58 protein-coding genes and 1 riboswitch (1 of these 59 only partly in view) are annotated in these 55,197 nt (G+C 67.2%); of the genes, 14 read left to right on the forward strand and 44 right to left on the reverse strand.

Annotation, left to right across the window (positions count from 1 at the left end; translation table 11 throughout):
- The first annotated feature begins 467 nt into the window (after window positions 1–467).
- Window positions 468–1,856 (forward strand): CoA transferase, encoded by a 1,389-nt coding sequence (locus tag ACIQTX_RS14215; protein ID WP_402973108.1) that lies wholly within the window; start codon window positions 468–470, stop codon window positions 1,854–1,856.
- Here ACIQTX_RS14215 and ACIQTX_RS14220 read toward each other — a convergent pair.
- From ACIQTX_RS14220 to ACIQTX_RS14235, 4 genes are read right to left on the reverse strand one after another with little or no spacing between them, the layout of a single operon-like run.
- A complete protein-coding gene (locus ACIQTX_RS14220) occupies window positions 1,841–2,635 on the reverse strand; it encodes a DUF4184 family protein (RefSeq protein ID WP_402973111.1) in 795 nt (264 codons plus the stop codon). The genes ACIQTX_RS14215 and ACIQTX_RS14220 overlap by 16 nt on opposite strands.
- A gap of 12 nt (window positions 2,636–2,647) precedes the next feature.
- Window positions 2,648–3,949, reverse strand: a complete 1,302-nt coding sequence (tyrS, locus tag ACIQTX_RS14225) for a tyrosine--tRNA ligase (RefSeq protein ID WP_028503602.1) — start codon at window positions 3,947–3,949, stop codon at window positions 2,648–2,650.
- 28 nt (window positions 3,950–3,977) lie between these two features.
- A complete protein-coding gene (locus ACIQTX_RS14230) occupies window positions 3,978–4,826 on the reverse strand; it encodes a hypothetical protein (RefSeq protein ID WP_402973114.1) in 849 nt (282 codons plus the stop codon).
- Complete coding sequence (locus ACIQTX_RS14235; protein WP_402973117.1) at window positions 4,823–5,467, reverse strand: SatD family protein; 645 nt, start codon at window positions 5,465–5,467, stop codon at window positions 4,823–4,825. The genes ACIQTX_RS14230 and ACIQTX_RS14235 overlap by 4 nt, the downstream gene beginning before the upstream one ends.
- Before the next feature lie 60 nt (window positions 5,468–5,527).
- Between ACIQTX_RS14235 and ACIQTX_RS14240 the strand changes: the two genes are divergently transcribed.
- Window positions 5,528–6,124, forward strand: coding sequence for a DUF1349 domain-containing protein (locus ACIQTX_RS14240; protein ID WP_402973120.1), 597 nt, complete (start codon window positions 5,528–5,530; stop codon window positions 6,122–6,124).
- 69 nt (window positions 6,125–6,193) lie between these two features.
- On the opposite strand, the gene argH is transcribed toward ACIQTX_RS14240, so the two are convergent.
- The 20 genes from argH to ACIQTX_RS14340 form a co-directional block, all read right to left on the reverse strand.
- Window positions 6,194–7,624 (reverse strand): argininosuccinate lyase, encoded by a 1,431-nt coding sequence (argH, locus tag ACIQTX_RS14245; RefSeq protein ID WP_028503598.1) that lies wholly within the window; start codon window positions 7,622–7,624, stop codon window positions 6,194–6,196.
- Window positions 7,624–8,553 (reverse strand): ornithine carbamoyltransferase, encoded by a 930-nt coding sequence (gene argF, locus ACIQTX_RS14250; RefSeq protein WP_402973124.1) that lies wholly within the window; start codon window positions 8,551–8,553, stop codon window positions 7,624–7,626. Before argF ends, argH begins: the two co-directional genes overlap by 1 nt.
- A complete protein-coding gene (locus tag ACIQTX_RS14255) occupies window positions 8,550–9,755 on the reverse strand; it encodes an acetylornithine transaminase (RefSeq protein ID WP_402973127.1) in 1,206 nt (401 codons plus the stop codon). Before ACIQTX_RS14255 ends, argF begins: the two co-directional genes overlap by 4 nt.
- Window positions 9,752–10,669, reverse strand: a complete 918-nt coding sequence (gene argB, locus ACIQTX_RS14260) for an acetylglutamate kinase (RefSeq protein WP_402973130.1) — start codon at window positions 10,667–10,669, stop codon at window positions 9,752–9,754. Before argB ends, ACIQTX_RS14255 begins: the two co-directional genes overlap by 4 nt.
- A complete protein-coding gene (gene argJ / locus ACIQTX_RS14265; RefSeq protein ID WP_402973133.1) occupies window positions 10,666–11,823 on the reverse strand; it encodes a bifunctional glutamate N-acetyltransferase/amino-acid acetyltransferase ArgJ in 1,158 nt (385 codons plus the stop codon). Before argJ ends, argB begins: the two co-directional genes overlap by 4 nt.
- Complete coding sequence (gene argC, locus ACIQTX_RS14270) at window positions 11,820–12,872, reverse strand: N-acetyl-gamma-glutamyl-phosphate reductase (protein WP_402973136.1); 1,053 nt, start codon at window positions 12,870–12,872, stop codon at window positions 11,820–11,822. The genes argJ and argC overlap by 4 nt, the downstream gene beginning before the upstream one ends.
- Before the next feature lie 239 nt (window positions 12,873–13,111).
- On the reverse strand, window positions 13,112–15,262 hold the full coding sequence (locus tag ACIQTX_RS14275) for a bifunctional hydroxymethylpyrimidine kinase/phosphomethylpyrimidine kinase (RefSeq protein WP_402973139.1): 2,151 nt from the start codon (window positions 15,260–15,262) through the stop codon (window positions 13,112–13,114).
- The gene (gene thiM / locus ACIQTX_RS14280) at window positions 15,259–16,107 is read right to left on the reverse strand and encodes a hydroxyethylthiazole kinase (RefSeq protein WP_402973142.1); all 849 of its coding nucleotides are present in this window, start codon (window positions 16,105–16,107) and stop codon (window positions 15,259–15,261) included. Before thiM ends, ACIQTX_RS14275 begins: the two co-directional genes overlap by 4 nt.
- A riboswitch (TPP riboswitch) is annotated at window positions 16,098–16,192 on the reverse strand. Its footprint overlaps the gene before it by 10 nt.
- Window positions 16,193–16,198: 6 nt before the next feature.
- Window positions 16,199–17,161, reverse strand: a complete 963-nt coding sequence (locus ACIQTX_RS14285) for an NAD-dependent epimerase/dehydratase family protein (RefSeq protein WP_402973145.1) — start codon at window positions 17,159–17,161, stop codon at window positions 16,199–16,201.
- Between the two features lie 45 nt (window positions 17,162–17,206).
- Complete coding sequence (locus ACIQTX_RS14290) at window positions 17,207–17,935, reverse strand: DUF402 domain-containing protein (RefSeq protein WP_402973148.1); 729 nt, start codon at window positions 17,933–17,935, stop codon at window positions 17,207–17,209.
- A 67-nt stretch (window positions 17,936–18,002) separates the two neighbouring features.
- Window positions 18,003–20,513: a phenylalanine--tRNA ligase subunit beta gene (gene pheT, locus ACIQTX_RS14295; protein ID WP_402973151.1), complete on the reverse strand. Its 2,511-nt coding sequence runs from the start codon at window positions 20,511–20,513 to the stop codon at window positions 18,003–18,005.
- On the reverse strand, window positions 20,513–21,553 hold the full coding sequence (gene pheS, locus ACIQTX_RS14300; RefSeq protein ID WP_402973154.1) for a phenylalanine--tRNA ligase subunit alpha: 1,041 nt from the start codon (window positions 21,551–21,553) through the stop codon (window positions 20,513–20,515). Before pheS ends, pheT begins: the two co-directional genes overlap by 1 nt.
- A gap of 42 nt (window positions 21,554–21,595) precedes the next feature.
- Complete coding sequence (locus ACIQTX_RS14305; protein WP_028503587.1) at window positions 21,596–22,498, reverse strand: amino acid ABC transporter permease; 903 nt, start codon at window positions 22,496–22,498, stop codon at window positions 21,596–21,598.
- A complete protein-coding gene (locus ACIQTX_RS14310) occupies window positions 22,495–23,142 on the reverse strand; it encodes an amino acid ABC transporter permease (protein ID WP_402973157.1) in 648 nt (215 codons plus the stop codon). The genes ACIQTX_RS14305 and ACIQTX_RS14310 overlap by 4 nt, the downstream gene beginning before the upstream one ends.
- Before the next feature lie 81 nt (window positions 23,143–23,223).
- Entirely contained in the window at window positions 23,224–24,135 is a 912-nt protein-coding gene (locus ACIQTX_RS14315; protein ID WP_028503585.1) for a glutamate ABC transporter substrate-binding protein, read from the reverse strand.
- A 49-nt stretch (window positions 24,136–24,184) separates the two neighbouring features.
- Complete coding sequence (locus ACIQTX_RS14320; RefSeq protein ID WP_105528116.1) at window positions 24,185–24,931, reverse strand: amino acid ABC transporter ATP-binding protein; 747 nt, start codon at window positions 24,929–24,931, stop codon at window positions 24,185–24,187.
- 254 nt (window positions 24,932–25,185) lie between these two features.
- On the reverse strand, window positions 25,186–26,136 hold the full coding sequence (locus tag ACIQTX_RS14325; RefSeq protein WP_402973161.1) for a TAXI family TRAP transporter solute-binding subunit: 951 nt from the start codon (window positions 26,134–26,136) through the stop codon (window positions 25,186–25,188).
- Window positions 26,137–26,144: 8 nt separating this feature from the next.
- Complete coding sequence (locus ACIQTX_RS14330; protein WP_402973164.1) at window positions 26,145–27,521, reverse strand: ATP-binding protein; 1,377 nt, start codon at window positions 27,519–27,521, stop codon at window positions 26,145–26,147.
- Window positions 27,522–27,524: 3 nt separating this feature from the next.
- Window positions 27,525–28,196 carry a response regulator transcription factor gene (locus ACIQTX_RS14335; protein WP_105528094.1) on the reverse strand — a complete coding sequence of 224 codons (672 nt, stop codon included), beginning with the start codon at window positions 28,194–28,196 and terminating at the stop codon, window positions 27,525–27,527.
- A 36-nt stretch (window positions 28,197–28,232) separates the two neighbouring features.
- A complete protein-coding gene (locus ACIQTX_RS14340) occupies window positions 28,233–29,045 on the reverse strand; it encodes an RNA methyltransferase (RefSeq protein WP_028503580.1) in 813 nt (270 codons plus the stop codon).
- Between the two features lie 57 nt (window positions 29,046–29,102).
- Here ACIQTX_RS14340 and ACIQTX_RS14345 point away from each other — a divergent pair, with 57 nt between their 5' ends.
- Window positions 29,103–29,567, forward strand: coding sequence for a DUF2809 domain-containing protein (locus ACIQTX_RS14345; RefSeq protein WP_402973169.1), 465 nt, complete (start codon window positions 29,103–29,105; stop codon window positions 29,565–29,567).
- A gap of 8 nt (window positions 29,568–29,575) precedes the next feature.
- Here ACIQTX_RS14345 and rplT read toward each other — a convergent pair whose 3' ends face one another.
- The 3 genes from rplT to infC all read right to left on the reverse strand — a co-directional run bounded on the left by rplT (window position 29,576) and on the right by infC (window position 30,891).
- Window positions 29,576–29,962 carry a 50S ribosomal protein L20 gene (gene rplT, locus ACIQTX_RS14350; protein WP_028503579.1) on the reverse strand — a complete coding sequence of 129 codons (387 nt, stop codon included), beginning with the start codon at window positions 29,960–29,962 and terminating at the stop codon, window positions 29,576–29,578.
- A 35-nt stretch (window positions 29,963–29,997) separates the two neighbouring features.
- Window positions 29,998–30,192, reverse strand: a complete 195-nt coding sequence (gene rpmI / locus ACIQTX_RS14355; protein WP_017828564.1) for a 50S ribosomal protein L35 — start codon at window positions 30,190–30,192, stop codon at window positions 29,998–30,000.
- Between the two features lie 72 nt (window positions 30,193–30,264).
- The gene (gene infC, locus ACIQTX_RS14360) at window positions 30,265–30,891 is read right to left on the reverse strand and encodes a translation initiation factor IF-3 (protein ID WP_105528096.1); all 627 of its coding nucleotides are present in this window, start codon (window positions 30,889–30,891) and stop codon (window positions 30,265–30,267) included.
- 254 nt (window positions 30,892–31,145) lie between these two features.
- Here infC and ACIQTX_RS14365 point away from each other — a divergent pair, with 254 nt between their 5' ends.
- Entirely contained in the window at window positions 31,146–31,544 is a 399-nt protein-coding gene (locus tag ACIQTX_RS14365) for a DUF1844 domain-containing protein (protein ID WP_105528097.1), read from the forward strand.
- 147 nt (window positions 31,545–31,691) lie between these two features.
- Here ACIQTX_RS14365 and ACIQTX_RS14370 read toward each other — a convergent pair whose 3' ends face one another.
- The 7 genes from ACIQTX_RS14370 to ACIQTX_RS14400 form a co-directional block, all read right to left on the reverse strand.
- The gene (locus ACIQTX_RS14370) at window positions 31,692–32,105 is read right to left on the reverse strand and encodes a hypothetical protein (RefSeq protein ID WP_402973173.1); all 414 of its coding nucleotides are present in this window, start codon (window positions 32,103–32,105) and stop codon (window positions 31,692–31,694) included.
- Window positions 32,106–32,127: 22 nt separating this feature from the next.
- Window positions 32,128–32,925: an SseB family protein gene (locus ACIQTX_RS14375; RefSeq protein ID WP_402973176.1), complete on the reverse strand. Its 798-nt coding sequence runs from the start codon at window positions 32,923–32,925 to the stop codon at window positions 32,128–32,130.
- A complete protein-coding gene (gene priA, locus ACIQTX_RS14380; protein WP_402973179.1) occupies window positions 32,909–33,655 on the reverse strand; it encodes a bifunctional 1-(5-phosphoribosyl)-5-((5-phosphoribosylamino)methylideneamino)imidazole-4-carboxamide isomerase/phosphoribosylanthranilate isomerase PriA in 747 nt (248 codons plus the stop codon). Before priA ends, ACIQTX_RS14375 begins: the two co-directional genes overlap by 17 nt.
- A gap of 103 nt (window positions 33,656–33,758) precedes the next feature.
- Window positions 33,759–34,394, reverse strand: coding sequence for an imidazole glycerol phosphate synthase subunit HisH (gene hisH, locus ACIQTX_RS14385; RefSeq protein ID WP_105528100.1), 636 nt, complete (start codon window positions 34,392–34,394; stop codon window positions 33,759–33,761).
- Entirely contained in the window at window positions 34,391–35,008 is a 618-nt protein-coding gene (gene hisB, locus ACIQTX_RS14390; protein WP_028503573.1) for an imidazoleglycerol-phosphate dehydratase HisB, read from the reverse strand. Before hisB ends, hisH begins: the two co-directional genes overlap by 4 nt.
- On the reverse strand, window positions 35,005–36,090 hold the full coding sequence (locus ACIQTX_RS14395; RefSeq protein ID WP_402973184.1) for a histidinol-phosphate transaminase: 1,086 nt from the start codon (window positions 36,088–36,090) through the stop codon (window positions 35,005–35,007). Before ACIQTX_RS14395 ends, hisB begins: the two co-directional genes overlap by 4 nt.
- 55 nt (window positions 36,091–36,145) lie before the next feature.
- The gene (locus ACIQTX_RS14400; RefSeq protein WP_402973187.1) at window positions 36,146–36,514 is read right to left on the reverse strand and encodes a LysM peptidoglycan-binding domain-containing protein; all 369 of its coding nucleotides are present in this window, start codon (window positions 36,512–36,514) and stop codon (window positions 36,146–36,148) included.
- Window positions 36,515–36,803: 289 nt separating this feature from the next.
- Between ACIQTX_RS14400 and lexA the strand changes: the two genes are divergently transcribed.
- Together lexA and ACIQTX_RS14410 are read left to right on the forward strand one after the other, a co-directional pair.
- Window positions 36,804–37,490, forward strand: a complete 687-nt coding sequence (gene lexA, locus ACIQTX_RS14405; protein WP_028503570.1) for a transcriptional repressor LexA — start codon at window positions 36,804–36,806, stop codon at window positions 37,488–37,490.
- A gap of 180 nt (window positions 37,491–37,670) precedes the next feature.
- On the forward strand, window positions 37,671–39,539 hold the full coding sequence (locus ACIQTX_RS14410) for a prolyl oligopeptidase family serine peptidase (protein ID WP_402973191.1): 1,869 nt from the start codon (window positions 37,671–37,673) through the stop codon (window positions 39,537–39,539).
- A gap of 10 nt (window positions 39,540–39,549) precedes the next feature.
- On the opposite strand, the gene smpB is transcribed toward ACIQTX_RS14410, so the two are convergent.
- The 3 genes from smpB to ftsE all read right to left on the reverse strand — a co-directional run bounded on the left by smpB (window position 39,550) and on the right by ftsE (window position 42,103).
- Complete coding sequence (gene smpB, locus ACIQTX_RS14415) at window positions 39,550–40,026, reverse strand: SsrA-binding protein SmpB (protein ID WP_028503568.1); 477 nt, start codon at window positions 40,024–40,026, stop codon at window positions 39,550–39,552.
- Window positions 40,027–40,088: 62 nt separating this feature from the next.
- Window positions 40,089–41,003 carry a permease-like cell division protein FtsX gene (ftsX, locus tag ACIQTX_RS14420; RefSeq protein ID WP_105528105.1) on the reverse strand — a complete coding sequence of 305 codons (915 nt, stop codon included), beginning with the start codon at window positions 41,001–41,003 and terminating at the stop codon, window positions 40,089–40,091.
- Window positions 41,000–42,103 carry a cell division ATP-binding protein FtsE gene (gene ftsE / locus ACIQTX_RS14425; RefSeq protein WP_402973196.1) on the reverse strand — a complete coding sequence of 368 codons (1,104 nt, stop codon included), beginning with the start codon at window positions 42,101–42,103 and terminating at the stop codon, window positions 41,000–41,002. The genes ftsX and ftsE overlap by 4 nt, the downstream gene beginning before the upstream one ends.
- A gap of 182 nt (window positions 42,104–42,285) precedes the next feature.
- On the opposite strand from ftsE, the gene ACIQTX_RS14430 reads away from it, so the two are divergent.
- Complete coding sequence (locus tag ACIQTX_RS14430) at window positions 42,286–43,230, forward strand: DUF2510 domain-containing protein (protein ID WP_402973199.1); 945 nt, start codon at window positions 42,286–42,288, stop codon at window positions 43,228–43,230.
- 212 nt (window positions 43,231–43,442) lie between these two features.
- A complete protein-coding gene (locus ACIQTX_RS14435) occupies window positions 43,443–44,552 on the forward strand; it encodes a DUF2510 domain-containing protein (RefSeq protein ID WP_402973201.1) in 1,110 nt (369 codons plus the stop codon).
- A 54-nt stretch (window positions 44,553–44,606) separates the two neighbouring features.
- On the opposite strand, the gene prfB is transcribed toward ACIQTX_RS14435, so the two are convergent.
- On the reverse strand, window positions 44,607–45,716 hold the full coding sequence (gene prfB / locus ACIQTX_RS14440) for a peptide chain release factor 2 (RefSeq protein WP_028503564.1): 1,110 nt from the start codon (window positions 45,714–45,716) through the stop codon (window positions 44,607–44,609).
- A gap of 121 nt (window positions 45,717–45,837) precedes the next feature.
- On the opposite strand from prfB, the gene ACIQTX_RS14445 reads away from it, so the two are divergent.
- From ACIQTX_RS14445 to ACIQTX_RS14460, 4 genes are all read left to right on the forward strand, one after another.
- Window positions 45,838–47,097 (forward strand): MFS transporter, encoded by a 1,260-nt coding sequence (locus tag ACIQTX_RS14445; RefSeq protein WP_402975539.1) that lies wholly within the window; start codon window positions 45,838–45,840, stop codon window positions 47,095–47,097.
- Window positions 47,094–47,654, forward strand: coding sequence for an NUDIX hydrolase (locus ACIQTX_RS14450; protein ID WP_402973204.1), 561 nt, complete (start codon window positions 47,094–47,096; stop codon window positions 47,652–47,654). Before ACIQTX_RS14445 ends, ACIQTX_RS14450 begins: the two co-directional genes overlap by 4 nt.
- A 168-nt stretch (window positions 47,655–47,822) precedes the next feature.
- Complete coding sequence (locus ACIQTX_RS14455; protein WP_402973206.1) at window positions 47,823–48,158, forward strand: ArsR/SmtB family transcription factor; 336 nt, start codon at window positions 47,823–47,825, stop codon at window positions 48,156–48,158.
- Between the two features lie 71 nt (window positions 48,159–48,229).
- Window positions 48,230–49,408, forward strand: a complete 1,179-nt coding sequence (locus ACIQTX_RS14460) for an MFS transporter (RefSeq protein ID WP_402973209.1) — start codon at window positions 48,230–48,232, stop codon at window positions 49,406–49,408.
- Between the two features lie 101 nt (window positions 49,409–49,509).
- Here ACIQTX_RS14460 and ACIQTX_RS14465 read toward each other — a convergent pair whose 3' ends face one another.
- The 5 genes from ACIQTX_RS14465 to ACIQTX_RS14485 all read right to left on the reverse strand — a co-directional run bounded on the left by ACIQTX_RS14465 (window position 49,510) and on the right by ACIQTX_RS14485 (window position 51,707).
- Complete coding sequence (locus tag ACIQTX_RS14465; protein ID WP_402973211.1) at window positions 49,510–49,929, reverse strand: pilus assembly protein TadG-related protein; 420 nt, start codon at window positions 49,927–49,929, stop codon at window positions 49,510–49,512.
- Window positions 49,930–49,946: 17 nt separating this feature from the next.
- Entirely contained in the window at window positions 49,947–50,378 is a 432-nt protein-coding gene (locus ACIQTX_RS14470) for a TadE family protein (RefSeq protein WP_402973214.1), read from the reverse strand.
- The gene (locus ACIQTX_RS14475) at window positions 50,371–50,724 is read right to left on the reverse strand and encodes a TadE/TadG family type IV pilus assembly protein (protein WP_402973217.1); all 354 of its coding nucleotides are present in this window, start codon (window positions 50,722–50,724) and stop codon (window positions 50,371–50,373) included. Before ACIQTX_RS14475 ends, ACIQTX_RS14470 begins: the two co-directional genes overlap by 8 nt.
- 46 nt (window positions 50,725–50,770) lie before the next feature.
- On the reverse strand, window positions 50,771–50,905 hold the full coding sequence (locus ACIQTX_RS14480; RefSeq protein WP_402975596.1) for a hypothetical protein: 135 nt from the start codon (window positions 50,903–50,905) through the stop codon (window positions 50,771–50,773).
- A gap of 208 nt (window positions 50,906–51,113) precedes the next feature.
- A complete protein-coding gene (locus ACIQTX_RS14485; RefSeq protein WP_402973220.1) occupies window positions 51,114–51,707 on the reverse strand; it encodes a hypothetical protein in 594 nt (197 codons plus the stop codon).
- A 302-nt stretch (window positions 51,708–52,009) separates the two neighbouring features.
- On the opposite strand from ACIQTX_RS14485, the gene ACIQTX_RS14490 reads away from it, so the two are divergent.
- The gene (locus ACIQTX_RS14490; protein ID WP_402973223.1) at window positions 52,010–52,357 is read left to right on the forward strand and encodes a hypothetical protein; all 348 of its coding nucleotides are present in this window, start codon (window positions 52,010–52,012) and stop codon (window positions 52,355–52,357) included.
- On the opposite strand, the gene ACIQTX_RS14495 is transcribed toward ACIQTX_RS14490, so the two are convergent.
- Complete coding sequence (locus ACIQTX_RS14495; protein ID WP_402973226.1) at window positions 52,358–53,005, reverse strand: hypothetical protein; 648 nt, start codon at window positions 53,003–53,005, stop codon at window positions 52,358–52,360.
- A gap of 574 nt (window positions 53,006–53,579) precedes the next feature.
- Here ACIQTX_RS14495 and ACIQTX_RS14500 point away from each other — a divergent pair.
- Window positions 53,580–55,197: the 5' portion of an ATP-binding protein gene (locus ACIQTX_RS14500; protein ID WP_402973229.1), read on the forward strand. It continues 740 nt past the right edge of the window; only the first 1,618 of its 2,358 coding nucleotides appear in the window; its start codon is at window positions 53,580–53,582; its stop codon lies off the right edge, out of view.

A 55,197-nucleotide genomic window follows, 5' to 3' on the forward strand; every position in this document is an offset into this window, starting at 1 on the left:
CTCAACTAGCCGAAGCTAGACGAGGATAATTTGGCATTTGACAAGTGCACGCTGTTGAGTTCTCAAGGATCGGATGCTCCCACGACCCAGCCATCACAGCCAGGCCCGCAGGGCAACTTCTCTATCTTAGCCACCCTGTCTCGCTTGTCAAATCGGCGCGCCGTGCGAATCTTCGATCCGCTGCGCAGCTGATGACAGCCGCAGATGGGGTGGATCTCCCATCCTAGACGCAAGCGTCTGAACTCTCAAGTGAGAGAGGATCGGGAGGTGGTTCTCCGCTTGAGGGGGGTGAAGCTCTTGGCTCCTCCGCTTCCCTGTGGGGCGAACAAGTAATAAGTTACGCGGATCCCAGGGTTCTGGCAAATCGGGCCACACCCCCCGGGCGTGTCGTCACGACCTTCGTCGTGGTTTCCTCCGGATCAGAGCTGGTTTTCATCGCTGCGGGCCGCCCGGAGTACGATCGCGCCATGCAGTCGCCCGCGGATCGCCCCCTCTCACGTCGCTATCCCGTACACACCGAAGGCAACGATCTCGAACGACCTCGCGCCGGGATGGCCGTGCTCGATCGTGTCCGGGACGAGCTCGGGTTCTCCCGCGAGCACGGATCCTCACCGGAGCATCCTGCCGTCCCGCTTCCCTCGTACCTGGCCACGGGCGAGCTCGCCTGGGCGAGTGTCGGCGCCGTAGCTCTCGCCATCGGAGGCTCCCCCGCATCCCTCGACCCCGAGCGGGTCGCCACGGCGTACCGCAGCGACAGGTTTCTCACGATCGACGGCGCCGCTCCCCCGGTGTGGTCTCCGTTCTCCGGCTTCTGGCGCACCTCAGACGGGTGGGTGCGCACTCACGGCAACTATCCGCACCATGCAGCCGGTCTCCGCAAGGGCCTGAACCTGCGTGACGATGCCGACGCCTCGTCCGTCCGCGATGCACTCGCTGAGCTGAGCACCGCGGAGTCGGTGTCCTCGATCACGGCGGCCGGTGGCCTGGCGGTGCCGGTCGCGCCCGAGCACCCCGCAACCGACGAGTCGCTCCGCGAGCGACCGCTGCTCGAGATCAGCCGAGTCGATGTGCCGGCTGGTGCACGCTCACGACCTGCCGCTGCTGCCGCTCGGCATCAGGCACCCCTCCCCCTCCACGGCATCCGCGTTCTCGATCTGACCAGGGTCATCGCAGGCCCCGTCTGCTCGCGGACACTCGCGCTGCTCGGAGCCGATGTCCTTCGCATCGATCCGCCTCATCTGCCGGAGCCGGAATGGCAGCATCTGGACACCGGGCACGGCAAGCGATCGGCTCTGTTGGATGCTCATTCGTCCCGACTGCAGGATTTGCTCGCCGACGCCGACGTGGTCGTGCTCGGGTACCGTCCCGCTGCGCTCGAGCGTCTGGGGCTGCGTCCGGTCGACCTCGCGCGTCGATATCCGGGCCTGATCGTCGCGCAGCTCAGCGCCTGGGGCACCGAGCATCCCGATCGCGCCGGATTCGACAGCCTCGTGCAAGCCGCATCCGGAATCTCGCTCATCGAGTCGCCTGACGGCGAGACCCCGGGTGCTCTTCCCGCACAGGCACTGGACCACAGCGCCGGGTATCTGCTGGCCGCTGCGGTGACGTCGCTGGTGAGTCGTCGTTCCCGAGAAGGCGGATCCTGGTACGTCAGCACCTCACTCCGCCGAGTCGCTGCGGAGCTTCTCGGCATGCCGCGTCGAACAGAGCCCGGAGCCGGCGCCGAGTTCGACACCGGACCGCATCTCGCACGATTCGACGTCGGTGGGAAGGTCCTCGTGACCGCGCGACCGGCACTGCCCGGCTACGAGTTCGGCGCGCCGCACGCCTGGGCGTCGGATCAACCCGTCTGGTGACGGCGTCCGCGCACGGCGAGCACGATGCAGAGCACCAAAGTGATCGCTCCCCAGAGCGCGCACGCCGGAGGAAGCACCCGGTAGGCGAGGTGCTGAAGGGTGAACTCCGCATCGAGCGGGCCGAAGGCGACGAGTCCCCCGACCCATGCGCCGACGAGGAGCACTGGAAGCGACACCCACCACGCGACACGGATCGCCGGCGCAAGTGACTGCGTGACACCAGGGCGCGATTCACTCCGGCGAAGCCAGAGCAGCGCCCAGATGCCGATGATGACGAGACCGATCACGCTCGAGCCGTGCTGAAGCCATTTGAAGCCGGGCATCGGCCCCCACATCGCATCGAGACCCGGGACCAGCTGCACGCCTGAGCGGCCCTCATGCGTGAAGAGGTCCCAGACGATGTGCGAGAGCACTCCGATCACGAACGACACCGCGAGCAGGACCGGATACATGCGCTTCTGCCCCACACCGACCGCGGCGCCCGCAGCTGCGACACCGCCGTCGTTCCAGTCCTTCGGAAGACGTCGCGCCAGCCACAGCGGAGCGAGCTCGGGAATCGCCGGGCGCAGCACGACTCTCCAGAGCAAGAACAGGACGAAGGCGATCAGCGCCGTCCAGACGACGTTGCCGAACGTGTGGGTGAACGAGTAGTTCAGACCGACACCCCGCACGAACAGCGGCAGATCCGGCGCCATCGCACCGATCGCGATCGCGGCAGGTACCAGCGGCGTTCGGATGAACGGCAGCGCGAGGACTGCGTGACTCGGAGTGAACGGCATCCGTCTGGAACGTCAGCCGAGGAAGACGCCGGCAAGGGTCTTCTTGCCACGGCGGAGCACGGAGACTCCCCCGGGAAGAGTCCCCTGAACCGTGGCCGCCTCGTCTTCGACGCGTGCCCCGTCGAGCGTGACACCGCCCTGCGAGATCGCACGCCGCGCCTCGGACAGACTCGCCACCAGTCCGGTCGCGACCAGGGCATCGACCACCGGGCTTCCGGCGGCGACCTTCGCGTTCGGAAGCTCTTCGAGCGCCGTGCGGAGCGTGTCCGCATCCAGCGCGGTCAGATCTCCCTGACCGAACAGGGCCTCGGATGCCGCGATCACGGCAGCAGTCGCGTCGATGCCGTGCACGGTCGCGACCACTTCGAGCGCGAGACGCTTCTGAGCGGCTCGACGGAACGGCTCAGTGGCGACCAGCTCTGCGTACTCGTCGATCTCAGACCTGCTGAGGAACGTGAAGACCTTCAGACGCTCGACGACATCGGCATCCGTCGTGCTCAGCCAGAACTGGTACATGCGGTACGGGCTGCACATCTCGGCGTCGAGCCAGATGGCGTTGCCCTCGCTCTTGCCGAACTTGGTGCCGTCGCTGTTCGTGATCAGCGGGGTGCCGATCGCATGCGCGGCCACGCCCTCGGCGCGACGGATGAGGTCGGTACCGCTGGTGAGGTTGCCCCACTGGTCCGACCCGCCGGTCTGCAGCACGCAGTCGTACTGGCGGTACAGCTCGAGGTAGTCCATGCCCTGCAGGATCTGGTAGCTGAACTCGGTGTAGCTGATGCCCTCGTCGGAGTTCAACCGCGCAGCGACGGCATCTTTCTTGAGCATCGTGCCGACCCGGTAGTACTTGCCGATCTCACGCAGGAAGTCGATCGCCGACATCGGCGCCGTCCAGTCGAGGTTGTTCACCATGCGCGCGGCGTTGTCGCCTTCGAAGCTCAGGTAGCGCTCGACCTGGGTGCGCAGGCGACCGACCCACTCCTCGACGGTCTCGCGCGTGTTCAGCGTGCGCTCGGCGGTGGGGCGCGGATCGCCGATGAGGCCGGTCGACCCGCCGACCAGCCCGAGCGGCTTGTGTCCGGCGAGCTGGAGACGACGCATCGTGAGCAGCTGCACGAGGTTTCCCAGGTGCAGACTCGCCGCCGTCGGATCGAACCCGCAGTAGTAGGTGATCGGGTCTCCCGCGAGCAGGGCGCGCAGCGCCTCCTGGTCGGTGGATACATGGACCAGGCCACGCCACACGAGTTCGTCCCACACGTTCTCGAACGTGGGATCGATCGCCTGGGGTGCGGTCGTCAGATCGGGAGTTGACACGCGTTCCAGGCTATCAGCGCGCCGTGGCTCAGCTGTGCGCAGCCCACCACACGAGGAAGGCGGCGCCGAGGGCGATCACCCAGCTCACCAGACTGCCGACGAGGAAGTACTCGGCACGGGCTCCGGTCTCGCCGTCGCGGGATATCTCGGGGAATCGGACGATGCCCTTGGCCGCGAGCATCGCGGCCAGAATCGGATAGGCCGCGGCGAGCGTGAGGATCAGCACGAGGATGCGCTCCAGCGGCCCGATCAGTCGACCACCCTTGAACCCGTTGCGCTGTTCGCGCGGCGAGGGGTTCGGCTCGGGACCGACCTCGGACCCGGCGGAATCGACCGTGCCTGGTGCCGCGTTCGTCTCGGGCGACACTGCCACCGTCGGCGTCTCGGTCGCTGTGCCTGTCGGCGTCTCGGTCTCTGTGCCTGTCGGCGCCGGGTCGGCGGGACGCCAAGTGTGCTCGCCGTCGAGCGCCGCGCGCACCACGAGGTTCCCGGATTCGAGGAGGAAGACCCCGGCTCCCAGTGCGAGGATCGCGAGGTCGAACGGGACCTCGCCGAACGGCGAACGGATGCTCCAGACGGCGCCGATCAGACCGGAGTCCGTGCGGGCGCCGAGCCACACGACGGCGCCGACGCTCACGACCGCCAGCAGTACGGCGGGCCAGAACCCCAGCGGGGCCGACCGCTCGGTGGGCATGGACCACACCCACAGGGCTCCGGCGACGAGCGCGAGCGCCATCGGCACGAGTGCGTCGCTGACGCTGCCGAGCAGAAGCAGGATGACGGCAACGCAGAGGTAGCCGATCCAGCGTCGCGGCGCGAACTGGCGCACCAGATCAGCGGCACCCACCGCAAGGAGGATGAAGCCGGCGACGATCATGCCCGCTCCCCCCGAAGTGCGGCGACCCCTTCGATGAGGGCCGCAGTGCCCGCGTTGCGCAGAGACTTCGAGACACTCGGCTGAGTGATGCCCTCTTGTGCCGCGAGCTCCTGCTGCGAACGCCCGAGGAGACGGCCGTAGGTGAGGCGCCGCTCCCGCTCGTTCATCGCTCCGACCAGCTCGTCGCGAACGAGGAGGTAGGCGTTCGACGCGGCGATCGTGCTCTGCATGACCTCATCCTGCCCCGGGGATCCGACAATCCACGTCCGCGTGCGCGGCACGGCGCGCCCCTCGCGCACATGCACGGTCTCGATCGCCGCACGGGCCGCATACCAGCCGGGCCCGTCGGCGAGCTCGCCGTGCACGGATTCGACCGGCCGCACCTCCCCCACGCCGATGCCGAAGCGGAAGGCGATCCCATCAGGCAGTCGGAGCTGGATCATCAGGAGCGAGACCAACGCGTCACCGAGCTCGGCGTAGACGCCCTGCTGCTCGTCACCCACGGTGGGAGTGAGCGGCTGACTCGCCAGTGGGAGATCGGTCTCGACCCTGGCTATGGTGTCATCGAGCACGCGTTGCGCGGCCGTACGATCGTCGAGCTTGCGAGAGCCCACGATGTCGGCGAGTACCGCGATGACCATGGCATAACCGTAGCACGAATAACTCTCGACTTATGCGTGTTATGGCTATATCTTGAGAACATGCCTGAATCGCACATCATCCCGTGGTCCGACGGAACCTGGACGAACGCCCCCGCCTCCCCCTCAGCCCTGCCTCACGGCTCTGAGCATCTCGACGTCACGGCCGTAGAAGGCAGCGACGCCTGGCGGCACACCGCCTACGGCTTCGTGCATGACACCGAGCACGCGCTTCTCGCCCCGCTCGCCGTGGGCGAGGCGATGGAGGTGTCGTTCCGCGCACCGTGGGACGGCCAGTTCGATCAGGCCGGCGTCTTCGTCCACATCGACGACGAGCACTGGGTCAAGACGGGCCTCGAGTACGCCGACGGTCACCTCGGACTCGGTGCCGTGGTCACCGCCGGGGGCTCGGACTGGTCTGTCGGACACGTCGACGAATGGCTCGAGAGCGAGATCACGGTGCGGGTGAGCCGCTGGGCCGATTCCGTGATCGTGCGCGCCCGCGCCGATGACGGCCCGTGGCGACTGGTGAGGGTCGCCCCCTTCGACGGACAGGCCGCGGCATCTGCCGGACCCTTTCTCGCCGCACCGACCCGCGCCGGACTCACCGTGCGATTCACCCGATGGGAGCGGTCGGCGGCCGACACCGAGCTGCACTGAGCTGCCCTGAGCTGCGCTGAGCAACCCTGAGCAGCTCGGGGCTGCGGGGCACCGCCGACCGCTGTCGGCCTAGAGGCCGAGAGCGTGCGCGGCGGCCTGTGCGCGGGCGACGAGCTCAGCGCGCTGCTCGGCGACCCGGACGGGAGCTGTGCCTCCGACACCGGTCCGGGATGCGACCGACCCCTCGATCGTGAGCACCTCGCGCACCTCCGGCACCAGATGCGGGGACACCGAGAGCAGCAGCTCGTCGGACGCGTCCTCCAGCCCGATCCCCTGTTCCTCGCACGCACGCACCAGCGCACCCGAGATCTCGTGCGCATCGCGGAACGGCACCCGGCGCTTCACGAGCCACTCCGCCACATCCGTCGCGAGGGAGAAGCCCTGCGGCGCCAGGGCCGCCATCCGCTCGGTGTCGAAACGCAGGGTCGCGATCATTCCGGCGAAGGCTGGGAGCACGACCTCGAGAGTCTGCACCGAGTCGAAGACCGGCTCCTTGTCCTCCTGAAGATCGCGGTTGTACGCGAGCGGCAGGCCTTTGAGCGTGGCCAGCAGACCGGAGAGGTTGCCGATGAGCCGCCCGGACTTGCCGCGGGCGAGCTCGGCGATGTCGGGATTCTTCTTCTGCGGCATGATGCTCGACCCGGTCGAGTAGCCGTCGTCGAGAGTGACGAAGCCGAACTCGCGCGTGTTCCAGAGGATGATCTCCTCCGACAGACGCGAGATGTCGACTCCCGTCATGGCCGTGATGAAGGCGAACTCCGCCACGACGTCGCGGGCAGCGGTGCCGTCGAGTGAGTTCTCGGACGGACGGTCAAGACCCAGCTCCGTCGCCACGAGTGCGGGGTCGAGACCGAGCGTGGAACCGGCCAGCGCTCCCCCGCCGTAGGGCGAGACGCCGGCGCGTCGACGCCAGTCGACGAGCCGTTCGAGCTCGCGCACCAGCGGCCAGCCGTGCGCCTGCAGGTGATGGGCGAGCAGCACCGGCTGCGCATGCTGCAGGTGCGTGCGTCCGGGGAGGATCGCTGCGGGATGTGCCTCGGACTGGGCGACCAGGGCATCGATCACGCGCAGGATGTCGCGGGCGATCACCCGAGCGTGGTCGATCAGGTACATGCGCACGAGGGTGGCGATCTGGTCGTTGCGGCTGCGACCGGCGCGGAGGCGCCCGCCCAGCTCAGGCCCGAGCTCGGCGATCAGCGCCTGCTCGAGCGCGCCATGCACGTCCTCGTCTGTCGGCACCGGGCGCAGGGTTCCATCGGCGACCTTGCGCGCCACGGCATCCAGCCCCTCGTGCATGCGCTGTGCCTCGTCGGGTTCGAGATACCCGGCCGCCGCGAGCGCGGTGGCATGCGCGTGGGAGCCGGCGATGTCGTACGGCGCGAGGATCCAGTCGAAGTGCGTGGAGCGGCTGAGCTCCACCAGCTCGGGCGAGGGGCCCGTGGCGAAGCGGGCGCCCCACAGCGCGCCCTCGTTGGTGCCTTCGTGCGTCGAGTCGGTCATCACGCGTCCTTCTTGCCGAGCAGCCAGACCAGGAGGGCCTTCTGCGCATGCAGTCGGTTCTCGGCCTCATCCCAGACCACGCTCTGCGGACCGTCGATGACCGAGGAGTCCACCTCGTAGCCGCGGTCGGCGGGAAGGCAGTGGATGAAGATCGCCTCGGAGTCGGCGAGCGTCATCGTCTCGGGCGTGACCTTGAAGTCGCCGAGGTCGCGGATGCGCGCGAGCTTCTCCTCTTCCTTGCCCATCGACACCCACGTGTCGGTGACCACGACATCGGCGCCGGCTGCCGCCTCGACCGGGTCGGTGTAGAGCGTGATCGACCCACCCGTCTCGGCAGCGCGGCGATCAGCGGCCTCGATCACGTCGGCTCGCGGCGCGTAGTCCGCCGGTGAGGCGATGCGCACGTGCATTCCCGCAGTGACACAGGCGAGCGCGTACGAGTGGGCCATGTTGCTCTGACCGTCGCCGAAGAACGTGAGAGTGAGCCCCTTGAGCTCGCCCTTGTGCTCGCGGATCGTGAGCAGGTCGGCCAGAAGCTGGCACGGGTGGAAGTCATCCGAGAGAGCGTTGATCACCGGGACGCGGGTGCCTGCGGCCATCTCCTCGAGGCCCGACTGCGCATACGTGCGCCAGACGATCGCCGCGACCTGACGCTCGAGCACCCGGGCGGTGTCGGAGGGTGTCTCCTTGCCCCCGAGCTGACTGTTCGCCGTCGAGATGATCAAGGGCGAACCGCCGAGGTCGGCGATTCCCACCGCGAACGAGACACGGGTGCGGGTGGAGGACTTGTCGAAGATCACAGCGACCGTCTGCGGGCCGGCGAGGCTCTTGTCTGCCCAGCGGTCCTTCTTCAGCTCGAGCGCGAGATCGAGGATCTCGGCCTGCTCGGCGGGGGTCAGATCGTCGTCGCGCAGCAGGTGGCGGGTCATGCGGATACCTTTCCGGAAACAGAGGCCTGGACATCGGCGAGCGCGGCGACGAAAAGGTCGCGGAACTCGGCCAGCTCGGCGTCGCCGATGTTGAGAGCCGGAGCGATGCGCACGGTCTCGGGGTTGGCAGCGTTGACGATGAGGCCGCGCTCCTGGGCGGCCTCGACGACCGCGCCGGCGACCGGAGCGGACAGCGCCACCCCGATGAGGAGGCCGCGTCCGCGCACTCCGGCGATCAGCGGGGAGTCGATGCCGAGCAGGATCTCGCGCAGCTCGGCGCCACGACGAGCGGCGTTCTCGACCAGACCCGCGCTCTCGATCTCGGCGAGCACCGCATCGGCGACCGCGGTCGCGAGCGGGTTCCCCCCGAAGGTGGAGCCATGCGACCCCGGGGTGAACAGTGAGCTGGCAGCGCCGTAGGTGACCAACGCGCCGATCGGGAAGCCTCCGCCGATACCCTTCGCGAGGGTGATGGCGTCGGGAGTGATGCCCTCGTGGGTGAAGCCGAACCACTCGCCCGTGCGGCCCGCGCCGGTCTGGATCTCGTCGACGATCAGCAGCGCACCGTGCGCGAGGGTCAGTGAGCGTGCCGCAGCGAGATACCCGTCCGGAAGCTCGACGACTCCGGCTTCGCCCTGGATGGGTTCGACGATGATGGCGGCGACACGGTCGTCGATCGCCGCCTCCAGAGCTTCGATCGTGGCCGGGATGTGCTCGACTCCCGCGGGCATCGGCTCGAACGGCACGCGCATCGACGCCTTCGCGGTCAGCGCGAGCGAACCCATCGTGCGACCGTGGAAGCCGTTCTCGAGCGCGAGGATGCGGGGGCGCTCCGCGCCGCCGTGCAGACGGGCGAGCTTGAACGCGGCTTCGTTGGCCTCGGCACCCGAGTTCGAGAAGAACACCCGGCCGTCGATGCCGGCGCCGGCGAGGCGCTTGAGCCGTGCGGCGAGAGCCAGCTGAGGCGGCGTGGCGAAGTAGTTCGACACATGCGCGAGCGTGGCCGCCTGGGCCGAGACGGCCGCGACGAATGTCGGGTGCGCGTGACCGAGTGAGGTCACAGCGATCCCGGCGAGGAAGTCGAGGTGGCGTCGACCATCGGCATCCCACAGGTACGAGCCTTCGCCGCGGACCAGCATCGCCAGTCGGTCTCCCGCATTGAGCACCAGATCGCGTGCCGCATCGTCCTGCCAGACGGTCATGCCGTCACCTCCGTCTTTCCCAGAACCACTTCGGTCCCGATTCCCTTGCTGGTGAAAAGTTCGACGAGCACCGAGTGCGGCACCCGGCCGTCGATGATCGCCGCAGCGTCGACGCCGCCCTCGACGGCATCGAGGCACGCGCGCATCTTGGGGATCATTCCCGACTCGAGCTTCGGCAGCATCTGGATGAGGTCGTCCGAGGTCAGGTGCGAGACGAGCGAGTCGCGATTGGGCCAGTCGGCGTAGAGCCCGGGCACATCCGTGAGGATCACGAGCTTGCGTGCTTTCAGCGACACCGCGAGCGCAGCGGCCGCGGCATCCGCGTTGACGTTCAGGGACTGGCCGGGGTGGTCGAGGTCGGGCGCGATGCTCGACACCACCGGGATGCGACCGGCCGCGAGGTGGTCGAGCACCGGAGTGGGATCGACCTCCACGACATCGCCGACGCGGCCGAGGTCCACCTCTTCCCCATCGATCACGACGCCGCGTCGACGGCCGCCGAAGAGCCCGGCGTCTTCACCGCTGAGTCCGGTCGCGATCGGTCCGTGCGAGTTGATCCGGGTGACGAGCTGCGGGTTCACCTGACCGGTGAGCACCATGCGCACGACGCTGATCGCCTCGGTGTTCGTGACGCGGTATCCGCCCTTGAACTCGCTGGGGATCTCGAGCCGCTGCAGCATGTCGGAGATCTGCGGGCCGCCGCCGTGCACGACGACGGGCAGCACCCCGACGTAACGGAGATACGCGATGTCCTGGGCGAAAGCCTCCTGGAGCTCGTCCGACACCATGGCGTTGCCGCCGTACTTGACGACGACGATCTGGTCGCGGAACTTCTTGAGCCACGGCAGCGACTCGATGAGGGTCGTCGCTTTCAGCGCGGCGATGTCGGGAGTGGTGTCCTGGATATCGGTCATGAGGCGTAGGCGCTGTTCTCGTGCACGTAGTCATGGGTGAGGTCATTGGTGAGGACGGTGGCCGACTGGTCTCCGACCTTCAGGTCGATGACCAGGTGGGTCGCCCGCGGGGTCAGGTCGACCTCCTCTCGGGGGCGGTCTGGTCCGCCCTCGGTGCAGACCCGCACGCCGTTCATCCACACATCGACGTCGTAGGGGTCGAACTGCGCGTTGGTCGTGCCGATCGCCGCGAGCACTCGCCCCCAGTTCGGGTCGTTGCCGAAGATGGCGGCCTTGAAGAGGTTGTTGCGGGCGACCGAGCGGCCGACCTCCACGGCGTCCTGCTCGGACACCGCGTGCTGCACCTCGATCGTGATGTCGTGGCTCGCGCCCTCGGCGTCGCCCTGCAGTTTGACCGCGAGCTCCTGGCACAGCTCCGTGAGGGCTGCCACGAAGTCATCGAGGTCGGGGGCGACCTCGGAAGCACCGTTGGCGAGGAGGGTGACCTGATCGTTCGTCGACATGCAGCCGTCGGAGTCGAGACGATCGAACGTCTTCCCCGTCGCGCGGCGCAGCGCATCGTCAGCCTGGAGCGGTTCGAGGAGCGCGTCGGTCGTGATCACCACGAGCATCGTGGCGAGGCCCGGCGCGAGCATGCCAGCCCCCTTCGCCATGCCGCCGATCGTCCAGCCGTCGCGGCTGATCACGGCGGTCTTCGCGACCGTGTCAGTGGTCATGATGGCGTGCGCGGCACTCTCTCCGCCGCTGGCACTGAGCTCGGCGATCGCCTGTTCGGTGCCGGCGAGCACCCGGGCGCGGAACGTCTCGTCTCCGGTTCCGATGAGTCCGGTGGAGCAGATAAGCACGTCGCCGGCGCTGACGCCGAGGAGCTCGGCCGCCTTCTCGGCCGTCTGGTGCGTGGTCTGGAACCCGAACGCGCCGGTGAAGCAGTTGGCCCCGCCGGAGTTGAGCACGACGGCTTCGACGATGCGATCGGCGACGGCCTGCTGCGACCAGATGATCGGGTTGGCCTTGGCGCGGTTGCTCGTGAAGACGGCCGCGCCGACTTTGCGGGGTCCACGGTTGACGACGACGGCGACATCCGGCTTGCCGGTGGACTTGAGCCCAGCGGCGACACCGGCCGCCTCGAATCCTGCGGGGGCGGTGACGCTCACGGCGCGACTCCGTTCACTGAGAGGGCGCGGTTCTCGGGAAGTCCCAGCGCGATGTTCATGGACTGGATGGCTGCTCCTGCAGTGCCCTTGACGAGGTTGTCGACCGCGGTGACCACGATGACCCGGTTCGCGGCACGATCGATCGCGAGGCCGATCAGCGCGGTGTTCGCGCCGAGCACGTCAGCCGTACGCGGGAAGCGTCCCTCCGGCAGCAGTTGCACGAAGGTCTCGTCGCCGTAGGCGTTCTGCCACGCATCGCGGATCTGTTCGTCGGTCACGCCCTCGACGATCGGCGCGGTCGATGTGGCGAGGATTCCCCGCGACATCGGGACCAGTACCGGCGTGAACGAGATCCGGATGCCATCGGCGTCAGCACCGGAAGCCGCGGCGAGCGCCTGGCGGATCTCCGGGATGTGCCGATGTGATCCGCCGACCGCATACGGGTTCGCGGTGCCGAGGATCTCGCTGCCGAGCAGGTTGGTCTTGAGGCTCTTTCCTGCGCCGGAGGGGCCGACGGCCAACACCGACACGATGTCTGAGGGGTCGATCACTCCGGCGGCGACACCCGGCGCGAGGCTGAGGCTCACCGTCGAGGCGTTGCAGCCGGGAGCGGCGATACGCGTCGCCCCGTGGAGGTTCTCACGCTGCTTCCCCCCACCCACCAGGAGCTCAGGGACACCGTAGGTCCACGGCTCGTGGAATGTCCCGCCGTAGAACGCCTCCCATGCCGACGTCGACGTGAGCCGGTGATCGGCCCCCGCGTCGATCACGAGGGGGGTGTCGCCCAGGGCATCGGTGTACTGCCCCGACTGTCCGTGCGGGAGGGCGAGGAACACGATGTCATGGCCGGCGAGAATCTCGGGCGTCGTGTCCTGCAGGGTGAGATGTGCGAGCGAGCGCAGATGCGGCTGGTGATCGATGAGAGGCTGTCCGGCGTTCGAATGCGCCGTGACGGTGCGGATCTCGATGTCGGGATGATCGGCCAGGATGCGCAGAATCTCGCCGCCTGCGTAGCCGGATGCGCCGGAGACGGCGACGGAATACGTCATGCTTCTACCTTAACGGTCGGGCCCACGATGAAACCGGGACCAGGGACGGGGCCGGAGGCGGCGACACCGGCTCTCGACCGCCGTGCGTGCGCAGGCAGGAGGGCGGGGTCGCCTACAGTCGGCGGCCGCGGCGTCGGCGCACAGCGATGACGCTCGGAGCGAGCGTCGAAGAAGCGGTGGCGGCCGAAGGCATGTCGCGACAGTAGCGCGGCCGCGGCTGCCACCGCAAATCCGATCCGTCATCCGACAGGCTGCGACTCCAGCGGCGCGGCGAAGAAGGTGAGCTCGTGCGCGCTCGACACCTCGAACGCCCGCCGCATCCGCGCCCGCGTTCCGGCATCCGCTCGCGCCGCTGCCTCGGTGGCGTAGACGATCGCCGTCTCCGTAGCGTCCTCGAAGGCCGGATCCGCGTACGTCGACAGCCAGGAGGCGAAGGGATGCTCCGGATCCCGCGCGTACGCCCCGAACTCCCCCGAGTGCAGGCGTCGGCCGAGGTCGGTGTAGAGCCAGAAGCACGGAAGCACGGCGGCGACGATCTCCGCATAGTCGCCGCCGAACGCGACGGAGCGCAGATGGTCGAGGTAGGCAGTGGTCGCAGATGCCGGTTCAGCCGCGAACGTCGCCGCGGTGACGCCCTGTGCCGGAGTCAGCCACGAGGCATGCAGTTCGAGCTCGCCAACGATAGATCCGTGCGCGGAGTCCGCCCAGAACGCCTGCTCGGCCGACGTGGGCGCGAGCCGCGCGGCCTCGGCGAGGACGCGGGCGTACTCACGCAGGTACAGCGCATCCTGCGCGAGGTAGAACAGGAACGGGGCACGCGCCAGCGAGCCGTCAGCGAGCGCGCGGATGAACGGCAGCTCGTCGATCCCCGCCCTGATGCCGGAGATCTGCTGCCACCAGTCGGCGGCGATGTCGCTCGCTTCCGGCCTGGGATCGGCTCCCGCGCGCCCCCAGAGTCCTGCGAAATGGCTGATGGGACCGTGACCGCGCCCGACCCGCAGCGACTCCCCCGAGCGGAGCGACTCACGCAGCCACGTTCTGGCGGCGAGCACCGCGTCGGCCGGTTCCTCTCCGCGCGCGAGCACCGTGGCGAGGGCCGAGGACAGCGAGCAGCCGGTGCCGTGCGTGTTGCCGGTCGGGATGCGGGATCCGCTGAACTCCTCCCGCAGTCCTCGACGGGCGTCGACCAGTGCATCCGGAGCATCGTCGCCCGTGAGATGACCACCCTTGACCAGGATGGCGGCCCCGACCTCGGCCGACAGCTCCTCCGCGGCGGAGATCGCGTCGTTCCAGTCCACGATCTCGCGGCCTGACAGCACAGTGAGCTCCGCAAGGTTCGGGGTGACCAGGGTCGCGCGACTGAGGAGCTCGCGCAGTGCACGCTCTGCATCCGGAGCGAGCAGCCTGTCGCCGGAGGTCGCGACCATGACGGGGTCGAGCACCACGATCGGCGGGCGCACGGCTTCGAGCCACTCGCCGACGGTGCGGATGACCTCCGCATCCGCCAGCATCCCGATCTTCACGGCGTCGATCACGATGTCGTCCGACAAGGCGTCGAGCTGGGCGCGGAGGAAGTCGGCCGGCGGGACATGCACCGCGCGCACTCCCCGCGTGTTCTGCGCGGTCAGCGCGGTGAGCACGGCCATGCCGTAGCCGCCGTTCGCGGCGATGGACTTGAGATCGGCCTGGATACCGGCACCTCCGGACGGATCACTCCCGGCGATGCTGAGAACCCTCGGCACGGATGCCGCGAGCCACCGACGCCGGAACGCCCCGGCCATCGCCTCAGGGTCGTCGGCCGCGCACAACGCCGAGACCACCGCGAGTCCGACCGCACCGGCCTCGCGAAGCGACTCGGTGTCGTCGATGCCGACGCCACCGATCGCCACGCACGGGAGCGGGCTGCTCGCCACGAAGGCAGCGAAGCCGTCGACACCGAGCGGTGCAGGATGGTCCGCTTTGGTGGTCGTCGGCCTGATCACCCCGACCCCGAGGTAGTCCACGGTTCCGGGCGGGAGCGCACGAACCGCCTCGAGGTGCGCCGGGCTGTTCGCGGTGAGACCGATCAACGCGTCGGGTCCCAGCGCTTCGCGTGCCCGCAGCACGGACGCGTCGCCCTGTCCGAGGTGCACACCATCGACCCGCGCGCCGCGTCCACGGGCTGTGACAGCAGCATCCAGCCGGTCGTTCACGACGAGCAGTGCCCGTCCGTCGATGACCCGGGACAGGGCGATCAACTGCTCGACCGTCTCGGCATCGGTCGCAGCCTTGGCACGCAGTTGGACGATGCGCACCCCGCCGTCGACCGCCAGACGCACGGTCTCGACGATGCCGCGGTCTCCGCAGAGCGCTTCATCCGTGACGAGGTAGAGGGACAGATCCGCGTTCACAGGGCGCCGCCTTCGACGCGCGCACCGGCTCTGACGTCGTCTGCGCCGACCGCGGCGAGAGCGTCCAGCAGCGCGACGGCGAAGCTGCCCGGTCCGGTCGCACTCGCTGCGGCCCGCTCGGCAGCGATCGTGTAGACGAGGCTCGCAGCGGCGACGGCGGTGAGCGCATCGTGCTCGGTCTCCCTGGCGGCCCCGAGGAAGGCGGCCATCACCGCCCCGAGGGCACACCCTCCGCCGGTGACGCGCGTCAGAAGCTCATGGCCGTTCGCCAAGCGCAGCACTCGAAAACCGTCGGTGATGAGATCGATCGGGCCCGACACCGCGACGACGCTGCCCGTCCGTCGAGCGAGAGCGACGGCGGCATCGGCCGCCGCCTCCGTGCTGTCGGTCGCGTCCACGCCGCGGCCACCGGCGCTGAGGCCGGCGACGGCGAGGATCTCGGAGGCATTTCCGCGAATCGCGGTCGGACGCTGCTCGATCAGCCGGTGCGCGAGAGCCGTGCGCACCGGGAGAGCGCCGACGGCGACCGGGTCGAGCACCCAGGGCGTCCCGGATGCCGTGGCGCCGGCGACGGCTTCCAGACTCGCCGACCGCTGCTCGGGAGTGGGCGTACCGAGGTTGATCAGCACTCCCGAGGCGATCCCGGCGAACATCCCCGCCTCATCGACGATGTCGACCATCGCGGGGGCGGCGCCGAGAGCCAGCAGCACGTTGGCGGTGAAGCCCGTGACCACCGCGTTGGTGATGCAGTGCGTCAACGGGGGCGCCTCGCGAAGCACCCCCAGCAGGGCCGCGGCTGAACCGGCGAGGTCGATGGTGGAATCAGGACGCAGAAGATCGCTCATCGCGACATCCCTTCGCTAGTACGAACTAGATCAGGTTCGACGGGTCTGTTCTCAGCCGCGGATTGCGGCACCCCGTGTCACTGCTCGAAGTCTAGCGATCGGCCAGCAGCTCCCACTCCTCCGCTCGCGTGAGTCCGGCGCTGCGATCCCGGTCGACACCGCGCTCCCGTTCATCCGCGACGATGCGCTCCACCGTGTCGGCGAGCGGACGGAGCCGCCCGCCGCTCGCGTGAAATGCGCTGTTCGAGCGGGTCATCCAGCCCGTCATCTCGGCCGGAAGCCACATCGGCAGCGAACGAGGCCCCGCCCAGTACTCGACCTCGTGGGCGAGGAGCCACTCCTCTTCGGCGACGACCGTGTGACCGGTGTGCCCGGCCGCGGCACGAACCGCCTCCAGTAGGACGGCGAGGGGACACTCATCCCCCACGGCGTTGACAGCTCCGCTGCGGGTGGCCGTGACGACGTAGGCGGCGAGGTCGTCGACGTCGATGACCTGCGCGCTTCTGCCTGCGAGCGGCGGCAGCAGCACGGGCTCCGAGCCCGCTCGCGCGAACGCAGCACCCCAGTAGCCGAACCGGTCGCTGGGATCTCCGTCGCCCACGATGAGCCCAGGGCGCACAACGAGGGCCCGCTCGCCCAGTCGTCCGACAGCATCTTCGGAAGCAGCCTTCTGCGCGCCGTACTCGTACTCGTCGCCGGGGCCGGCGGCCGGATGACGTGGGGCCGACTCATCCGCTCCAGTCGTAGCGTCGTCGGCGTAGACCGACACCGACGACACGTACGTCCAGCGCGCGGCACGGTCGCCGAGGGCATCGACCGCACGCTCGACGTGTGCCGCCTGCGACGAGATGTCGACGACCTGATCCCAGTCGCGTCGTGCGAGGTCGGCGTACACGCCGGAGTCGTCGCGGTCGCCGCGCACGAGGAGGGTGCCCTCTGGCGCCGGGCGCGTGCCGCGAGCGAGGCAGGTCACCGTGGCGCCTTCGTCGAGCCATCGCCGGGCGATGCGTCCGGAGAGCCAACCCGTGCCGCCGAGGATCAGAACATCTGTCATGGCTCCATGTCATCAGGTACCGATCTCCTGCGGAACCGCTTCCGCTCAGAGCAGATCGGCTCTCAGCCCCAGCTGGTCCAGGCCCGCGAGCACCGGAACGGTCCACACCGGGTCAGGCTGCCAGTGCCGCCACTCGGCATCGAACGGCCAGTCGTCGGCCTCGAATGAGGCGATCGCCGCGTCCGCATGCCGCTCGATCTGCGCGGCCTGTTCGGGGCTGAGCCGCCCTTGCTCGATCGCAGCGACGAGCTCATCCTCGTCCTTGAGGTGGATACCGCCGTCCGCATCGATCTCCACATCGAGGATGTGGTCGGACGAGTACGTGTCGTGGTCGGTGCGCAGGTGCGCATTCTCGAGGTTGACGTACCAGCCGGCGAACTTCCAGTCCTCCGCCGTGGTGTCGCTCCAGAACAACCAGACCGACCACGGCATCCCCGCGGGCGCGATGCACAGCACTCCGTTGCCTCGCCAGCGCTCGATGATGCGCGTCCGGGGCTCGATCCAGCGCCGGGCGAGCGGTACCTCGCGCACACGCTGTCCATCGAGAGACCCCGGCGCCTCCTGCAGCGTCCCGGGAGCGAGCCATGCCACGAGCCCGCGTTCGTCGTCTCTCACGACACGCATCGGAGTGATCCTCGACGGCTCCCCCGGCTGCCATCCCGGCTTCCGGTAGTGCCAGTCGATCTGCGCACCGGGCTCGAGGAACGGTCCCTCTCCGAGCGGTCGCGCATCGTCCGGAACGGCGGCCGGAGTGCCCTGGGGGAGGATGCTCATCCCGCCACGGTACTCCGGCGCCGTTCCCGATCGCCCGAAGAGCGACACAGTTCGTCCGAGGTCGTGCTCAGTCGCGCAGTGCTGCTCCGAAACGCTCCGTTGTGACCGCGACACCGGCGAGCTTGGCCGCGGTGGCCTCTGCCGCGGTGAGCGTGCGGTCGTCGGCGCGGAACCGCAGCGCGAAGGTCAGGCTCTTCGAGCCCTCCGCAACGCCCTCACCGCGGTAGTCGTCCACGAGGCGCACCGACTCGAGCAGCGCGCCGGCGCCCTCGGCAAGAGCTGCCTGCACGTCTGCGGCCGGCACCTCGGCCGGCACAGTGAGCGAGACGTCCTGCGTCGCCGCGGGGAACGTCGACAGCGACGCGGCGACCACACGCCCGCCTGCGAGAGACAGGATGAGGTCGAGGTCGATCTCCAGCACGGTGGCGCGACCGGGAAGATCGGCGCCTTCGGCCACTGCCGGGTGCAGCTCGCCGACGTAGCCGACCTCTTCCCCTGCGACCAGGAGCGACCCCGTGCGACCGGGGTGGAGCGCCGCGCGCTCAGCCTGGACCACATCGATCTCGACACCGGCCGCAGCCGCGATGACGCGGACGGCGTCCAGCGCCTCGACCAGCCCTGCAACCTCTGCTGGACGGCCGGGCTGACGCGGCGCCACGTACCCGGTCAGCAGCGCGGCGATGAAGCGGTGCTGTGGCGGGATGGAGGCGTTGAGCGCTGCGAGAGTCTCGTCGGACGGACGCTCGCCGAGCGGCGGCACCTCGTCTGTGCCGTACTCGACGCCCGGCTCCGGCAGGAACACGGCACCGGTCTCGAAGATCGCGAGGTCGGTCAGACCGCGCGAGATGTTGCGGTGCGCGGTCAGCAGCAGACCCGGGATGAGCGATCGCCGCAGAAACGGCGCCTGTCCGTCGAGCGGGTTCGCCAGGCGGATGCTCGGCAGGTGCTCGCCCGAGGCCGACCCATGCAGGTCGTTCTGCACGTCTGTGGTGAACGGGAACGCCGGCGTCTCGACGAGCCCCGCGGCGGCCAGAGCGTCAGCCACGCGACGACGGCCCTGCTGGTGCGCCGTGAGCCCGCGGCCGGACGGCGGGGTGGGCAGCACCGAGGGGATGCGGTCGAGCCCGTGGATGCGGGCGACCTCCTCTGCGAGCGTCCACTTGTCGGTGAGGTCGGGTCGCCAGGTCGGCGGGATCACCGTCCAACCGGAACCCCCGTCGGATGCGCTGACATCGGCACCGATGGTGGTCAGAGCGCCGACGATCTCATCATCGGTGTAGTCGACGCCGATGAGACCCTGCACGAAGCCGGCAGGCAGTTCGATCTCGCCCACGAAGACCTCGGCGAAGAGTGCACCGCCCTCTTCGGTCAGCGTGCCACCGGCGAGCTCGACCATGAGGTCGGCCGCGCGACGGGCAGCCACGAACGGGATCAGCGGGTCGACACCGCGCTCGAAGCGCTTGGACGCTTCACTGGGCAGCTTGTGGCGACGAGCGGTGCGGGCGATCGTGGTGGGGTCGAAGCTCGCGGCCTCGATCAGCACGTTCGTCGTGGTCTCACTCATCTCGGTCGTGCCGCCGCCCATGACGCCGGCGAGACCGATCGGGCCGGAGCCGTCGGTGATGAGCAGGTCCTCGACGTGGAGCGCGCGCTCCTGGCCGTCGAGCGTCGTCATCTTCTCACCCGGCGTCGCGCGACGGACCGTGATGCCGCCGTCGAGCTTGTCGAGGTCGTAGCCGTGCAGCGGCTGGCCGAGCTCGAGCATCACGTAGTTGGTGATGTCGATCAGCACGCCCAGTGAGCGCATGCCGGCAAGACTGAGACGCGCGATCATCCACGGCGGGGTGGGGCGCGAGGGGTCGACGCCGCGCACGACACGGGTCACGAACTCGCTCGCGCCGACGCGTCCGCGCACGGGAGCAGCGTCATCGACGATCGTGGTGTGACCGCTGCCCGGCTGCAGTTCGGCGAAGTCGCGCTCTGCGGGATCACGGAAGGTCGCGCCGGTGGCGTGCGAGTACTCGCGGGCCACGCCACGCAATGAGAAGGCGTAGCCGCGGTCGGGCGTGACGTTGATCTCGACCGCCACGTCGTCCAGACCCAGCAGGGCAATCGCATCGGTGCCGACGGGAGCGTCGATGCCGAGGTCGGAGAGCACCACGATGCCGTTGTGCTCATCGCCGAGGCCCAGCTCGCGCGCCGAGGCGATCATGCCGTCCGAGACATGACCGTAGGTCTTGCGGGCGGCGATCGGGAACGGGCCTGGCAGCACGGCGCCGGGCAGCGTCACGACGACCTTGTCCCCCACGCCGAAGTTGTGCGCACCGCAGACGATTCCGCGGATACCACCGTTCTCCTCGCCCACATCGACCTGGCACCAGTTGATGGTCTTGCCGTTGGACTGCGGCTCGGGTTCGATCGAGACGACCTGGCCGACGACCACGGGGCCAGTGATGTCGAAGCGGTGCACGTCTTCTTCCTCGAAGCCGACGGTCACCAGGGCCTCGAGGACGTCCTCGGGCGTGGCATCCGCTGCCAGATCGACGTACTCACGCAGCCACGAAAGCGGGACGCGCATCACACCACCATCCCGTACTGCTCGCTGAATCGGACATCGCCCTCGGCCATGTCGCGCATGTCCTGGACGTCACTGCGGAACATCAGACCTCGCTCGATACCCATGCCGAACGCGAAGCCGCTGTACACCTCCGGGTCGATCCCGGCCGCACGCAGCACGTTCGGGTTGACCATGCCGCAGCCGCCCCACTCGATCCAGCGCGCGCCGCCCTTGAAGGTCGGGTGCCACAGGTCGAGTTCCGCGGAGGGCTCGGTGAAGGGGAAGTAATTGGTGCGGAAGCGCGTCTTGGCCTCGGGACCGAAGAGCTGCTTCGCGAAGTGGTCGAGCGTGCCCTTGAGGTGCGCCATCGTAATGCCCTTGTCGATCACGAGACCCTCGAACTGGGTGAAGACCGGCAGGTGCGTGGCGTCGAACTCGTCGGTGCGGTAGACCCGCCCAGGACACAGCACGTAGATCGGCACCTCACGGTCGAGCATCGAGCGCACCTGCACCGGGCTCGTGTGCGTGCGCATCACCAGGTGACGCGAGGTCGGGTCGACGTAGAACGTGTCCTGCTCCTGGCGGGCGGGGTGGTCGACGTCGAAGTTCAGGGCGTCGAAGTTGAACCACTCGTGCTCGAGCTCCGGTCCCTCCGCGATCTCCCAGCCCATGCCGACGAAGATGTCGCAGACCTGGTCCTGGAGGAGGGTGAGCGGGTGCCGGGCGCCGACACGCGTGCGCGAGGGCACAGCCGTGATGTCGATCCGCTCTGCTTCGAGACGCGCGGTGACCTCTGCGGCGGCAAGCTCCGCCTCCTTGGCGGCGAGCGCCTGTGTCACCTGCCCGCGTCCCTGACCGACGAGCTTGCCGAAAGCGGCTTTGTTCTCTGGCGCGACCTGTCGCATCGAGGCGTTCAGGACCGCGAGCGGCGATCCGTCGGCGACGTGGGCGGCACGAGCCGCTTTCAGCTCGGCGGTGTCGGTTGCTGTGGCGATCGCCGCGAGGGCGTCGGCGACAGCGGCTTCGACCGCTTCCGGGGTGATTTCAGGAGACTCTGACACGAGAATCGAGTCTACCGGGGGCGCGTGGGTCGCTTTCGCGGATCAGCGCTGTGCCTCGGATCCGTCGCCCTGCAGGACGATGAGCGAGGTGTTCGTCTCGCCTCCGTGCTGACGGGGATCCGGCACCGCAGGCCCGGCCTTCGGCGAGCGCTTCGCCCGACGCTGCAGCCGGTAGGCGATGTAGGAGAGGAGAAGACACACGGCCACGTACATCGAACCGCCGACGATCGCCGCGGGGATCAGCGGGGAGCCGTAGGGCGCCTGGTTGCCGATCTGATTGATGACGTAGAGGAGCTCCTGGTACGTGATGATGAACCCGAGCGCGGTGTCCTTCAGCGCGACGACGAGCTGCGCGATGATCACCGGCATCATGGCCCGCACGGCCTGCGGGATCAGGATGAAGTACATCACCCCGGTCTTTCGCAGTCCGATCGCGTAGCCGGCTTCCTGCTGTCCGCGAGGGAGCGATTCGATGCCGGCGCGCAGCACCTCGGCGAGCACCGAGCCGTTGTAGACGATCAGTGCGATCACGACAGCCCAGTACGGCGGCATCTTCACGCCGATCACGGGAAGGCCGTAGTACAGCAGCATCATGAGGATGAGCACGGGCACCGCCCGCAGCACCTCGATGATCCACCGGACGGGCTCACGCACCCAGGCGTGCTCCGACAGGCGCCCGATGCCGAGGACGAAGCCAAGGACTATGGATCCGACGCCGGCGGCCGCGAATGCGGCCAGCGTGGCCAGCAATCCCTCACCGAAACGGACCCAGACGGCGGAGAACGTGAAGATGTTCCACTTCTCCGCGGAGAACTGCCCGGTGGCGTAGAGCCTCCACACGACCCAGCCGAGCACGGCGAGGACGACCAGGACCGTGACGGCTCCGATGAGCCGGTTGCGGACGATGGCACGGGGGCCGGGGACGTCGAAAAGGACGGAACTCATCGCGCGATCCTCCACTTGTTCTCGAGAACGCGCTGCACCCAGGCGAGCAGCAGCACCAGCACCACGAAGATGACCATGACCCACAGCAGAACGACCAGTGCGTTCTCACCGCGCTCGCTCAGCGCCGCCCGGATCGTGCCGAGGTTGACGACGGAGAAGCCCGCCGCCACCGTGGTGTTCTTCATGAGGGCGATGAGCACGCTCATCATCGGCGGGACGACGGAGCGCGTCGCCTGCGGCAGCACCACGTAGCGCATGACCTGACCGAAGTTCAGACCGATCGCGCGGGCGGCCTCTGCCTGTCCGACCGGCACGGTGTTGATGCCGGCCCGCAGCGCTTCGGCGACGTAGGTCGCCGTGTAGAGCCCGAGGGCGATGACCGCCAGCAGCAGCGAGTTCACCCGCTCCCCCAGCAGGATCGGCAGGCAGAACGCGAAGAAGAACATGACGAGGGTCAGCGGGGTGTTGCGGATCCAGTTCACATAGATGCCGCCGACGGCGCGTGCGATCGGAACCGGCGATACTCTCGCTGCCCCGACGATGAGTCCGAGAATCAGCGCGATGATGCCGCCGCCCAGGAACAGCACGATGGTTCCCCACAGTGCTTGACCCCAGAGGTCGAGGTGGTCAGTGATGACGCCCACTGCTGCTCCTGTCGATTCGAGTTCTCGGATGGTTCCTGCCGATGAGCGGGGCGGTCGATGGTGTCGACCGCCCCGCGGGAATCAACCGATCGGGTCGACCTCAGGCTGAGTCGCCTTGACGCCGGACGCACCGAGGTTGTTGTCGAAGATCTGCTGCCAGATGTCGCCGCCATCGGTCAGCTGCGTGTTGAAGTACTCGGCCAGCGCGTCATCGCCCTTGGCGATACCGATGCCGTAGCGCTCCTCGCTGAACGGCTCCCCGACGACCTTGAGGTTGTCCGGGTCCTGGGCCGCGTAGCCGATGAGGATGGCCTCGTCGGTCGTGACGGCATCCACCTGACCGTTCTTCAGGTCCTCGACGCACTTGGAGTACGTGTCGTACTCCTTGGTCGGCACCTCGGGGTAGTTCGTCTTGATGTTCTGGATCGGCGTCGAGCCGGTCGCGGAACAGACGGTCGTCTCAGCGCTCAGGTCGTCAACGCTCTTGATGTCGCTGTCAGCGCCGACGAGAAGGCCCTGTCCCGTGAGGAAGTAGGGACCTGCGAAGGAGATCTGCTCCTTGCGCTTGTCGGTGATCGAGTAGGTGCCGACGTAGTAGTCGATGTCGCCGTTCACGATGGCCTGCTCGCGGTTCGCCGAGGCGATCGCCGTGAACTCGATCTTCTCCGGGTCGACCCCGAGCGATGCCGCCATCCAGCGGGCGATGTCGACGTCGAAACCGGTGCGGTCGCCCGTCACCGGGTCGAGGTAGCCGAGACCCGGCTGATCTTCCTTGACGCCGACCTTGATCGTGCCGGCGGATTCGATCCGGTCGAACGTCGGGCTGCCGTCGATGGTGACATCGGTCAGCACCGTCCACGGCGTGCTGCTCGAGGTCTCCTCGCCACCTTCCGGGGCTCCTGTGCTCGACGGGGTGCCGCTGTTGCAGGCCGTCAGCGCCAGCAGTGCTGTCGCTGCGATTCCGATGCCTGCCAGTGTCCGTGTGCGTCGCATGTGCGTCTCCTTCGTGTGCTGTGTGTGCAGGGTCTGTGGGGCTGGTGCGTCAGTGCGTGAGGAGCTTCGAGAGGAAGTCCTTGGCGCGGTCGCTCTTCGGGTGCGTGAAGAACTCCTCGGGAGTCGCCTCCTCCACGATCTTTCCGTCGGCCATGAAGACGACCCGATCGGCCGCCTTCCTCGCGAAGCCCATCTCGTGGGTGACGACGATCATCGTCATGCCTTCATGGGCGAGTCCGACCATCACATCGAGGACTTCGTTGATCATCTCGGGGTCGAGTGCACTGGTGGGCTCGTCGAACAGCATCACCTTGGGCTGCATCGCCAGAGCGCGGGCGATCGCGACGCGCTGCTGCTGACCGCCGGAGAGCTGAGCCGGGAGCTTCGACGCCTGCTGTGCCACGCCGACGCGCTCGAGCAGGATCATCGCCTCCTTCTCGGCGTCCGCCTTCTTGAGGCCACGGACCCTGATCGGCCCCAGAGTCACGTTCTCGAGGATCGTGAGGTGGGCGAAGAGGTTGAACGACTGGAACACCATGCCCACATCAGCACGAAGGTGGGCGAGGCCCTTGCCCTCAGCCGGCAGCTCTTTGCCATCGATGCGGATGCTGCCGCTGGTGATCGTCTCGAGTCGGTTGATCGTGCGACACAGCGTCGACTTGCCGGAGCCGGACGGGCCGATCACGACGACGACCTCACCCGAGTTGACGGTCAGATCGATGTCGGTGAGTGCCTGGAAGTCGCCATAGTGCTTCTGGACGTTCTCGACCACGACGAGCGGGGTATCAGAGGTCATCATTTCTCCAAACTAGCCACGTCGGACGCGGGTCTCCAGGCACCTCGGTGAGATTTACACGTTCGTAATCACCTGATCGCGGCACCAATGCTGCTGTGCATGGGTACCCCGCGGCCCGCCCCCACGGGCCGCGGGATCGTCCTGCTGCTGCACCACAAAGACGGTTGAGCACCAGGCGACGATCGTGCGCGATCGACCTCACAATGGCAGAGCGTCACCCCCGGTGTCAGACTTCTTGAGGATTTCTTGAGCAGTCAGCCGCGCAGATCCCGGTAGTAGTCCACAGCCCCGGGGTGCAGCGGAACCGGGCCGGTGAAGATCGCCGAGCGGCGGTCCAGGAGGGCGGCCGTCGGCACGTCTGCGGCGATCCGCAGGCGCGCATCGAACAGCCCTGCCAGTACATCGCGCACGATGCCCTCGGGAGTGGAGGACGCCGTGACGAGATAGTTCGGCACCGCCATCGTCGGCGCCGAAGTCGCGAGACCGTACGTGCCCGCAGGAACGTCGGCTGGACGGTAGGCGTGCGAGTACCGTTCGTTCACCTCGTCGACCCAGCCCTGCTCGATCGGCAGCAGACGCACCGATGATCTCTCGGCCAGCTCAGTGACACCAGGAGTGGGCAGCCCGCCGACCCAGAAGAAGCCGTCGATCTCGCCGCGCTCCATCGCGCCGATCGACTCACCGAGGTCGAGCTGAGGATTACGGACAGACCCGATGCCGACGCCCGCCGCATCGAGGACGCGTGCTGCGATCACGTTCACCCCGGAATTCTCCGCGCCGAGGGAGATCGTACGACCGGCCAGGTCGCCGATGTCCTCGATCGCCGAATCCCCGCGCACCACGACCTGCACGTACTCGTCGTACAGGCGAGCCAGGGCCTGTACCTCGAGCGGCTCGTCGAAGGCACCGGTTCCCGACACAGCGTCCGCTGCCGCATCGCCCTGCGCGAATCCGATCAGGGCCTCCCCCGAACTCACGCGCAGCAGGTTGTCGACGGAGCCCGCCGTCTCCTGCGCGACCATCCTGATATCCAGCGATGCCGACAGCTCATCGGCCAGGTGGCTCCCGTATCCGTAGTAGACGCCGGTGGATCCTCCACTGGCGATCGTGAACTCCGCATCCGTCCATTCACTCGCGCGCTGACTGCACGCCGCCAGCGCGCCCACCACCACGAGCGAGAGGACTCCGGCCAGGAGCCGCCGCATGCCGGCCCTCACGGAGTCGACCCGTCTCGGAGCAGAAGCTCGACGACCAGCCCGCCACCCTCGGCCGATGCCACAGCCAGATCTCCGCCGACCGTCGCAAGCAGCTCACTCGCGATCGCCAGGCCGAGCCCCGATCCCGGAGTGTCTGCGCTCTCGGCACTGCGCCAGAAACGGTCCGTCGCAGCAGCTGCCTGCTGTTCGGTCAGCCCCGGACCATGATCGCGCACCGTGATGCGGCATTCCTGGCCATCGCGATGCGCGCCGACCTCGATCTGAGCGCTGTCGGGTGAGAACTTCACGGCGTTGTCGATGACGGCATCCAGCGCGCTCTCCACGATCGTCCGGTCGGTCACGCCCATCACCGACAGCTCCCCCGTGGAGCGCAACGCGATCCCCCGCTCCGCGGCGACGTCCCGCCACGCGTCGAGACGGCGAGCGGCGAGAGTCGCCAGGTCGACGGCGGACATCGTGGAATCCCCGCGACCGCCTCGGGCCAGACCCAGCAGCGTTTCGAGGATCCGCGTCATCCGACGCCCCTCCTCCCTCGTCTCCTCGACATCGTCGTGCCACTCACGGCCGAGCCCCGTCGCCAGGTGCTCGACGCGCAGGAGCAGGGCATTGAGCGGATTGCGCAGCTCGTGGGAGGCGTTCAGGGCGAACTCCTGCTGCCTCGTCATCACCCGTTCGATCTGATCGGCCATCCCGTTGAACACCGTCGCCATGCGACGCAGCTCAGGCGGACCGGCATCCTCCGCGACCCGCGCGTCCATCTCGCCCCGCTCGATCGCCACCATCGCCTCGTCGAGCCGCCTGACGGGTGAGAGCACCCATCGTGCGAGCCGGAAGACGAGCAGCACCCCGAGCGCGATCAGCACCAGTGCGATCGCGAAGATCAGCAGAAGCTGCTGCAGGATCGCGGCGCGCGGCGCCTCCACGTCACCCGCGACCAACACGGCGCCGATGACATCGCCGTCGTCGAACACGGGTTCGGCCAGTGCGGCGTCCGCGACCGTCCAGGGAAACACGACCGCCGGCTGTTCGGCACGACGTCCCGAGAGAGCCAGCTTCACCCGCTCGGCATCGCCCTCCGGAAGCACAGCGGCTGCCTGATCGCTCGAAGCCCAGACGCCACCCGCGAGGTCGAACACGGTGACCTCGATCCCGTACACCTCCTGGAACCGCGCCACCTCGGCGTCGATCACCGCACCGCTGCCGGAGCGCAGCGCCTGGCGCGCACTCATGGCGAAGTATCCGAGATCGCCGATCTGCTGCGCATAGAACGCCTGCTGGACGCTGTGTGCGGCGCTCCACCCCGCGGCACCGCCGAGTGCGACGAGAATCGCCACGAGCGGCACGAGGAAGACGATGATCAGACGCCTGCGCATGGTTCAGGAACCCGCAAGCCGATAGCCGACCCCACGGACGGTCTCGATGACGCCACGGGTTCCGGTCTTCTTGCGGATCGCACCGACGTGCACCTCGAGCGAGTGCCCGAAACCTCGCCAGTCGGTGTTCCACACTTCACGGATGAGGCGCTCCTTCGGCACCGCCACCCCCGGGTAGCGCGCGAGCACGGCGATGATGTCGAACTCCTTGCGGGTGAGTTCGATAGGCGTTCCATCCACGAGCATCTGGCGTGCCACGAGGTCGATCTCGAGGTCGCCGCCGTGGAGCAGCACCCGCGCGTCGGACTCCGGGCGCATCGGACGTGAACGTCTGGTCACCGCCTCGATCCGTGCGAGGAGCTCATGTACGTCGTAGGGCTTCACCACGAAGTCGTCGGCACCGGCGCGGAGCCCCTTGATGCGCTCGGCGACCTGGTTGCGAGCGGTCACGATCACGATCGGAACCTCCGATCGACCCCGGATACGACGGCACAGGTCGACACCGTCGATGTCGGGGAGCCCGAGGTCGAGGAGCACGACCTCGGTGTCCGCCCCCAGCAGCTCCAGCGCCGCAGCCCCATCGGCCGCACGCGCGGTGGCATAGCCCGATCGAGCGAGGAAGGCTTCGAGCGCGCCCGCGACACGGTCGTCATCCTCGACGATCAGAATCCTCATCGACTCCGCTTCCTGCCTCGTTCGTCGGCTGAAGGCTCAGCCGAGCGACGTCGCCCGCTGCGCGAAGGCGCTCTCGTAGAGGCAGACGCTTGCGGCCGTCGCAAGGTTCAAGGACTCGGCCCGACCGAAGATCGGCAGCCGGAGCACCTGGTCGGCGAGAGCGAGGGCATCGTCTTCGAGCCCGCGCGCCTCGTTGCCGAAGAGCCAGCCGGTCGGCTCGGCGAGCACGCCCTCCGCGCGCGCCTTCAACAGATCATCACCCTTCACGTCAGCCGCGAGGATGCGCAAGCCGCTCGCGTGCGCGCGCTTCACGACATCGGCGAGGTCTCCCCCGACCGACACCGGAAGGTGGAACAGAGAACCGGTCGTGGCACGCACGACCTTCGGGTTGTACGGGTCGACCGTACGTCCGGTCAGCACGACGGCATCCGCGCCGGCCGCGTCCGCAGCTCTGATGATCGTGCCGAGGTTGCCAGGGTCGCGAACCTCCTCGCAGATCGCCACCAGACGCGGCGACGCATCGAAGATCTCGCGCACCGAGGTCGGGGTCTGCTGGACCACGGCGACGAGCCCCTGCGGGGTGACGGTGTCTGCCATCGCATTGAGCACGTATTCGGTCACATACTCGACATCGATGTCGGCCTCAGTGGCCTTCGCCCGGATATCTGGGTGCTTCTCCCAGCCGTTCGGAGTCGCGAACAGCTCGACGATCGCCTCCGGTCGGTACGTGAGCGCCTCACGGACGGACTGCGGACCTTCGAGAAGGAACAGGCCCGTCTCGGTTCGCGCACTGCGCTTGGTCAGCTTCGCGACAGCACGGACTCGGGGCGAACGGGGGTTCTCCAGCACGATCACAGTCTAGGGAACGCACGGCCCGTTCCTGCACCATCGGGATATGGTGCGTCCATGACGAATGATCCCGTGGTGAAGGCGGTTCGCCGGCGGATCGTCCTCGCGGTCTTCGCAGCCACCACGGTCGGGCTCGGGCTCCTCGTCCATCGCAACAGCAGCGGAGCCCTCGGCGACATCACGGGAGACGCCCTGTACGCCGTGCTCATCTACCTGCTCGCGGCGTTCGTCGCGCCGCGATGGCCTCGTCCGGCAGTGGCGCTCTTCGCATTCGCCGTGTGCGCCGGCGTCGAGCTGCTTCAGCTCACCGGGCTCCCCCGGGATTGGGCATCAGCCTTCCCGCCGATCGAACTCGTCCTCGGATCCGGCTTCGATCTGCGCGACATCGTCGTCTACGCGGGAGCCATCGCCGCCGCTTCTCTCACCGACGTCGTTCTCACCCGTGCTCTCACCCCTGCTCTCACCGGAGCAGGGCCCGGAAACGCCACAGGGCGCCCTCCCGAAGGAGAGCGCCCTGTGTGAAGAGATGCTTACGCAGCCGACTTCGGTGCGTTGACGTCGGAGGGCAGAGCCTTCTTCGCCGTCTCGACCAGCGTCGTGAACGTCGCCGCGTCGTTGACCGCGAGGTCGGCGAGCATGCGACGGTCGACCGTGACACCCGCGAGGCCGAGGCCCTGGATGAGACGGTTGTAGGTCATGCCGTTCTGGCGAGCCGCAGCGTTGATGCGCTGGATCCAGAGGCGGCGGAAGTCGCCCTTGCGCTTGCGACGGTCACGGTACGAGTAGACCAGCGAGTGGATGACCTGCTCTTTGGCCTTGCGGTAGAGGCGCGAACGCTGACCGCGGTAACCCTTTGCGCGCTCGAGGATGACCCGGCGCTTCTTGTGGGCGTTTACTGCCCGCTTGACTCTTGCCATTTTCCTGTGTTCCTATTCGTGCGTTCGGGCGCGCGTCAGCGGCCGAGAAGCTTCTTAGCGACCTTGGTGTCAGCCTTCGAGAGCACCTGGTCCTGGTTCAGACGACGGGTGCGACGGCTCGACTTGTGCTCGAGGTTGTGGCGCATCCCGGCCTGCTGCTTCTTCAGCTTGCCGCTGCCGGTGATCTTGAAGCGCTTCTTAGCACCCGAGTGGGTCTTCTGCTTCGGCATCTTCTCTTCCTTCGTATGGCGCCTTCTCAGGCGACGGTGTCAACCCGCGGTGCGGGAGTTCTGGGGGCGGTGCTACTCCGCCGGAGCCTCGGCCGGAACGTCCGTATCGCTCTTCGCTTCGCGGGCGGCCTGCTTGTTCGCGGCTCGCTGCGCATCGCGGACGGCGTTCTGCTCCTGCTTCGCCTCGGACTTGCTCTTGAGCGGAGCCACGATCATGACCATGTTGCGACCATCGATGGTCGGGTTCGACTCGACCGTTCCGAGCTCGGCCACGTCTTCCGCGAACTTGCGCAGCAGACGCACACCCTGCTCGGGGCGCGACTGCTCGCGACCGCGGAACAGGATCATGGCCTTGACCTTGTCGCCCGCCTTGAGGAAGCCCTCGGCGCGCTTGAGCTTGGTCGTGTAATCGTGCGCCTCGATCTTCAGACGGAAGCGAACTTCCTTGAGGATCGTGTTCGCCTGATTGCGGCGAGCTTCCTTGTCCTTCTGGGCGGCCTCGTACTTGAACTTGCCGTAGTCCATGATCTTGACGACGGGCGGCTTCGAGTTGGGGGCGACCTCGACGAGGTCGAGATCGGCTTCCTGCGCGAGGCGCAGCGCTGCCTCGATGCGGACGACGCCGATCTGCTCACCCGCGGGGCCGACGAGGCGGACCTCGGGGACGCGGATGCGCTCATTGGTACGGGGATCGCTGATGCGGAACTCCTTAGACGATGTGATTCGGCCACCGCGACGCTCTCTGCATCACGGGCGAAATCGGAATCGTCCCACCCACCGGCATTCAGACGCCGGCTCCGCACCCTGTCTGCCGGGTCCGTCTTGCGGACGGAGCCGGTGGAGTGCAAGACCCGGTAGCCTTGAACGGCAAGCGCGGGTGGGAAGTGAATCCTCTTTCGATCCGGAGCATGACGCTCCGGAGCCCGCCAAAGTCTAACAGAAAGCAAGGCGAAGTGACGAACCAGGCATCGGACGAGGCTGCACGAGAGCGCGAAGAGCGCTGGGCACGTCAGGAGGAGGCCGCGTCGTCGGCCACCCGAGACATCGCCGATGTCCCCTCCGTCGAGGTGATCACCACCGCCGCCGTGCACCTCATGAGTGCGGCAGCCGTCAAACTCGGCCTCGCAGACGATCCCGACGCAGCAGCTCAGCTCGACCTCGACGAGGCACGCAAGCTCATCAACGCCTTGGCCGGGCTCATCACCGCCGGCGCCCCCGAGATCAGCGACATGCACGCACGGTCGCTGCGCGACGGCCTCCGCTCGCTGCAGCTCGCCTTCCGCGAGGCATCCACGATCCCGGACCCGATCGGCAAGGGGCCTGGCGAGAAGTGGACGGGGCCGGTCAACTAGTACGTGGGGCGGGCGCTGCGGTTCCCGCCTTCGCTCGCAGAGCGGGTTCCCTCCCGCTTCGCGGGCCCCTCCCGATGCTCACTCGGGCGGCATCACTGCGCCCTTCACCTCACCATGACGGCGGAAGTCGGAGTATGGGATTCGTCGTCAAGGTGTGAGGACGAGGGGTTCTGCGGTCGAGGGGCCAGGGCAGGCGCCTCCGGTGTGGGTCCAGGCGATCGACTCTTCGGACTCGTGGATGAGGGTTCCCTGCGCGTCGAAGAGACGGATCTCGACGGTGTCCGGCGTGGCCATGTCGAATGCCAGGCTCCACGTACCGTCGTCTTGAGGCGTCGCCGCATACAGATTGGCCGCGGAGGTCGCATCTTCGCCCGGTGCTGGTGAGCATTTCGCCTCCACGCAGAACTGGATGGCCGCGACGTCCGGGAACGCGCTCACGTCGAGGGCCACCGCGCTGAGGTAGGCGATGGCCGGACACGCGGTGTAGCAGCCCGTCGTCCCGGTCGCGACGCCTCCGAGGAGCGCGACGACGGCGAGGGCGCGCAGCTGACGGCGGGACATGGCCCGATCGTAGCGAACGGAGTCAGAGGCTGCGGCGAAGCTTCACGGTCAACGAATCCGCGAGCACAGCGATGCGGTCATCGGATGCCCAGCGCTGAGCGAGACGCGAGAGCACGGCATCGAGCACCTCACGCTCCAGACCGTCCACGAGTTCGAGGATCACGATCAGCTCCGGTCCGCGCAGGCGCGCATCGGGATCGCCGGATGCGACGGCCACATCGATCACCGCCAGTTCGTGGGCCACGCTCTCCTGCAGCGCGGTGAAGACCTCGGTCGACAAGAAGCTCGGCTCCCAGCGGTGGCCCTGGGCGATCGCCCAGACGGCAGGACGCCGGATGACGAACTCGGTCTCGGACGTCGGGTCGAGCACGATGAGGTCGGTGTCGTCCGCCCACGCCGCCAGTGCCGCCCGAAGAGCCTCGACGGGAATCGGCCTAGCGGTGGGATCCCACCTCTGCATAGCCTCGACCGAGGAGAAGACGGGCTGTACGCGACGGCCGTCGGGAGCAGCCACCGTCACGATCGACAGCTCCTGCGTCTTGTCGACAGCGAGACCGCTCGGCGCGACGCCCTCTTCGCCCTTCTCGGCGATGAGGGGAATCAGCACCCGCGCAGCGCGGAAGGCGTCGACGACCTCGACCTGGCCGCCCTCGCCCGCCCGGAAGCTGAGCAGGGCCGCCAGCAGGGCCGGGTCGGCCGAGCCGTCGTCTGCGGCATGCGGGTTCGGCTCGAAGCTGCGCCCCTCCCACGGAACCCCGGCCGAATCGCCATGGTTGTGCGGCTCGGGTCCGCAGGAGTGCGCGTCAGTCTCCTGCGACATCCAGGGCCTCAGCCAGCGTGAATGCGCCAGCGTAGAGTGCCTTGCCGACGATCGCACCCTCGACGCCCAGCGGCACGAGCTCGCGGAGAGCCGCGACGTCGTCCAGGCTCGAGATGCCACCGGATGCGACGACCGGCTTCGGAGTGCGCGAGGTCACCTCGCGCAGGAGTTCGAGGTTCGGGCCGCGAAGCGTGCCGTCCTTCGTGACATCCGTGACGACGTAGCGGCTGCAGCCCGCGTCTTCCAGGCGTTCGAGCACCTCCCAGAGGTCCCCGCCCTCTTTGGTCCAGCCGCGGGCGGCGAGCGTCGTGCCCCGCACATCGAGGCCGACCGCGATCGCCTCGCCGTAGCGGCCGATCACGTCCGCCGCCCACTCGGGGTTCTCCAGCGCTGCTGTGCCCAGGTTGATCCGGGTCGCACCGCTCTCCAGGGCCGCCTCCAGAGTCGCGTCATCGCGAATGCCTCCGGAGAGCTCGATGTTCACGCCCTTGAACTGCTTGATCACCTTGCGCAGGATCGGTGCGTTGCTGCCTCGCCCGAAAGCGGCGTCGAGATCGACGAGGTGGATCCACTTCGCACCCTGTGCGGCCCACTCCCCTGCGGCATCCAGCGGGTCGCCGTAGCTCGTCTCGGTTCCGGCCTCGCCCTGGGTCAGACGGACGGCCTTGCCGCCGGCGACATCGACCGCGGGAAGGAGCGTGAGCGAGGGGGACTGCGCGAAGTCGTTCATGGGTTCCTTGGATCGGGAAGCTCTACGGCCCGGAGCGGGCACGAGAACCGAGGGTAGTCCGCCCGAGGGCGGGGGACAAAACGGATGACGCCTGTCGGCGTCGTCAGAGGCTCTCGACCCAGTTGCGCAGCAGCTGGATGCCCGCGTCTCCGGACTTCTCCGGGTGGAACTGGGTCGCCGAAAGCGGACCGTTCTCGACCGCGGCGAGGAAAGGGTCGCCGTAGGTCGTCCAGGTGAGGACGGGCTCGGGGAACGGGGGGATGACATCGAGCTCCCAGGACTGCGCAGCGTAGGAGTGCACGAAGTAGAAGCGCTCCTGCTCGATGCCCTTGAAGAGGACGCTGTTCGGGCCCGATTCGACCGTGTTCCAGCCCATGTGCGGCAACACCGGTGCGTTCAGCTCGGTGACGGCGCCCGGCCACTCGCCGAGCCCCGCGGTGTCGTGACCGCGCTCGACACCGTGCTCGAACAGCACCTGCATGCCGACGCAGATGCCGAGCACCGGACGACCACCGGCCAGGCGACGGTCGATGATCTCATCTCCGCCGTGCGCGCGCAGTGCGTCGCGGACGGCTTGAAACGCTCCGACACCCGGGACGACGAGTCCGTCGGCCTCGAGAGCCGTGGCACGATCGCGGGTCAACACCGCATCCGCGCCGGCGGCGACGAGCGCCTTGACCGCTGAGTGGACGTTGCCCGACTCGTAGTCGAACACCGCGATGCGAGGTGCTCCGCTCACAGCGCGCCCTTGGTGGAGGGGATGCCGTCGACCAAGGGGTCCAGCGCCTTGGCCTGACGGAATGCGCGGGCGAATGCCTTGTACTCCGCCTCGGCGATGTGGTGCGGGTCACGGCCCCCGAGCACGCGTACGTGCACCGTCAGAGCGGCGTTGAAGGTGATGGCTTCGAACGAGTGACGCACCAGCGAGCCCGTGAAGTGTCCGCCGATGAGGTGGTGCTCGAACCCTGCGGGCTCCCCCGTGTGCACGAGGTACGGACGCCCGGAGATGTCGACGACCGCCTGCGCGAGCGCCTCATCGAGCGGCACGAGCGCGTCGCCGTAGCGGGAGATGCCGGACTTGTCGCCGAGAGCTTCGAGAATGGCCTGGCCGAGCACGATCGAGACGTCTTCGACGGTGTGGTGCGCGTCGATGTGGGTGTCGCCCGATGCACGCACTGTCAGGTCGGTGAGCGAATGCTTCGCGAAGGCGGTGAGCATGTGGTCGAAGAACGGCACCGAAGTGTCGATGTGGCTCGCACCTGTGCCATCGAGGTTCAGCTCGAGCTCGACGGTGGACTCCGACGTGCTGCGGACGCGGCTCGCGGTGCGCGGGGTCGATACGGGGGTGCTCATGAAGCCGATCCTATCGAGGCCAGCGCGTCGAGGAACGCGGTGGTCTCGGCCTCGGTTCCCGCGCTCACCCTGAGGTGCCCCGGGATGCCGACGTCACGCACCAGCACGCCTCGGTCGTACAGCTGCTGCCAGGTCGCCTTAGGGTCGGCGACGCCACCGAACAGCACGAAGTTCGACCACGACTCGTGCGGCTGGTACCCGAGCGCTTCGAGGGTCGCCGTGATCCGGTCGCGCTGCTCGACGATCTCCTCGACCATGCCGAGCATCACGTCGGAGTTGCGCAGCGCAGCCACGGCCGCCGCCTGGGTGAGGCTGCTCAGGTGATAGGGCAGCCGCACCAGACGCAGCGCATCGATGAAGGCCGGGTCTGCCGCGAGATAGCCGACCCGGGCCCCGGCGAAGGCGAATGCCTTGCTCATCGTGCGGGAGACGGCGAGTCGAGGCCGACCTTCGAGCAGGGTCAACGCGGATGCCGCATCGTGTGGGGCGAACTCCTGATAAGCCTCATCGACGATGACGATGCCCCGCGACGCCTCATAGACCGCTTCGACGACATCCAGACCGAGCGGTGTACCGGTGGGGTTGTTGGGCGAGCAGAGGATGATCACGTCGGGGTCGGCTGCGCGCACCTGCTCCGCAGCCTCATCGGCGGTGATCGTGTAGTCGGGCTGACGGGTACCGGCAATCCACCGCGCTCCAGTCCCCTGCGCGATCAGCGGGTACATCGAGTACGTCGGGGCGAAGCCGAACGCCGTACGCCCCGGGCCTGCGAACGCCTGCAGAATGTGCTGCAGCACCTCGTTGGAACCGTTGCCGGCCCAGATCTGCTCGGCAGTGAGACCGTGGCCCAGGTACTCCGCGAAAGACTCCCGGAGGGTGGTGAACTCCCGGTCCGGATAGCGGTTGACCTCGTGGATCGCCACAGCGATGCCGTCGAGGATGTCACTCGCCACTGCATCCGGAATCGGATGGGTGTTCTCGTTCACATTGAGCGCGATCGGAAGAGGCGCTTGCGGAGCACCGTACGGAGTCAGTCCGCGAAGATCGTCACGAAGTGGGAGATCGTTGAGGGAGAAGGTCACCCTTCCCATGCTAAGCCGCCCGCTGAGCGGATGACGAAACGTTGCGGCGACCTGCTCAGTTCGCGTACTGCGCAGGAATCGCGAGAGTCTGGCCGATCTGGAGCTCGCCGCCTCGCAGCAGGTTCATCCGACTGATCTCGCCGATGACGTCGCGCGGATCGGCGTCGGGTGCGACCCCGGTCGCGATCGACCAGAGCGTGTCACCCGGCATGACCGTCACGGTCTCGACGCTCACTGCAGCCGTGTCTGCCCCTGAGGCGATGGCGCTGCCTCCGCTGAGTGCCGCGAAGGCGATGCCGACTGCCAGGGGTACCGACGCGAGCGCCAGCAGCACACCACGACCACGCGTCGTCAACCGCAGTCGCGTCGACGGACGCGACGATGCCGGAATGACTGCTGCGGTGCTGAAGCTGATGCTGCTCATGTCGTGCTCCTTATCCTGTTCCGGAGCCGTCAGGCCGCCGGGGAAGTTGGCGTAGCGTTCGCATTCGCGTCTCGGCCGGGAGCCGTGAATGCGAAGCTACGTACCGAAGATATCTTCGAGTTCGAACATCTGTCAAGTATTCTTCGAAACCACAACCGGAAATTGGCCGACACGCTCGAACAGATCTTCCAGATCAGCCGGTTTCTCGGATACGGTTTCGATAGGGATACCCCACCACGGGCCTCCGACATTCGAAGAGCGAAGTCGGATCACGCACTTAAGGAGCACCATGAGCGAGAACTCTGCCCCCGAGTCGGAGGCACCACGGACGCGCCGCCGCAAGAGCCTCAGCCCGAAGCAGATGGCGATCCTCGAGGTCATCCAGAACTCGATCGCACACCACGGCTACCCGCCGAGCATGCGGGAGATCGGCGACGCAGTCGGCCTCAAGTCGCTCTCCAGCGTGACTCACCAGCTCGGTCAGCTCGAGCTCAGCGGCTACCTCAGGCGCGACCCCGGCAAGACCAGGGCGATGGAGGTTCTCATCGACCTGCCGGGCAGCGGCACCGAGAACCCGGCCGACGTCGCGACCCCGGTCGGTGACGCCGCTCTCGTCCCTCTGGTCGGCCGCATCGCTGCCGGCGTGCCGATCACCGCGGATCAGCAGGTCGAGGAGATCTTCCCCCTCCCCCGCCAGCTGGTGGGCAAGGGCGACCTGTTCATGCTCAAGGTCTCAGGCGAGTCGATGATCGACGCCGCCATCTGCGACGGCGACTGGGTCGTCGTGCGCTCGCAGAACAGTGCGGAGAACGGCGAGATCGTGGCCGCGATGCTCGACGGCGAGGCGACGGTCAAGGTACTGCGCCGCCGCGACGGTCACACCTGGCTGCTCCCCCGCAACTCGGCTTTCGAGCCCATCCTCGGCGATGAGGCCGTCGTCCTCGGCAAGATCGTGGCAGTACTCCGCGCAGTCTGACCCGACGCATCACGACGAAGGCCCTCCCGGTTTCCCGGGAGGGCCTTCGAACATTCTCCGCCGGTAAGGCCGCAGTCCTGGTTCACCCGAAGACCCCCACATCACCTCGAAGACCCCGATCACCTCGACGACTCAGCGCACTCGTGTGACGCCGGGTGTCGTCGGCCATAGGCTCGAAGCATGTCGTCGTCCCCGTACGGTTCCTGGCCATCGCCCTACTCCGCCGCGTCGGTTGCGGCATCGTCCCCCCGTATCGACGGCGCACGCTTCGTCGGAACGGAGATCTGGTGGGGCGAGTCGGTGCCGACCGAGAAGGGACGTGTGACGGTACGGAGTTCCTCCGGCGCCGAGATTCTCCCTGCGCCCTGGAGCGCCCGTTCGCGCGTTCACGAGTACGGCGGAGGAGCCTGGACGGCAGACGACCAAGGCAGCCTGTACTTCGTCGATGCCGGAGACCAGCGGGTCCGTCGTCTGACGGCGGGAGGCATACTCGTCCCCCTCACGGCTCCGGGCCCCTCGCACGGAGGCCTGCGTCTGCAGAACGGACGCCTGTTGGCCGTGCGCGAAGATCTCTCGACCACGCCGCATCTTCGCTCGATCGTCGAGATCCCGCTCGACGGCTCCGCCGCCGATGATGCGTCCGCAATCAGGGTGGTCGCGGAGGGAGAAGGCTTCTACGCCCACCCCGCGCTCTCCCCCGACGGGACCCGTGTCGCATGGGTGGCCTGGAACCAGGGGCGGATGCCGTGGGAGAACGCGCGCGTGCAGATCGCACAGGTCGACGGCGGTACCCCGCAGACGATCCCCTCGCGAGCGGCGCTGCAGCCGGAATGGCTCAGCGACACGGAACTGGTCTTCGCCGATGACCCCGACGGTCGCTGGGCTCTGCAGCGCGTCACCCTCGACGGAGTTGCTCCCGTCGGCGCTGCGCGACCGCTCGCCCGCTCTGACGCCGACACGGGCTACGGGCTCTGGGTGCTCGGCAACCGCTGGTATCAGCCGCTCGATGACGGCCGCATCGTCGCTGTGCGCACGAACGGACGCGACGAGGTCGTCGTGATCGATGCCGACGGCGGCGCGAGCGTGATCGAGTTCCCGGGCGACGGTCATGTGAGCATCGACGCCGTCGACGGCACCCGTGTGCTTCTCTCCGGCAACGGCTCACGTGTGAACCCGGGGCTGTGGTGCATCGATGTCGACTCCGGCGAGGTCATCTCGGTCCGCGGCGGCGAGCCCGTCGACGCGCAGTGGATGCCACCCGCTGTGTCCATCGAGGTCGACGGCCCGCACGGCGCGGTTCACGCCTTCGCCTATCCCCCGGCGAACCCAGATGTTTCTACCCCTGATGGCGAGCTCCCGCCCTATGTCGTGCTGGTTCACGGTGGGCCTACAGCGCACGTCACCGGGGCGGCCTCGACGTCCGTCGCCTTCTACACGAGCCGCGGCATCGGCGTGCTCGACGTGAACTACGGCGGTTCCACCGGCTACGGCCGCGCCTACCGGGAGCGCCTCGACCGGCAGTGGGGAGTCGTCGATGTCGACGACGTGATCGCCGCAGCACGCGGACTCGCCGACGCCGGACTCGCTGATCCCGCCCGCATCGCGATCCGCGGCGGCTCGGCCGGCGGATGGACCGTGCTCTCCGCGCTGGTCCGCGGCGGTGCCTTCGATGCAGGAATCAGCCGCTACGGAGTGGCCGACCTGCGGATGCTGGTCGCGGAGACGCACGACTTCGAGGCGTCATATGTAGACGGACTGGTCGGGCCGCTCCCCGAGTACGAACACCTCTATGTCGAGCGCTCGCCCCTCACGCACGCCGAACGCATCGGGGTGCCGGTGCTGCTGCAGCAGGGCGGGGAGGACCGGGTCGTGCCCCCGTCGCAGTCCGAGGCCATCCGCGACGCGCTCGCGGCGCGCGGCATCGACCACGAGTACGTGCTCTACCCCGGCGAGGGACACGGTTTCCGCAGCGCCGAGACGATCATCGACGCCCTCGAGCGCGAACTGATCTTCCTCGGCCGCGTGTTCGGCTTCGAACCCCGCCTGTGACCGTCGTGGGCTACTCGCCGACGCGGTTGCGCAGACGCATCGCACGGTCCGCTTCGCGGGTGTCCTGCCGCTCGCGCAGGGTCTGACGCTTGTCGTACTCGCGCTTGCCCTTGGCGAGCGCGATCTCGACCTTGGCACGGCCATCCGAGAAGTAGAGCTTCAGCGGGATCAGCGTGTAGCCGCCTGCGGAGACTGCGTGGGCGATCTTCTCGATCTCCGCCCGGTGCAGCAGCAGCTTGCGGATGCGCTTGGCCGAATGGTTCGTCCAGTGCCCCTGCGAATACTCGGGGATGTGCACGGAGTCGAGGAAGACCTCGTTCCCCTTGACGAAGGCGTAGCCGTCGCTGAGGTTGGCTCGTCCCTGACGCAGTGACTTGACCTCGGTGCCGGTGAGCACCATCCCCGCCTCGTACGACTTCTCGATCGTGTAGTCGTGACGTGCGCGACGATTGGTCGCGACGACCTTCTCTCCGCGTTCCCTGGGCATGATGCTCTCCTGTTGCCGTGATGAGCTCGACCATCCTCCCGGCCGAGCAGCCTTTCAGGATATCAGGTACGGAGCCAGCGTCTGATCGCGAAGCCTGCCGAGAGGGCGGCCAGCAGCACGCCGATGCCGATCAGCACAGGGACGACGAACGCGGCATCCTGCATCGTCACCCAGGTCGTGATGAAAGGCACCCGCCCTCGCAGGTAGCCGTTCACTCCGAAGTGCACACCCGCCACGACCGCAGCGCTCGCCAACGCCGAGCCGAGGAATGCCGCGAACACGCCCTCGAGGACGAACGGCGTCTGGATGAAGCGGTTGGAGGCTCCGACCAGGCGCATGATGCCGATCTCCTTGCGCCTCGCGTACGCCGACAATCGGATGGTCGTGCCGATCAGGAGCGTCGCCGCGATGAGCATCAGTACCGCGATGCCGACCGCGATGTACGTCGCCACCGTCAACGCGGAGAACAGGGGTTCGAGGTACTGGAGTTGATCCTTGACCTGTTCGACGCCGTTCTGCCCGCTGAAGGCCTCAGCGAGCACCTGCGACTGCCCTGGATCCTTCATCGTGACGAAGAACACTTCGAATGCCTGGTCAGGTGTGAGCACGCTCGCCTGGTCTGCTCCGAGCTGGTCGACGAGCTTGGCGTAAGTCTCTTCCTTGGTGTCGAACGACATCGAGCTGATGAGGGGCTTCAGCGCATCACCCTCGAGCTGTGCTCGTACGGCGGCGACCTGTTCCTCGCTCGCGGCGCCGTCGAGGCACGTGTCGGATTCCGAGACGGCTGAACACATGTACACCGCCACCTGGGCGCGTTCCGCCCAGTAGCCGCGCATGACGCCGATCTGCCCCTGCATCAGGATCGCTGCGCCGACGAAGGTCAGGGAGACGAACGTGACGAGCACGACGGAGATCACCATCGAGATGTTTCGCCGAAGCCCACCAAGAGCTTCGGTCAGGATGAGGCCGATTCTCATGAGGTCGGGCCCACTTCCTCGTCGTCTTCGTCGGAGAGTCCGAGGCGATCAGCGACTCCGAGTTCTGCGACGTCGACCGTCGGCAGCGTGATCGGGTGCGTACGCGGCCGGATGACTGCCGGCGGCTCGACGGCGGCGGGAGGCTCCACGACGTTCGCGGCGTCGGGCTCAGGCGAGCGGGCGGGCTCAGGAGGCTCGACGGTGCGCGGGGCCGGCGGGATCACCGTCTCCCCGTCGCGGTCGACGGTCGGGGCTGCGCTGGCTGCGGCTTTGCGCTGCGTGCTGAGTTCCTCCGCGAGAGCGGCGCGGACCACGGAGAGGTCCGCCGTCTGTCGTTGCACTTCCTGCACGGCGGTGAGCGCGGCGGCGGCGGCGGCACCGCGCACCTCCTCCGGCACGAGTCGTGGGATGTTCGAGGTGTCGCCGTAGCCGCCGTGCACCTCATCGCGAACCATCTCACCATCGCGCAGCTCGATCACGCGACGCTGCATCTGGTCGACGAAGCCGGCTTCGTGGGTGGCCATCAGGACAGTGGTGCCACCGGCGTTGATGCGGGCGAGCAGTTGCATGATGTCCACGGAGGTGGCGGGGTCGAGGTTTCCCGTCGGCTCGTCGGCGAGCAGCACCTGCGGGCGATTGACGAGAGCGCGCGCGATCGCGACGCGCTGCTGCTCACCACCGGAGAGCTCGTGCGGCATCCGCTTCTGCTTGCCGTCGAGGCCGACCAGGGCGAGGGCCTCCGGCACGGCCTGCTGGATGAACCCGCGTGATGACCCGGTGACCTGCAGCGTGAATGCCACGTTCTGGTACACGGTCTTCGACGGCAGCAGCCGGAAGTCCTGGAACACCGACCCGATGTGGCGACGGAAGTACGGCACCTTGCGGTTGGCGAGCGCGCGCAGGTCTCTCCCGAGGACGGCGACTCGTCCTGACGTCGGCACGTCTTCACGCAGGATGAGGCGCAGACAGGAGGACTTGCCGGAACCCGAGGCGCCGACGAGGAAGACGAACTCCCCGCGCTGCACCTCGAAGTCGACACTGGAGAGCGCGGGCTTCGACGTTCCGCGGTAGCGTTTCGTGACGTTCTCGAACCGAATCATGGCGCTACGAGCCTAAGCGCGGGCTCTCGCCTGGCCGCGAGCGACACCCCGCCTGGCGCTTCCGCCTCCGGATCCGATGGGGATTGCTCCCCATGCGGTAGGCCCTGTCTGGTCACCGCCCACTGCTATACATGAATATGCCGGTTGCACACAGTAGCCGCCGCATTCTTCAAGGGGGACCCATGACGACACCTGCAGGTTGGTACGACGACGGATCGGGTCGTCAGCGCTGGTGGGATGGCCAGCAGTGGACCGAGCACTTCGCCCCGGAGACCGCGGCTTCCGCCGGCGTCTCCGACGAGGCTGTCGGCCCCGAGACACCGTCCGTCGATGCGGGCCTCGACGAGCCGAGCGCGTTCGACGCTCCGGGAGCGACAGCGGCGACGACTCCCCTGAGCGACGACCTCGGCGCCTATGCAGCACCGGCGTACGCGGCCGCCGCCCCGGCACAGCCTGCGGAGGGATACCCCGGCACGCCGGTGTATCCGACGACCGAGCAGGGCTATCCGGCCGCCGCGCCTTACGGACAGCCCGGCCAGGAGGCCCCGAAGAAGCTCTCGGTCCTGGGGCTGGTCGGCCTCGGCCTGTCCGCACTCGGAACGATCCTGGTGTTCATCCCGCTGATCGGATTCGTCGGCTTCATCCTGCTCGCCGCCGGATTCGTCGTCTCCCTCATCTCGCTCTTCCTCAAGGGCAAGAAGTGGCCAGGCATCACCGGACTCATCCTGGCCGTCGTCGGCACGATCATCGGCATCGTGATGTCGTTCGTGTTCCTCTTCGCGATCGCACAGGGCGTGAGCAGCGAGATCGACGACCTGCCCACCTCATCTCCGTCGATCGAGGCCACCGCGCCGAGCGAGACCGAGGGAACAGATGTCGGCGTTCGCCCGACCTCTGCCGAGGTAGCCGTCGGCCTGACGACGATCCTGGCCGAGACCGGTACCGAGGGCTACACGGAGCCGCAGATCACCTGCCTCTCGGACGTGCTGGTGGCTTCCGACCTCGACAACGCGACGTTGCGCGCAATCGCAGACAGCGATGGGACGCTCACCGATGCCGACGCCGCCTATGGTCTGGCCGAGGCTCTCGGAGACACCGAAGCCATCTCTGCGTGCTTCGTTCCCTGACACGACCACGTCGTGAATAAGGCCTCGGGAGTGGTTCACTCCCGAGGCCTTCTTTCATTCTTCGCCGGAGCATCCGGCACCCTGTCGGTCGACATCCCGACCTCAGCGCCGCTACCGTCATCATGACGGCCTAACTTCTGCGATTCGGCCGGCGTAGCGAGAATGACCTCACCACGCATTCAACGACCGAGAAAGACACACGGGAACGCCTGATGACGATACCTGCCGGCTGGTACGACGACGGCTCCGGGAACCGACGGTGGTGGGACGGGCTGCAGTGGACCGAGCATGTCGTCACCGACGTGCAGGGACCCGGCAGCGAGTCGACCGCAGCTGACACGACCGCAGCTGAGTCGACGGTCTCCGAACCGACGCCGGCGCAGGAGACTCCTGTCGACGCTGCCGCACCTGTCGTGACCGGCGCCCCCGCCGCGCCTGTCCCCCCGTCCGCCGATGCCGAGTCCGCCCCGTTCGTTCCGCCGTACACGCTCGCCGCCCAGATGCCCTCTGCCCCCGCCCAGGCATCGATCGCCGACGGCTCGACGTACCCGGCCTATGCCGGATCCGCTGCTGCCCCCTGGCCGGTCGCACCGTCGACGCCACCCGCGGCTGGCATACCGGTGGTCGGCATCATCGGTCTGGTGGCCGTCGTCATCGGGGTCGTGTGCGCCAGCATCCCGGTGATCGCGATCGCCGGATGGGGCCTCCTCGCGGTCGGTTTCGTGCTCTCGCTCGTCTCGCTGTTCCTGCGTGGACGCAAGTGGCCGGGGATCACCGGTCTGGCCGTCGCCGTGATCGGTGCCGTCCTGGCTGTCGCGATCTCATTCATCGTGATGGCGACGACGTCGCTCTCGGAGAACGACGGTGGTCCGCTCGCCGTCCCCAGCGATCGTCCTCCGGCGGATGGCGGCTCTTCCGCCCAAGGCGAGGATCCCTCCTCGATCGAGGGAGCCGAGATGGTTCCCTTCGACGATCTCGAAGTGGGCGACTGCATCCCCCTGGTCGAGTACAGCGACGAAGACGTGATCTTCGAGCTGCCTGTGGTTCCCTGCGACCAGCCGCATACCGACGAGGTGTACCTGATCTTCGACGTCGACGACGGGGAGTTCCCCGGCGATGACGCGCTGGGTGTCGTGGCATCGGACGGCTGCCTGGCGGCTTTCGAGGCCTACGTCGGCGTCTCCTACGATGTGTCAGAGCTCGACTATTACTACTACCAGCCGACGAAGTCCTCCTGGGCGCGAGCGTCAGACCGTACCGTGCAGTGCATCCTCTTCAGTTACGAAGACGTGACGGGCACGCTCAAAGGCGCGAACCGCTGACGGATGGCACCAACGAAGAAGGCCCCGGAACTCTCCGGGGCCTTCTTCGTGGACTCAGTCCTCGATCTTGCGCTTTCGCCAGCGGATGCCCGCGGAGATGAAGTCGTCGAGGTCGCCGTCGAAAACTGCGGCCGGATTGCCGGATTCCTGCCCGGTGCGGAGATCCTTCACGAGTTGCTGACCGTAGAGGAAGTAGGAGCGCATCTGGTCGCCCCAGCTCGCCGTGATGTTGCCGGCGAGTTCCTTCTTCTTCGCTGCCTCCTGCTCCTTCTGCAGCAGGAGGAGGCGGGTCTGCAGCACGCGCATCGCGGCGGCACGGTTCTGGATCTGCGACTTCTCGTTCTGCATCGACACGACGATGCCGGTCGGGAGGTGCGTCAGGCGAACGGCGGAGTCGGTGGTGTTGACCGACTGTCCACCAGGACCGGACGAGCGGAAGACGTCGACCCGGATGTCGTTCTCCGGGATGTCGACCTCGGTTGCCTCTTCCATGAGCGGGATGACCTCGACCGCGGCGAACGACGTCTGGCGCTTGTCGGCGGAACCGAACGGACTGATGCGGGCGAGGCGGTGCGTTCCGGCCTCGACCGAGATGGTGCCGAAGGCGTAGGGCGCGTCGATCTCGAACGTGGCCGACTTGATGCCGGCTCCTTCGGCGTAGGACGTGTCCATCACCTTGACGGGGTACTTGTGCCGCTCGGCCCAGCGCAGGTACATGCGCATCAGCATCTCAGCGAAGTCGGTGGCGTCGTCGCCGCCGGCGCCGGAGCGGATCGTGATGATCGCGCTTCTCTCGTCGTACTCCCCGTCGAGAAGCGTCTGCACCTCGAGCTGGTTGATCAGGTCGGTGAGTGCTGCGAGCTCGGTGCGGGCTTCCTGTGCGGAGTCCTCATCACCCATCTCGTTGGCGAGGCCGACGAGCACCTCGAGGTCGTCGAGACGCTGAGCGATCCCGGTGACCCGGGCAAGCTCCGACTGACGGTGGCTGAGGGCGCTGGTCACCTTCTGCGCGCGCTCGGTGTCGTCCCAGAGGTCGGGGGCGCCGGCCTCCTCGCTGAGCCTCGCGATCTCGTCGCGGAGGTGAGGGACATCGACGACCTCGCTGATGTCGCCGAAGGTGTGCCTGAGCGCCTGGATTTCGGCGGAGAGATCTAGTTCGAGCATGACACCTCAGCCTAACGTGCCGCCTGCCCGTGCGGGGACGTCGTCGTCTTCGAAGCCGAACGGCGGGGAGTAGCGTGAAGACGTGAGCAGTGCTTCGACGGTCCTCCGGCAGTTCGGGCCCATGGTGTATCTGCCGACGATCCTCTTCGCACTCGGCGAGGGCGCCGTGATCCCGCTCATCCCGGTGCTCGCGGTATCGATGGGCGCCGACGTGGCGTTCGCCGCGCTCGTGGCCTCCGCCCTCGTCATCGGCCAGCTGTGCGGAAATCTCCCCGCCGGATGGGCGGTCGGGCGCATCGGAGAGCGGTTCACGATGGTGATCGCCGGCGTGATCGCGATCATCGCCGGGGTCGGAATGGTCTTCGCCCCCTCCCTCGGTGTGCTCGCGGCGTCTGTCTTCCTCCTCGGAATCTGTGCAGCGGCCTTCGGTCTCGCTCGGCACGCATTCATGACCACCCGCGTGCCGGTCGCCTTCCGTGCGCGCTCGCTCTCGCTGCTCGGCGGCAGCTTCCGCCTCGGCATCTTCATCGGGCCCTTCGTGGCCGCGGGGCTCCTGCAGCTGTTCGGCAGCGAGAGCGCGGCGATCTGGTTCTTCCTCGGATGTCTGGTCGTCATGGTGCTGCTCGTCCTGTTCGGCCCCGACCCGGAGAAGATGATCCCTCCGGTACCGTCGAGCACCCGAGAGCGCTACATCGAGGACTCCGGCGAAGCGGTCAGCGGGTCGATCCCGACGATCGAACGCGTCGGGATCTTCCAGACCATGTGGCGGCAGCGCGCCGTGCTCGGACGCCTCGGAATCGCCGCCGCATCGCTCTCCGCCGTCCGCTCCGCGCGACAGGTCGTCCTTCCGCTGTGGGGGCTGTCGCTGGGGCTGGATGCTTCGACGATCGCCCTCGTCGTCGGCGTCTCCGGTGCCATCGACTTCGCACTCTTCTATGCGAGCGGCCAGGTGATGGACCGGTTCGGCAGGCTCTGGGCGGCGATGCCCGCGATGGTGCTCATGGGCGCAGGCTTCCTCGCACTGTCGTTCACGCACGATCTGGATGCTGCGGTGCTGTGGTTCGGCATGTTCGCCGCAGTCCTCGGCGTCGGAAACGGCCTGTCCAGCGGCATCCTGTTGACTCTCGGCGCCGACGTCGCCCCGAAACGGGAGCCCGCGGCCTTCCTCGGATCCTGGCGGACCTTGACCGATGCCGGTGGCGCGATCGCCCCGCTCCTCGTCTCGGCCATCACGGCAGTGGCAGCGCTGCCGTTCGCCGCCGCCACGATGGGAGTGGTCGGCCTCATCGGTGCGCTCGGGTTCCTGCGCTGGATCCCACAGTTCGTCCCACGGGCGCGACCAGATTCCAGCGACGACTCGTCGGAGGGAGAACAGGAATGATCCCGAATCTGGAGGCCGATGCGCACCGCCTGGTCGCGACGTTCGTGCCGCGTTCGGCGCGAGACCGTGATGCGCAGGCAGATTTCGCCTCGTTCTTCAGCGCAGACGGCGGTCCGGTGCATCGGGACTCCGGCCCCGATCACCTCACCGCATCGTGCGTCGTGTTCGATGCCTCGCTCCAGCACACCCTGCTCGTCTTCCACCGCAAGGGGCAGTTCTGGGTGCAGCCGGGCGGTCACGTCGAGGACGAGGATGCTTCTGTCGTGACCGGAGCGCTGCGGGAGCTCGGCGAGGAGACCGGCATCGTCGTGGAGCCGATGACCGCCCCGCTCGCCTACGATCTCGACCATCACGCTCTGTCGTCCCGCTTCGGCGCCTGCGCCTCACACCTCGATATCGGGATCGCGGTCGTCGTCGACCGCGAAGCCGCACTCACCGTGAGCGATGAGTCCGAAGACGTCAGGTGGTGGCCGGTCGACGCCCTGCCGGCGGAGGTACCTCCGCAGCTCGTGCCGCGGCTCGATGGACTGATCGCGCAGCTGCGCGATCCACGCTGAGAAGAGAATCCTGTCGCTCCAGCGCCGCGACATCCGGCGGGGCCATCGACCCCGGTCGCGGCCGAGCGAGGATCCCTGGAATGGCCATCCGTCAGAACCTGCCCGCTCCGCGCATCGCCTCGAGACTACGAACTCCGGAGCGCAAATTACATCTGTTATTCTAGATATATGAATGCCGCATCTGCGAGGGAAGTCCCGCTGGGAGTCGTGTACCGAGCCCTTGCCAACGATACGCGGCGCCTCATCCTCGACCTCCTCAGGGAGCCCCACGCGCACTTCGACGACAAGCAGTACCGGGGCTTGGGCCTGAGCATCGAGGATGGCGTCTGCGTTCAAGACATTCAGAAGGCGACCAAGATCTCGCAGTCGGTGACCTCGACCTACTTGAAATCCCTTCAGTCCGCCGGCCTGTTGACCTCGTACCGCGAGGGTCGCTGGACCTACTACCGGCGCGATGAGGATGCAATCCGCACCATCGCCGACCGCATCGGACAGTCCCTCTAGCCGCAAGCCCGGGCACCACGGGCGAGGGCACCCTCGGTCTAACGTATCTATTAATCTAAATATGGAGATTCATGAAACACGGCTTCCTGGCCAGCGCCATGCTTGCGCTTGGCGTCTTCAGCATCATCACCACCGAGATCGGCATCGTGGGCGTGCTTCCTGAGCTGGCCGACCGGGCGGACGTGTCCATTTCGCAGGCCGGGCTGCTCGTGAGCGTCTTTGCCCTGGTCGTCGCAGTGAGCGGACCTTTCGGCGTGCTCGCGGCTTCTCGCTTCAATCGCAAGACGGTCCTCCTGCTCACCATGGCAGTCTTCGCGCTCGCGAACATCGTCTACGCGTTCTCCGAGAGCTTCCCCGTGCTGGTGGTGTTCCGCATCGTTCCGGCCCTCCTGCATCCCATCTACTTCGCGGTAGCCCTCACCGCCGCGACCGCGCTGGCGCAGCCGGGCAAGGAAGCGGGCGCGGCCGCTCGTGTGTTCACCGGAGTCACCGTCGGATTTGCCTTCGGGGTTCCGGCCATGACGTTCCTGGCCAGCAGCGCCTCGGTGCCCGTCGCGTTCTGCATCGCCGCCCTGGTGAACATGCTCGCCTTCATCGGAATTGCTCTCTGGGTGCCGACGATGCCGTCCGAGCAACACCTGAGCTACGGAGAACAGGTGCAGATCCTGCGCCGCCCTCAGCTTTGGCTTCAGCTGACTGTCGTCACACTCGTGTTTGCGGCCATGTTCTCCACCTACAGCTACTTCGCCGACTATCTGGGCGGCGTAAGCGGCATCCCTTCGCTCACGATCGGCGCGCTGCTCATGCTCTTCGGTCTCGTCATGGTCGCGGGCAACCTCGCCTTTGCGCAACTGATCAAGCGCGGTCTGCTCGCGACTCTGCTGTGGTTCTTGGGCGGCTACCTGCTGCTGTATCTCGTGATGTATGCGGTGGCGCCGTCCGCTTGGGCCATGTCGCTACTCGTGATTCCGTGGAGTCTGCTGCACTCCGGCGGGCTCTTGCTCGGCCAATCGCTCATCGCCCGCGAGTCCGCCGACGCGCCCACTTTCGGCAACAGCCTCTTCGTCTCCTCATCCAACATCGGCATCACTCTCGGGTCGGCGCTGGGCGCGCTTCAGATCGCCATTGCCGGAACCCGGTCGCTGGTCTTCGTCGGCGTGGGCGCCGTGTTGCTCGCACTGCTGACGGTCGGAGTCAGCCGCGCGATCCGCAGGAGGGAAACACCACGGCAGCTCGCCGAACACACATAGACGGACTTCTCCGCGAGCCTGGATTCGCTCTGCCTGGACCTCGATCAGCATTCGAGGCCTCTCAGCCGCGCCTGCGCACCCTGGCCGAGCCGAGGATCCTGTCACCGCAGAGCCGTGCGGCTGGTGGCGCTCGATTCCAGCGGAACGCCGTCGGGCACGAACACGGACACCAACGGCGGATGCCAATCCGCGGCGACGGTGACCAGGGCCGTGACGCCGTCAGGTGTTCCTGCCGCGGTGATCGACGCCTCCCCCGGCAGTGCGGCCACCAGAGCGTCGGCCTGTTCCTCGACACCGGCATCCGTCAGCTCGGCCCGCACGCCGCCATCGCTCACGACCAGGGCGAACCCGTCCGCACCGGCGAGCGCGGCAGAATCGGCGAGCGCGTCCAGTCGCTTCTGGGCGATGTAGAGATCCGTGGCGCAGACGCAGACGAAGATCACCGCCAGCGCGAGCAGCACGTAACCGAGGGTGAGGAGCAACACGCTCCCTTCGTCGTGCCCGCCGACGGGCCTGTTCATCGTTCGAGCGTGGACTGTCATTCCGCGCCCCACAGCCGCGACACCTTCTGCACCGCTTCGGCCTGCACAGGGACCGCCGTCGCACGATCGAGACCGAGCATCTCCGGCACAAGCGGAAGCTGCACGCGCGTGGCGACAGTGACGATGATCGTCGCCCCGGCCGATGGGCACTCGACCACCGCTGGAGTGCAGACGAGCGTCATCTCGACCGCATCAGCGTCGAGGCCGTACTCGTCGACGATCCCCGCGAGCACGGCGTCGCTCCGCTCTGCGGCCGTCACAGCATCTGGGGCTCGCGAGATCACGCGCGCGATGTGACGAGCCGCAGCCTCCGCTCCGAGCGTCTGCTCCTGGATCGCTCCGAGCGCGATCACGAGATAGACCAGCGGAACCAGGAGGATGACACCGACGGCGATGAACTCGAGCGCCGCCGAACCATCCTCATTCACCGAAAGCCTCGGCCGGCGCATGCGCTTCCACCTCCATCGCGAGAGGGATTCCGATCAGCCCGAGCAACGGGAAGGTGGTGCGGACGCGCACGTCGACCGTGTCGTACGGTGCAGACCCAGAGGTGCCGATCCGGACGTCTTCGGCATAGGCCGCGCCGATCGTCCGGGCGATGACGCCCCTGGTGCGCTCGACGCCTTCTTCCGGTGCGGTATCGGCGAGTGCCGCGTAGTAGGCGCCCTCGACCGCCGCATCGTGGACCACGTTGCGCACGTAGACAGCGAACGCGACCTGAAGGACCGCGAGAGTCAAGGCCGTGAGCAGCGTCCCCACCAACACGAACTCCACCGGACTGGAGCCGCGATCATCACCGAATCGGAGGCCGTCGGACACCTCAGAGTCCCGAGACCCGTTGGATCGCCTGCTCGAACAGCGAGGTCAGCGCAGGACCCGCGACGGCCCAGATGAGCACCACCAGACCAGCCGTCATCAGTGTGACGAGGACCCAGCCGTTCTCTGGGCTGTTCATGGCTGTGACGCGAGCCAGCCACTAGCGTTCGTTTTAGCTGTCTAGGCGCGGATGCGATGTCATCTAGGCCGCTGGGAAAAGCGATGGTACTTCAGCGCGAAAGCACCTGCGCTAGCGGCCTGAGTTCGTGCCTCACAGGAGAGAGAGCGGTTCTTCGCGACAGGTGCGACCGGCTCACACTGGTGGCGAGAACGGGTGCGTCGACGTCCTAACTGGTGTGGCTCCCGCTCCGACGAGACGCCGCGAGCAATTGCAGTCCAGCGTCCTCGTAGGACGTCCACGGTGCGAAGTTGTTGTCGATGTACTTCTGGTCGAAGCCGAGTAGGTCCCAGCCGGGCGCGAGCTGAAGACGCCCGGTCTCGTCGTGCACATTTCGTCCGTCCGTATAGAGCTCGTAAGGCTGACAGCGGATACCCCGCTCTTCGACCGACATCACGACATCACGCTCGACGACCTCTAACACGGACGCCTTCGCGCTCTGAAAACCGACCGTTGGGTAGTCAGGGTCTCGTTCGAGTTCCCCCAGCGGGAGCACTCTATACACGGCGCTGGCACCCGCGTGCGTCTGCACAATGGACGCATAGACTCGAGCGAGTTCGCGGTCTGTGGTGAAATACACGCGATCTGCGCGCGCCTCAGGCATGCCTGTCGTCGACACGCTCGTGGGGTCATGAGTAAGAAGCGGGCTGAGGAGAGTATCCCCAGGTTCACGACCTGCTGCTCCTCCGTGCCAAAACTCGGTGGCTTCGATTATCGCTCGCTGCTCACGTCGCTTGCGCTTCTCGTTCTTCGCATTCCCCATGACAAGTCCTTGCTTCGGCTACTTATCGTCGCCCGAGAGTAGCGCACAACGGTTCGCGGCGAATTCCGAGGTACGGATGTCGATCAGAGCAATATGCTCGACTTCACGTAGTTGGAGGAGCGATGCCCGAAGATTCTATGAGCTCGAGACCGAACGAACGGGACGTGCTCGTGTCGATACCAACGCATGACGATGACGGCGAACCCATCACAGACGACATGCTCAGCACAGGTGGGGCACGCGCCCGTGGCCCGTTCGTGAAGCAGTACCGCAACCCTCGGCCTGTCCCAACCGGGGCTTCGTTGGCCGCCGAAGACCAGGCACGTGAGACACGACTTCGCGAGATTCGCGAACAGCGTCGACTCGAAGAGGTACGTGCACGGCGGGACGCGGACGCTCAGGACTTCACCCGCTGGATCTACCGTGAAGTGATCTCGCCACTCGGCAAGTGGTGGTGGACGACACGTGGGCCCGAAGACCTGACCCGGATGCGCACCTTCGCCGCCAAGCACCTCCATCGCGCGAAGCTCCCCGAGGAGGGTGAGTCGACAGTTCAGACCGCGCCGCTCGCCGAGCCAGTTCTCGGCCCTACCGAGGACGCGCCCATCGCTCCAATTGTGGACCTCGGAAACTACCGTCGCTCGGCGTAGTCAGGAAGATGCCAAGAACAGCCTGCGCACCTCAAGCAGGCCTGCGTGCGTCGGGGCGTTTTGCCAATTCCTGCGCGCGGGATGTGGCACGTTCAGGGGCGCCCGACCCGACTTCACCGTGAACGAACGCACAAAGCGCTGAGCACACACACCGCCCGCCACCAGCGTCGCGTCAGGTGAGAGGTTGAGGTCATTCACGCGACGCTCTAGGTTGTCGCGCAACACACGTCCGGCATTGTTCGCCTGCGCGAGCATCATGCTTGTGGCGGTCGCCGCGTTCGAGCGGCGGACCTTATCGAGAAGGATCCAGTCTGCCTCGCCGAGATCTGTCTCGCCCGGGTCCATGACGGATTCGAGCGGGACTTTGCTCGTATTCAGAATGGCGATGCGCGAGTTCCCTTCACGGTGCTGCGCCTCCACCACGCGGCCAAGACTGCGCCCGTTCGCTTGCGAGCCAAGGATGTACTCGAGCGCGAGTTGCCCAGCCTTTCCGACCATTGGGACGCCGGCAGCCACCTCATCGACGTACGGCGACTCGAAGACGAACGCTAGGCAAATGTCCGCTATTTCGGATGGCAAGAGATCGGGAACGTACCAGCTTTTGAACGAGCCGGTTCCATCTTCCGCGAGGTACGTTTCAACGCTCATCACACCCACTGAGCTCGAGCCGCCCTCCTGGTGTCCTCTTCATAAGTCCCTGAGCCTACAGTTTCTCGCCGCGCGCCTCCCGGTGCGTTCTCGCGCCACACCACGTGTGATGCTGCAAGTTCCCCCTGGGGCCGATGTTCCATCGCCGAACCAACGTTCGATCTCGTCTTCCAGAATCGTGGGGTATCACCCGTTCTGACTGAGTGCTCTGGAGGTTCGCAGGCCGACCCTGGTCCTTGGCGTCATGAGCGCGGCAGAGCTCATAGCGCCGACTTGTGAGCGGCGATGACCGTCGCTGCTTGATGATGCGTCGCCCGGCCTCCGGGAGCAGACTCGTCGGGCAGCGGTCAGACGGGGAGTGCTGTCCGTCCCGTCCTGACATGCGCGGTCTGTGCATGACCCTAACCCTCTCCTCCCACCTGTTCTCTAAGTGACTTCGCCACTGAAACGAGTTGAAGGCTAATCGGGTATCAAAGCTCCGTTGACACGGGGCGGGATCGGGCGGATCTTGGTAGGGGTTTTGGAAGATCAACGAACCCGGCTCTCTTGCCGGTGATCCCCTAGGCTTCAAGACATGGCGCAACCGAACCCCGCCGAGCAGCCCGCTGACCAGAATCTCGCATTTTCCGTCGATACCCATCTGCTGCGCGAACTCGGTGCCCTTCTCGTCGGGCGTGACAGCACTGCTGTAGTCGAGCTCATCAAGAATGCCTACGACGCGGATGCCACTCGCGTGGTTCTGCACGCGGAGGAGCTGACCTCGCACGGTCTCATTACCGTCAGTGACGATGGCCACGGTATGACCGTCGCAGACTTCACGGATAAGTTCCTTCGGATTGCCGGTCGTAGCAAGGAAGGTGGGGAGAGGAAAAGTCCGCTCTTTCACCGCCGCTACACCGGGGCGAAGGGTATCGGTCGGCTCTCCGCCCACAAGCTCGGGCGATCCTTGTCGTTGGAGTCGAACCCGGACCTCTCCCTGCCTGACCGGTCTGCCGAGGATCTTGGATTTCGAGCGACCATCAATTGGGAAGCCATCGAGAAGAGCACGGAGAGCATCGAACAGGCGAAGGAAATTTCTCTCGTTGAGATGCCCGCGCGACCGGCGTCGGCCACAGTGCTGACTATCGGGCACCTGTTCAGCCCCTGGCGCGGCGCGCAGCTTAGGTCTTTCCTGCACGAGGTGCGGTCGACGAGGCCTGATGAAACGTTGATCTCTCCTCCTAGTACAAGGGCTTTCCCCGGAGACAGCCTGCTGGGTCAGATCGATGTAGCTGATACCTCGTCGAATGACCCTGGTTTTGCGGTCGAGCTGTCCGGGGATTTCGCTGGCAGCGACCCGCAGTGGCCAAGTTTGCTGGCGTACGCGAATTGGATGATTGAGATCGACGGGCGCAGCGCCCACGAAGTTCGCTATCGAATCACCCCGGGTCGTGACACACGAGAGGCAAACCCCCATGCTGAGGTACGCGACTTCAGCTACGCCCGGTCCTCGCGCGGACCGCTCTTCGTCGCCCGAGTCTTCGCCAGGGACGGCTCCGCAGGTAAGAAGAGGACGTTGCCCGATATTCTCAAGCGATTCAGTGACGAGGCAGCCGGCATCCGACTGTTCATGGAGGGTTTCCGCGTGCTCCCGTATGGGACGCCAAGAAATGACTGGCTGGGACTGGATGCGGACTATTCGCGCCGCGCCTCCCTCGAGGTCACAGACGACGGCATCGGCAGTGACGCACGAGACGAGCGCACCTTCCTCCTCCCAAACGCGAACTACTTCGGCGGCGTCTACCTACACGACGCGCAGAGCAACGGGCTGGAGATGGTGGTGAACAGAGAGGGCTTCCTTCCAGGCGAAGCACTCACCGATCTCATCGAGAATGTCCGTCGAGGAATGCAACTCAGCGTTCGATATCGGGCCGCCATCGGTGAATCTGCACGTCAAGATGATCTCACGAAGAAGGCAGAAGAACGCGAGCGAGAGATTGCGTCCTTGCTCGAAACGACACCGTACTTGGAGGACTCGACGGGTCAGTCGCGTGACTCCACCAGACTGAACCGCTGGCTCGCCGCTGGAACAGAGGCCGCGGCGGCTCTCCGAGCAGACGATGCGAAGGCGGACCCCCAGGCGTTTAGCCAACATGTGAAGATCGTCAGCACTGCCATGGAGGAACTCCGCGCTGCGAACGATCTCGTGAAGG

The organism is Microbacterium sp. NPDC090281, from assembly GCF_044769635.1.
GTDB lineage: Bacteria > Actinomycetota > Actinomycetes > Actinomycetales > Microbacteriaceae > Microbacterium.

Excerpts from the sequence above, each read along its gene's own strand:
- thiM (WP_402973142.1), bottom strand. The coding sequence starts at position 16,107 with ATGAGCGATCTTCTGCGTCCTGATTCCACCATCGACCTCGCCGGTTCA.
- ACIQTX_RS14370 (WP_402973173.1), bottom strand. The coding sequence starts at position 32,105 with ATGTCCCGCCGTCAGCTGCGCGCCCTCGCCGTCGTCGCGCTCCTCGGA.
- ACIQTX_RS14485 (WP_402973220.1), bottom strand. The coding sequence starts at position 51,707 with ATGGGGAATGCGAAGAACGAGAAGCGCAAGCGACGTGAGCAGCGAGCG.
- ACIQTX_RS14290 (WP_402973148.1), bottom strand. The coding sequence starts at position 17,935 with ATGAGCATCCTCCCCCAGGGCACTCCGGCCGCCGTTCCGGACGATGCG.
- ACIQTX_RS14430 (WP_402973199.1), top strand. The coding sequence starts at position 42,286 with ATGACGACACCTGCAGGTTGGTACGACGACGGATCGGGTCGTCAGCGC.
- ACIQTX_RS14220 (WP_402973111.1), bottom strand. The coding sequence starts at position 2,635 with ATGCCGTTCACTCCGAGTCACGCAGTCCTCGCGCTGCCGTTCATCCGA.
- ACIQTX_RS14305 (WP_028503587.1), bottom strand. The coding sequence starts at position 22,498 with ATGAGTTCCGTCCTTTTCGACGTCCCCGGCCCCCGTGCCATCGTCCGC.
- ACIQTX_RS14330 (WP_402973164.1), bottom strand. The coding sequence starts at position 27,521 with ATGCGCAGGCGTCTGATCATCGTCTTCCTCGTGCCGCTCGTGGCGATT.
- ACIQTX_RS14410 (WP_402973191.1), top strand. The coding sequence starts at position 37,671 with ATGTCGTCGTCCCCGTACGGTTCCTGGCCATCGCCCTACTCCGCCGCG.
- ACIQTX_RS14445 (WP_402975539.1), top strand. The coding sequence starts at position 45,838 with ATGGTGTATCTGCCGACGATCCTCTTCGCACTCGGCGAGGGCGCCGTG.
- rpmI (WP_017828564.1), bottom strand. The coding sequence starts at position 30,192 with ATGCCGAAGCAGAAGACCCACTCGGGTGCTAAGAAGCGCTTCAAGATC.
- ACIQTX_RS14285 (WP_402973145.1), bottom strand. The coding sequence starts at position 17,161 with ATGACAGATGTTCTGATCCTCGGCGGCACGGGTTGGCTCTCCGGACGC.
- argB (WP_402973130.1), bottom strand. The coding sequence starts at position 10,669 with ATGACCGATATCCAGGACACCACTCCCGACATCGCCGCGCTGAAAGCG.
- ftsE (WP_402973196.1), bottom strand. The coding sequence starts at position 42,103 with ATGATTCGGTTCGAGAACGTCACGAAACGCTACCGCGGAACGTCGAAG.
- rplT (WP_028503579.1), bottom strand. The coding sequence starts at position 29,962 with ATGGCAAGAGTCAAGCGGGCAGTAAACGCCCACAAGAAGCGCCGGGTC.
- ACIQTX_RS14315 (WP_028503585.1), bottom strand. The coding sequence starts at position 24,135 with ATGCGACGCACACGGACACTGGCAGGCATCGGAATCGCAGCGACAGCA.
- ACIQTX_RS14240 (WP_402973120.1), top strand. The coding sequence starts at position 5,528 with ATGCCTGAATCGCACATCATCCCGTGGTCCGACGGAACCTGGACGAAC.
- pheT (WP_402973151.1), bottom strand. The coding sequence starts at position 20,513 with ATGCGCGTCCCGCTTTCGTGGCTGCGTGAGTACGTCGATCTGGCAGCG.
- ACIQTX_RS14465 (WP_402973211.1), bottom strand. The coding sequence starts at position 49,929 with ATGAACAGGCCCGTCGGCGGGCACGACGAAGGGAGCGTGTTGCTCCTC.
- ftsX (WP_105528105.1), bottom strand. The coding sequence starts at position 41,003 with ATGAGAATCGGCCTCATCCTGACCGAAGCTCTTGGTGGGCTTCGGCGA.
- ACIQTX_RS14455 (WP_402973206.1), top strand. The coding sequence starts at position 47,823 with ATGAATGCCGCATCTGCGAGGGAAGTCCCGCTGGGAGTCGTGTACCGA.
- ACIQTX_RS14345 (WP_402973169.1), top strand. The coding sequence starts at position 29,103 with ATGACGAATGATCCCGTGGTGAAGGCGGTTCGCCGGCGGATCGTCCTC.
- ACIQTX_RS14230 (WP_402973114.1), bottom strand. The coding sequence starts at position 4,826 with ATGATCGTCGCCGGCTTCATCCTCCTTGCGGTGGGTGCCGCTGATCTG.
- ACIQTX_RS14215 (WP_402973108.1), top strand. The coding sequence starts at position 468 with ATGCAGTCGCCCGCGGATCGCCCCCTCTCACGTCGCTATCCCGTACAC.
- smpB (WP_028503568.1), bottom strand. The coding sequence starts at position 40,026 with ATGCCCAGGGAACGCGGAGAGAAGGTCGTCGCGACCAATCGTCGCGCA.
- ACIQTX_RS14320 (WP_105528116.1), bottom strand. The coding sequence starts at position 24,931 with ATGACCTCTGATACCCCGCTCGTCGTGGTCGAGAACGTCCAGAAGCAC.
- ACIQTX_RS14435 (WP_402973201.1), top strand. The coding sequence starts at position 43,443 with ATGACGATACCTGCCGGCTGGTACGACGACGGCTCCGGGAACCGACGG.
- priA (WP_402973179.1), bottom strand. The coding sequence starts at position 33,655 with ATGAACGACTTCGCGCAGTCCCCCTCGCTCACGCTCCTTCCCGCGGTC.
- ACIQTX_RS14400 (WP_402973187.1), bottom strand. The coding sequence starts at position 36,514 with ATGAGCAGCATCAGCTTCAGCACCGCAGCAGTCATTCCGGCATCGTCG.
- ACIQTX_RS14255 (WP_402973127.1), bottom strand. The coding sequence starts at position 9,755 with ATGACCGTCTGGCAGGACGATGCGGCACGCGATCTGGTGCTCAATGCG.
- ACIQTX_RS14325 (WP_402973161.1), bottom strand. The coding sequence starts at position 26,136 with ATGCGGCGGCTCCTGGCCGGAGTCCTCTCGCTCGTGGTGGTGGGCGCG.
- lexA (WP_028503570.1), top strand. The coding sequence starts at position 36,804 with ATGAGCGAGAACTCTGCCCCCGAGTCGGAGGCACCACGGACGCGCCGC.
- argF (WP_402973124.1), bottom strand. The coding sequence starts at position 8,553 with ATGACCCGCCACCTGCTGCGCGACGACGATCTGACCCCCGCCGAGCAG.
- prfB (WP_028503564.1), bottom strand. The coding sequence starts at position 45,716 with ATGCTCGAACTAGATCTCTCCGCCGAAATCCAGGCGCTCAGGCACACC.
- ACIQTX_RS14495 (WP_402973226.1), bottom strand. The coding sequence starts at position 53,005 with ATGAGCGTTGAAACGTACCTCGCGGAAGATGGAACCGGCTCGTTCAAA.
- ACIQTX_RS14480 (WP_402975596.1), bottom strand. The coding sequence starts at position 50,905 with ATGAACAGCCCAGAGAACGGCTGGGTCCTCGTCACACTGATGACGGCT.
- ACIQTX_RS14450 (WP_402973204.1), top strand. The coding sequence starts at position 47,094 with ATGATCCCGAATCTGGAGGCCGATGCGCACCGCCTGGTCGCGACGTTC.
- argC (WP_402973136.1), bottom strand. The coding sequence starts at position 12,872 with ATGACGTATTCCGTCGCCGTCTCCGGCGCATCCGGCTACGCAGGCGGC.
- ACIQTX_RS14460 (WP_402973209.1), top strand. The coding sequence starts at position 48,230 with ATGAAACACGGCTTCCTGGCCAGCGCCATGCTTGCGCTTGGCGTCTTC.
- argH (WP_028503598.1), bottom strand. The coding sequence starts at position 7,624 with ATGACCGACTCGACGCACGAAGGCACCAACGAGGGCGCGCTGTGGGGC.
- ACIQTX_RS14235 (WP_402973117.1), bottom strand. The coding sequence starts at position 5,467 with ATGGTCATCGCGGTACTCGCCGACATCGTGGGCTCTCGCAAGCTCGAC.
- hisB (WP_028503573.1), bottom strand. The coding sequence starts at position 35,008 with ATGAGCACCCCCGTATCGACCCCGCGCACCGCGAGCCGCGTCCGCAGC.
- ACIQTX_RS14375 (WP_402973176.1), bottom strand. The coding sequence starts at position 32,925 with ATGTCGCAGGAGACTGACGCGCACTCCTGCGGACCCGAGCCGCACAAC.
- ACIQTX_RS14335 (WP_105528094.1), bottom strand. The coding sequence starts at position 28,196 with ATGAGGATTCTGATCGTCGAGGATGACGACCGTGTCGCGGGCGCGCTC.